The organism is uncultured Microbacterium sp. (assembly GCF_963521645.1).
Classification (GTDB): domain Bacteria; phylum Actinomycetota; class Actinomycetes; order Actinomycetales; family Microbacteriaceae; genus Microbacterium.
In genome coordinates this window covers 1-50365 of record NZ_CAUQVQ010000014.1, presented here as the reverse complement: position 1 = coordinate 50365, position 50365 = coordinate 1, and the positions used below count along the sequence as shown (strand labels likewise).

Annotated in this window: 51 protein-coding genes; 29 read left to right on the top strand and 22 right to left on the bottom strand. The window is 68.7% G+C overall.

Annotated elements, in window-relative coordinates:
* Positions 1-2043: preprotein translocase subunit SecA (locus RWO82_RS05760; RefSeq protein ID WP_314424584.1), on the top strand; the 2043-nt coding region annotated here is incomplete at its 5' end.
* A gap of 67 nt (positions 2044-2110) precedes the next feature.
* Positions 2111-3340 carry a pyridoxal phosphate-dependent aminotransferase gene (locus RWO82_RS05755; protein WP_314424581.1) on the top strand — a complete coding sequence of 410 codons (1230 nt, stop codon included), beginning with the start codon at positions 2111-2113 and terminating at the stop codon, positions 3338-3340.
* Here the strand turns inward: RWO82_RS05755 and RWO82_RS05750 are convergent.
* Both RWO82_RS05750 and RWO82_RS05745 read right to left on the bottom strand, forming a co-directional pair.
* Complete coding sequence (locus RWO82_RS05750) at positions 3261-4505, bottom strand: P-loop NTPase (RefSeq protein ID WP_314424580.1); 1245 nt, start codon at positions 4503-4505, stop codon at positions 3261-3263. The genes RWO82_RS05755 and RWO82_RS05750 overlap by 80 nt on opposite strands.
* Positions 4502-5125 (bottom strand): SAF domain-containing protein, encoded by a 624-nt coding sequence (locus tag RWO82_RS05745; RefSeq protein ID WP_314424577.1) that lies wholly within the window; start codon positions 5123-5125, stop codon positions 4502-4504. The genes RWO82_RS05750 and RWO82_RS05745 overlap by 4 nt, the downstream gene beginning before the upstream one ends.
* 97 nt (positions 5126-5222) lie before the next feature.
* Here RWO82_RS05745 and RWO82_RS05740 point away from each other — a divergent pair, with 97 nt between their 5' ends.
* Complete coding sequence (locus RWO82_RS05740) at positions 5223-5501, top strand: helix-turn-helix domain-containing protein (protein ID WP_314424574.1); 279 nt, start codon at positions 5223-5225, stop codon at positions 5499-5501.
* Here RWO82_RS05740 and RWO82_RS05735 read toward each other — a convergent pair.
* Positions 5489-6139: a hypothetical protein gene (locus tag RWO82_RS05735; RefSeq protein WP_314424571.1), complete on the bottom strand. Its 651-nt coding sequence runs from the start codon at positions 6137-6139 to the stop codon at positions 5489-5491. The two genes, RWO82_RS05740 and RWO82_RS05735, sit on opposite strands and share 13 nt — an antisense overlap.
* A gap of 80 nt (positions 6140-6219) precedes the next feature.
* On the opposite strand from RWO82_RS05735, the gene RWO82_RS05730 reads away from it, so the two are divergent.
* Positions 6220-6606 (top strand): Rv3235 family protein, encoded by a 387-nt coding sequence (locus RWO82_RS05730; RefSeq protein ID WP_314424568.1) that lies wholly within the window; start codon positions 6220-6222, stop codon positions 6604-6606.
* Positions 6607-6630: 24 nt separating this feature from the next.
* Positions 6631-8112 carry a histidine kinase N-terminal domain-containing protein gene (locus RWO82_RS05725; RefSeq protein WP_314424565.1) on the top strand — a complete coding sequence of 494 codons (1482 nt, stop codon included), beginning with the start codon at positions 6631-6633 and terminating at the stop codon, positions 8110-8112.
* A 64-nt stretch (positions 8113-8176) separates the two neighbouring features.
* Here the strand turns inward: RWO82_RS05725 and RWO82_RS05720 are convergent, their stop codons facing one another.
* Positions 8177-8425 (bottom strand): WhiB family transcriptional regulator, encoded by a 249-nt coding sequence (locus RWO82_RS05720; RefSeq protein WP_017203224.1) that lies wholly within the window; start codon positions 8423-8425, stop codon positions 8177-8179.
* Positions 8426-8660: 235 nt separating this feature from the next.
* Between RWO82_RS05720 and RWO82_RS05715 the strand changes: the two genes are divergently transcribed.
* Complete coding sequence (locus RWO82_RS05715; RefSeq protein ID WP_314424545.1) at positions 8661-9044, top strand: hypothetical protein; 384 nt, start codon at positions 8661-8663, stop codon at positions 9042-9044.
* A gap of 16 nt (positions 9045-9060) precedes the next feature.
* Here the strand turns inward: RWO82_RS05715 and bcp are convergent, their stop codons facing one another.
* Genes bcp through aroA form a run of 3 tightly spaced genes read right to left on the bottom strand, consistent with a single transcriptional unit; the run spans position 9061 to position 11936 of the window.
* Entirely contained in the window at positions 9061-9534 is a 474-nt protein-coding gene (gene bcp, locus RWO82_RS05710; RefSeq protein WP_314424544.1) for a thioredoxin-dependent thiol peroxidase, read from the bottom strand.
* Between the two features lie 9 nt (positions 9535-9543).
* Positions 9544-10614, bottom strand: a complete 1071-nt coding sequence (gene rsgA, locus RWO82_RS05705) for a ribosome small subunit-dependent GTPase A (RefSeq protein WP_314424542.1) — start codon at positions 10612-10614, stop codon at positions 9544-9546.
* Positions 10611-11936: a 3-phosphoshikimate 1-carboxyvinyltransferase gene (aroA, locus tag RWO82_RS05700; protein ID WP_314424540.1), complete on the bottom strand. Its 1326-nt coding sequence runs from the start codon at positions 11934-11936 to the stop codon at positions 10611-10613. The genes rsgA and aroA overlap by 4 nt, the downstream gene beginning before the upstream one ends.
* A gap of 69 nt (positions 11937-12005) precedes the next feature.
* Between aroA and RWO82_RS05695 the strand changes: the two genes are divergently transcribed.
* Genes RWO82_RS05695 through RWO82_RS05685 form a run of 3 tightly spaced genes read left to right on the top strand, consistent with a single transcriptional unit; the run spans position 12006 to position 14249 of the window.
* Complete coding sequence (locus RWO82_RS05695; RefSeq protein ID WP_399540721.1) at positions 12006-12668, top strand: sigma-70 family RNA polymerase sigma factor; 663 nt, start codon at positions 12006-12008, stop codon at positions 12666-12668.
* Positions 12665-12910: a zf-HC2 domain-containing protein gene (locus RWO82_RS05690; RefSeq protein WP_314424538.1), complete on the top strand. Its 246-nt coding sequence runs from the start codon at positions 12665-12667 to the stop codon at positions 12908-12910. Before RWO82_RS05695 ends, RWO82_RS05690 begins: the two co-directional genes overlap by 4 nt.
* Before the next feature lie 34 nt (positions 12911-12944).
* A complete protein-coding gene (locus RWO82_RS05685) occupies positions 12945-14249 on the top strand; it encodes a GNAT family N-acetyltransferase (protein ID WP_314424537.1) in 1305 nt (434 codons plus the stop codon).
* Between the two features lie 85 nt (positions 14250-14334).
* On the opposite strand, the gene RWO82_RS05680 is transcribed toward RWO82_RS05685, so the two are convergent.
* Positions 14335-18015, bottom strand: a complete 3681-nt coding sequence (locus RWO82_RS05680; protein ID WP_314424536.1) for a multifunctional oxoglutarate decarboxylase/oxoglutarate dehydrogenase thiamine pyrophosphate-binding subunit/dihydrolipoyllysine-residue succinyltransferase subunit — start codon at positions 18013-18015, stop codon at positions 14335-14337.
* Positions 18016-18176: 161 nt separating this feature from the next.
* On the opposite strand from RWO82_RS05680, the gene RWO82_RS05675 reads away from it, so the two are divergent.
* The 3 genes from RWO82_RS05675 (at position 18177) to RWO82_RS05665 (ending at position 22155) form a co-directional block, all read left to right on the top strand.
* Positions 18177-19631 (top strand): GuaB1 family IMP dehydrogenase-related protein, encoded by a 1455-nt coding sequence (locus RWO82_RS05675; RefSeq protein WP_314424534.1) that lies wholly within the window; start codon positions 18177-18179, stop codon positions 19629-19631.
* Positions 19632-19780: 149 nt separating this feature from the next.
* Positions 19781-21097: a hemolysin family protein gene (locus tag RWO82_RS05670; RefSeq protein WP_314424531.1), complete on the top strand. Its 1317-nt coding sequence runs from the start codon at positions 19781-19783 to the stop codon at positions 21095-21097.
* Positions 21094-22155, top strand: coding sequence for a hemolysin family protein (locus RWO82_RS05665; protein ID WP_314424528.1), 1062 nt, complete (start codon positions 21094-21096; stop codon positions 22153-22155). The genes RWO82_RS05670 and RWO82_RS05665 overlap by 4 nt, the downstream gene beginning before the upstream one ends.
* Positions 22156-22222: 67 nt before the next feature.
* On the opposite strand, the gene RWO82_RS05660 is transcribed toward RWO82_RS05665, so the two are convergent.
* Positions 22223-23290, bottom strand: coding sequence for an NADH:flavin oxidoreductase/NADH oxidase (locus RWO82_RS05660; protein WP_314424525.1), 1068 nt, complete (start codon positions 23288-23290; stop codon positions 22223-22225).
* 57 nt (positions 23291-23347) lie between these two features.
* On the opposite strand from RWO82_RS05660, the gene RWO82_RS05655 reads away from it, so the two are divergent.
* The 5 genes from RWO82_RS05655 to RWO82_RS05635 are packed head-to-tail and all read left to right on the top strand — an operon-like array spanning position 23348 to position 27628.
* The gene (locus tag RWO82_RS05655; protein ID WP_314424523.1) at positions 23348-24178 is read left to right on the top strand and encodes an NAD(P)H-hydrate dehydratase; all 831 of its coding nucleotides are present in this window, start codon (positions 23348-23350) and stop codon (positions 24176-24178) included.
* Positions 24175-25413 (top strand): hypothetical protein, encoded by a 1239-nt coding sequence (locus RWO82_RS05650; RefSeq protein ID WP_314424521.1) that lies wholly within the window; start codon positions 24175-24177, stop codon positions 25411-25413. The genes RWO82_RS05655 and RWO82_RS05650 overlap by 4 nt, the downstream gene beginning before the upstream one ends.
* A gap of 3 nt (positions 25414-25416) precedes the next feature.
* Positions 25417-25749: a thiamine-binding protein gene (locus tag RWO82_RS05645; protein ID WP_314424519.1), complete on the top strand. Its 333-nt coding sequence runs from the start codon at positions 25417-25419 to the stop codon at positions 25747-25749.
* Positions 25750-25758: 9 nt separating this feature from the next.
* Complete coding sequence (locus RWO82_RS05640; protein WP_314424518.1) at positions 25759-26976, top strand: MFS transporter; 1218 nt, start codon at positions 25759-25761, stop codon at positions 26974-26976.
* Between the two features lie 28 nt (positions 26977-27004).
* Positions 27005-27628 carry an NUDIX domain-containing protein gene (locus RWO82_RS05635; RefSeq protein ID WP_314424516.1) on the top strand — a complete coding sequence of 208 codons (624 nt, stop codon included), beginning with the start codon at positions 27005-27007 and terminating at the stop codon, positions 27626-27628.
* Here RWO82_RS05635 and RWO82_RS05630 read toward each other — a convergent pair.
* The 3 genes from RWO82_RS05630 to RWO82_RS05620 all read right to left on the bottom strand — a co-directional run bounded on the left by RWO82_RS05630 (position 27625) and on the right by RWO82_RS05620 (position 31008).
* Positions 27625-28833, bottom strand: a complete 1209-nt coding sequence (locus RWO82_RS05630) for a homoserine O-acetyltransferase (RefSeq protein ID WP_314424513.1) — start codon at positions 28831-28833, stop codon at positions 27625-27627. The two genes, RWO82_RS05635 and RWO82_RS05630, sit on opposite strands and share 4 nt — an antisense overlap.
* Before the next feature lie 119 nt (positions 28834-28952).
* Positions 28953-30275 (bottom strand): bifunctional o-acetylhomoserine/o-acetylserine sulfhydrylase, encoded by a 1323-nt coding sequence (locus RWO82_RS05625; RefSeq protein ID WP_314424510.1) that lies wholly within the window; start codon positions 30273-30275, stop codon positions 28953-28955.
* Between the two features lie 142 nt (positions 30276-30417).
* Positions 30418-31008 carry a TetR/AcrR family transcriptional regulator gene (locus RWO82_RS05620; protein WP_314424507.1) on the bottom strand — a complete coding sequence of 197 codons (591 nt, stop codon included), beginning with the start codon at positions 31006-31008 and terminating at the stop codon, positions 30418-30420.
* Between the two features lie 33 nt (positions 31009-31041).
* Here RWO82_RS05620 and RWO82_RS05615 point away from each other — a divergent pair, with 33 nt between their 5' ends.
* Genes RWO82_RS05615 through RWO82_RS05600 form a run of 4 tightly spaced genes read left to right on the top strand, consistent with a single transcriptional unit; the run spans position 31042 to position 34134 of the window.
* The gene (locus RWO82_RS05615) at positions 31042-31989 is read left to right on the top strand and encodes a DMT family transporter (RefSeq protein WP_314424504.1); all 948 of its coding nucleotides are present in this window, start codon (positions 31042-31044) and stop codon (positions 31987-31989) included.
* A gap of 26 nt (positions 31990-32015) precedes the next feature.
* On the top strand, positions 32016-32798 hold the full coding sequence (locus tag RWO82_RS05610) for an SDR family oxidoreductase (RefSeq protein ID WP_314424501.1): 783 nt from the start codon (positions 32016-32018) through the stop codon (positions 32796-32798).
* A 3-nt stretch (positions 32799-32801) separates the two neighbouring features.
* On the top strand, positions 32802-33512 hold the full coding sequence (locus tag RWO82_RS05605) for a uracil-DNA glycosylase (protein ID WP_314424498.1): 711 nt from the start codon (positions 32802-32804) through the stop codon (positions 33510-33512).
* 4 nt (positions 33513-33516) lie between these two features.
* Positions 33517-34134 (top strand): GNAT family N-acetyltransferase, encoded by a 618-nt coding sequence (locus RWO82_RS05600; RefSeq protein ID WP_314424495.1) that lies wholly within the window; start codon positions 33517-33519, stop codon positions 34132-34134.
* 22 nt (positions 34135-34156) lie between these two features.
* On the opposite strand, the gene RWO82_RS05595 is transcribed toward RWO82_RS05600, so the two are convergent.
* The 6 genes from RWO82_RS05595 to RWO82_RS05570 all read right to left on the bottom strand — a co-directional run bounded on the left by RWO82_RS05595 (position 34157) and on the right by RWO82_RS05570 (position 40157).
* Complete coding sequence (locus RWO82_RS05595) at positions 34157-34951, bottom strand: ABC transporter ATP-binding protein (protein WP_314424492.1); 795 nt, start codon at positions 34949-34951, stop codon at positions 34157-34159.
* The gene (locus RWO82_RS05590; RefSeq protein ID WP_314424490.1) at positions 34948-35802 is read right to left on the bottom strand and encodes an ABC transporter ATP-binding protein; all 855 of its coding nucleotides are present in this window, start codon (positions 35800-35802) and stop codon (positions 34948-34950) included. The genes RWO82_RS05595 and RWO82_RS05590 overlap by 4 nt, the downstream gene beginning before the upstream one ends.
* Positions 35799-36665, bottom strand: a complete 867-nt coding sequence (locus RWO82_RS05585; protein ID WP_314424486.1) for an ABC transporter permease — start codon at positions 36663-36665, stop codon at positions 35799-35801. The genes RWO82_RS05590 and RWO82_RS05585 overlap by 4 nt, the downstream gene beginning before the upstream one ends.
* Positions 36665-37612 (bottom strand): ABC transporter permease, encoded by a 948-nt coding sequence (locus tag RWO82_RS05580; RefSeq protein ID WP_314424483.1) that lies wholly within the window; start codon positions 37610-37612, stop codon positions 36665-36667. The genes RWO82_RS05585 and RWO82_RS05580 overlap by 1 nt, the downstream gene beginning before the upstream one ends.
* Before the next feature lie 19 nt (positions 37613-37631).
* Complete coding sequence (locus RWO82_RS05575) at positions 37632-39143, bottom strand: ABC transporter substrate-binding protein (protein WP_314424481.1); 1512 nt, start codon at positions 39141-39143, stop codon at positions 37632-37634.
* A gap of 93 nt (positions 39144-39236) precedes the next feature.
* On the bottom strand, positions 39237-40157 hold the full coding sequence (locus RWO82_RS05570; protein ID WP_314424480.1) for an alpha/beta hydrolase: 921 nt from the start codon (positions 40155-40157) through the stop codon (positions 39237-39239).
* Between the two features lie 172 nt (positions 40158-40329).
* Between RWO82_RS05570 and RWO82_RS05565 the strand changes: the two genes are divergently transcribed.
* The 3 genes from RWO82_RS05565 to RWO82_RS05555 are packed head-to-tail and all read left to right on the top strand — an operon-like array spanning position 40330 to position 42041.
* Positions 40330-40806: a carboxymuconolactone decarboxylase family protein gene (locus tag RWO82_RS05565; protein WP_314424477.1), complete on the top strand. Its 477-nt coding sequence runs from the start codon at positions 40330-40332 to the stop codon at positions 40804-40806.
* Entirely contained in the window at positions 40803-41537 is a 735-nt protein-coding gene (locus RWO82_RS05560; protein ID WP_314424475.1) for a tyrosine-protein phosphatase, read from the top strand. Before RWO82_RS05565 ends, RWO82_RS05560 begins: the two co-directional genes overlap by 4 nt.
* A 33-nt stretch (positions 41538-41570) precedes the next feature.
* A complete protein-coding gene (locus RWO82_RS05555; RefSeq protein WP_314424472.1) occupies positions 41571-42041 on the top strand; it encodes an SIP domain-containing protein in 471 nt (156 codons plus the stop codon).
* Here the strand turns inward: RWO82_RS05555 and RWO82_RS05550 are convergent.
* The 4 genes from RWO82_RS05550 to RWO82_RS05535 all read right to left on the bottom strand — a co-directional run bounded on the left by RWO82_RS05550 (position 41999) and on the right by RWO82_RS05535 (position 46185).
* Positions 41999-42478 (bottom strand): Fe-S oxidoreductase, encoded by a 480-nt coding sequence (locus RWO82_RS05550; protein ID WP_314424470.1) that lies wholly within the window; start codon positions 42476-42478, stop codon positions 41999-42001. The genes RWO82_RS05555 and RWO82_RS05550 overlap by 43 nt on opposite strands.
* The gene (locus tag RWO82_RS05545; protein ID WP_314424468.1) at positions 42475-43278 is read right to left on the bottom strand and encodes an arginase family protein; all 804 of its coding nucleotides are present in this window, start codon (positions 43276-43278) and stop codon (positions 42475-42477) included. The genes RWO82_RS05550 and RWO82_RS05545 overlap by 4 nt, the downstream gene beginning before the upstream one ends.
* Positions 43279-43345: 67 nt before the next feature.
* On the bottom strand, positions 43346-44089 hold the full coding sequence (locus RWO82_RS05540; RefSeq protein WP_314424465.1) for a PspA/IM30 family protein: 744 nt from the start codon (positions 44087-44089) through the stop codon (positions 43346-43348).
* A 56-nt stretch (positions 44090-44145) separates the two neighbouring features.
* Positions 44146-46185 carry a TPM domain-containing protein gene (locus RWO82_RS05535; RefSeq protein WP_314424462.1) on the bottom strand — a complete coding sequence of 680 codons (2040 nt, stop codon included), beginning with the start codon at positions 46183-46185 and terminating at the stop codon, positions 44146-44148.
* Between the two features lie 122 nt (positions 46186-46307).
* Here RWO82_RS05535 and RWO82_RS05530 point away from each other — a divergent pair, with 122 nt between their 5' ends.
* Genes RWO82_RS05530 through RWO82_RS05510 form a run of 5 tightly spaced genes read left to right on the top strand, consistent with a single transcriptional unit; the run spans position 46308 to position 50360 of the window.
* Entirely contained in the window at positions 46308-47147 is an 840-nt protein-coding gene (locus tag RWO82_RS05530) for a DUF3097 domain-containing protein (protein WP_314424458.1), read from the top strand.
* A 43-nt stretch (positions 47148-47190) separates the two neighbouring features.
* A complete protein-coding gene (gene trmB / locus RWO82_RS05525) occupies positions 47191-47916 on the top strand; it encodes a tRNA (guanosine(46)-N7)-methyltransferase TrmB (RefSeq protein ID WP_314424455.1) in 726 nt (241 codons plus the stop codon).
* Positions 47913-48806: a CPBP family intramembrane glutamic endopeptidase gene (locus tag RWO82_RS05520; RefSeq protein WP_314424453.1), complete on the top strand. Its 894-nt coding sequence runs from the start codon at positions 47913-47915 to the stop codon at positions 48804-48806. Before trmB ends, RWO82_RS05520 begins: the two co-directional genes overlap by 4 nt.
* Before the next feature lie 26 nt (positions 48807-48832).
* On the top strand, positions 48833-49225 hold the full coding sequence (locus tag RWO82_RS05515) for a DUF1304 domain-containing protein (RefSeq protein WP_314424451.1): 393 nt from the start codon (positions 48833-48835) through the stop codon (positions 49223-49225).
* A gap of 58 nt (positions 49226-49283) precedes the next feature.
* On the top strand, positions 49284-50360 hold the full coding sequence (locus RWO82_RS05510; RefSeq protein ID WP_314424449.1) for a DNA polymerase IV: 1077 nt from the start codon (positions 49284-49286) through the stop codon (positions 50358-50360).
* Positions 50361-50365: the final 5 nt, after the last annotated feature.

Sequence of the window (50365 nt, the reverse complement as noted above, 5' to 3'; positions counted from 1 at the left end):
GAGAAGAAGCGCACTGTGGGTGTGCTCGAGCCCGGCATCGAGAAGGTCGAGGACTACCTCGGCATCGACAATCTGTACGAGTCGGCGAACACGCCCCTGATCTCGTTCCTCAACAACTCGATCAAGGCGCTGGCGCTGTTCAAGAAGGACACCGACTACGTCGTCATGAACGACGAGGTCATGATCGTCGACGAGCACACGGGTCGCATCCTGGTCGGACGACGCTACAACGAGGGCATCCACCAGGCCATCGAGGCCAAGGAGGCCGTGCCGGTCAAGGCGGAGAACCAGACCCTCGCCACCGTCACGCTGCAGAACTACTTCCGCCTCTACGACAAGCTCGCGGGCATGACCGGAACCGCCGAGACCGAGGCCGCCGAGTTCATGTCGACCTACAAGCTCGGCGTCATCCCCATCCCGACGAACCGGCCGATGATCCGCAAGGACCAGTCCGACCTCGTCTACAAGAACGAGACCGCCAAGTTCGCCCAGGTCGTGGAGGACATCGCCGAGAGGCACGCGACCGGGCAGCCGGTGCTGGTGGGAACCACGAGCGTCGAGAAGAGCGAGTACCTGTCGCGGCTCCTCGCCAAGAAGGGCGTGAAGCACGAGGTCCTCAACGCCAAGAACCACGCTCGCGAGGCCGAGATCGTCGCTCGCGCCGGGCGCCTGGGTGCGGTCACGGTGGCCACCAACATGGCCGGACGAGGAACCGACATCATGCTCGGCGGAAACGCCGAGTTCCTCGCGGTCCAGGAGCTCAAGGCCAAGGGCCTCGATCCCGTCGAGACGCCCGAGGAGTACGAGGTCGCGTGGGACGAGACCTACGAGGCCATGAAGGACGTCGTCGCGGAGGAGGCGGAGAAGGTGATCGACGCCGGCGGACTCTACGTCCTCGGAACCGAGCGCCACGAGTCGCGTCGCATCGACAACCAGCTGCGCGGCCGGTCGGGGCGTCAGGGCGACCCGGGTGAGAGCCGTTTCTACCTGAGCCTCACGGATGACCTGATGCGCCTGTTCCAGTCCGGAGCGGCCGAGGCGATCCTGTCGCGCACGAACTTCCCCGACGATGTCCCGATCGAGTCCGGTCTCGTGTCGCGCGCGATCCGCAGCGCTCAGTCGCAGGTCGAATCGCGCAACGCCGAGATGCGCAAGAACGTCCTCAAGTACGACGACGTCCTGAACCGTCAGCGCGAAGCGATCTACGCCGACCGGCGCCACATCCTGCAGGGCGACGACATCGCCGATCGTGTGCAGCACTTCATCGAGGACGCTATCAGCGGCGTCGTGCGCGATCACACCGGCGAGGGCCACAACGAGAGCTGGGACTTCGACGCTCTGTGGACCGAGCTGAAGACTCTGTACCCGGTCAGCGTGACGATCGACGAGGTCGTCTCCGAGGCGGCCGGGCGCAAGGGCGGGATCACGGCCGACGGTCTCACGCGAGAGCTGCTGTCGGACGCCAAGATCGCCTATGAAGCGCGCGAGGAGTCGCTCGGAGAGGCGGCGACGCGCGAGCTCGAGCGTCGCGTCGTGCTGCAGGTGCTCGATCGCCGGTGGCGGGACCACCTGTACGAGATGGACTACCTGAAGGACGGCATCGGCCTCCGAGCGATGGCGCAGCGCGATCCGCTGATCGAGTATCAGCGCGAGGGGTACGCGATGTTCCAGTCGATGATGGGCCAGATCAAGGAGGAGTCCGTCGGGTACCTCTACAACCTCGAGGTCGAGGTGCGCAGGGCAGGCGACTCGCAGACGGCCGAGGTCGAGGCCAAGGGGCTCGCCGAGGGCGGGGGAGACCAGCGTCTCGAGTACTCCGCCGCGAACGACGCCGGTGAGGTCGAGGTGCGCGACGACCGCGGACGCGTTCAGCAGGCTGCGACGGAGAAGCTGCGTCAGGCCGCCGCCGCGAGCCAGGCATCGCCGGAGGAGTCCGCTCCCGAGGACGCCCCGCGTGGAGCATTCGGGCAGCGCACGCAGGCCCCGGCGGCACCTGCCGGCAACCGCGAGCAGCGGCGCGCGCAGAGCAAGAAGAAGAAGTAGAGCGCGCTGCGAAGAGGGGCCGATCCGGTGGGATCGGCCCCTCTTCGCGTCATTGTAGGCTTGCTCAATGACACCAACGCGCAACTTCGACCAGTCGTCGAAGCTCAAGAACGTCCTGTACGAGATCCGTGGGAACACGCTCGTCGAGGCGGCGCGTCTGGAGGCCGAAGGGCACCGGATCCTCAAGCTCAACACGGGCAATCCCGCGATCTTCGGGTTCGAGGCTCCTCATCAGATCGTGCACGACATGCTCGCGGCTCTTCCCACCGCGCATGGCTACAGCGACAGCAAGGGCATCATCTCGGCACGTCGTGCGGTGGTGAGCCGCTATGAGGAGATCGAGGGATTCCCGCGCTTCGATCCGGAGGACGTGTTCCTCGGCAACGGAGTGTCGGAGCTCATCACGATGACCATGCAGGCGCTGCTCGACGAAGGCGACGAGGTCCTCATCCCCGCCCCGGACTATCCGCTGTGGACGGCCATGACGAGTCTGGCGGATGGCACACCCGTGCACTACGTCTGCGACGAGGACAACGGCTGGCAGCCCGACCTCGAGGACATCCGTTCGAAGATCACCCCTCGCACCAAGGCCATGGTGATCATCAACCCCAACAACCCCACAGGCGTCGTGTACTCCCGCGAGGTGCTCGAGGGCATGGTGCAGATCGCACGGGAGCACCAGCTGCTGCTGCTGTCCGACGAGATCTACGACCGCATCCTGTTCGACGGCGCTGTGCACATCCCGACGGCCACATTGGCGCCCGACCTGCTGTGCCTGACGTTCAACGGCCTGTCGAAGACCTATCGTGTGGCCGGATATCGATCAGGGTGGCTCGTGATCACCGGTCCCCAGGATCACGCCAAGGGTTTCCTCGAAGGCATCACCCTGCTGGCGTCCACCCGACTCTGCCCGAACGTGCCCGCGCAGTATGCGGTGCAGGCCGCTCTCGGGGGAGTGCAGTCGATCGACTCGCTGATCGCTCCGACCGGACGCCTGCATGAGCAGCGCGACGTCGCGTGGGAAGGGCTCGAGTCGATCCCCGGCGTCTCGTGCGTGAAGCCGATGGGCGCTCTGTACGCCTTCCCGCGCCTCGACCCGAATGTGCACGAGATCAGAGACGACGCGAAGCTCGTCTACGACCTGCTGGTCTCCGAGCACATCCTGCTCGTTCAGGGAACGGGGTTCAACTGGCCCTCGCCCGATCACCTGCGACTCGTCACACTCCCGGAGCCGCGCGTCCTCGCCGAAGCCGTCGAGCGCCTCGGGAACTTCCTCTCGAGCTACCGGCAGTCGTAGCGCCCGGTTGCGCCGCGCCCGATCCGTGAGCGAGCGCACGCACGGCGGCCACGAACGAGGAGCGTGGAGTGACGTCGGTCATCGGCCGAGCGTGCAGCAATGAGGCGTCGGCGGCGCGCTGATCGAACGGCAGGAACGACACATCGGTGATGCCGGCGAAGCGTTCGAGGGTGCGCCTGATCTGTCCGCGTGCGTCGAGGCCGAGCGGACCGGGGCGCAGCCGATTCACCACGACGCGGATGCGGGACGGAGCGGCGAGCCGACTGAGCTCTCCGTGATCGCGGAGGAATCGGCTGATCCCCAGAGGGTCGGCTGACGCGACCGCCACGATCTCGTCGGCTTCCGCCAGCACGATCGACGTCGCGGCGTGTCGTCGGGGACCGGAGAGATCGTACGTGGCTTCGTCGTCGGCGTCGAAGGCGCTGGACACGTCGACCACGGTCTCGTCTGCCCACTCCCTGCAGATGCGAAGCGCTTCCTGGAGGCGGCTGGCGGACAGCTCCGGCCACCGGCTGGGACGGTTTATCCCGCCGAACACCTCGATCTGCCCGGCGCTCGTGTCGAGCGTGGTCGCGAGACGCGACAGCTCCGCACCGTCGAGAGCGCCGAGGTCGGCTCTGCGGCAGGCCGCGGCGATACCGGGCTCGTCGTCGCCGAGACCGAGCAGGAGGGCAAGCGACGGGGCGACGGTGTCCGCATCGATGAGCGCGGTCCGTCTGCCCGACCTCGAGAGCTCGACGGCCAACTGGATCGCCAGGGTCGACCGGCCGGGCGCCCCCGCGGGACCCCATACCGCGACGACACGATGCGGCGTCGGGTCCGGTCGCCGCCGTGATGCGCGCGGAGGATCCGCCTCCAGGGCCATCCCCACCTCCCACCCCGCGGCTTCTGCGGGCAGGGCGTTCATGAGCCCGTATCGCCCGAGCAGCCTGCTCTCGGCGTCGCCGAGCGGGACGATCCTCACGCCCGCCCGATCACAGGCGGCCACCAGAGCCGGTGTCAGGACTGCGCGTGTCGCCGTGACGATCGCGGCGTCCACTCCGGCCGGGAGCGGCAACAACGACGTCGGTGCCACGATGCCGACGACGTGGATCCCCTCGATCTGGAGTTCGGCGGCGAGCGCCGAGGCCCGCGGTTCCGGGATCGCGACGATCACCGTGGTCATGGTGCCGTCCCGATCGGCACCACCGAGAGCGCCGAGCCCCCGGTGATCGCGGCGAGCACGGCTGCGACATCGGCGCGGTCGATCACCACCTCGGCGACGGCTCCCGTCGACGCGAGCACGCCCTCAGACTCGGTGACCGCGGAGACGGTGACGTCGGCCACCAGCAGTCGCGGCGAGTCGTACGCAGTGCGCCCCTGGTCGAGGGGCGGCGCGTGCCAGACCTCCACGACGTCTCCCGGCGCGAGGTCGCGCGGAAGCCCCGTGGCGCTGTCGATCACCACGGTGGTCGTCGTGACCGTGTCGGCGTCCTCCGCCGCCGTCCGTGGAACGAGCTCTCCCTGGGCGATGGTGCGCTGCGCCACCTGACCGGGGGAGAGGTCGTGCGGCGCGAGATACTCTCCCGTCGCTGCGCCGAGGTTCACATCGACCACTCGGAAGTCCGCCGACACCAACGCCTCACCGACCACGATGGTGCGGTTGGCCTGCAGCACCGGGTCCGACGCGGTCGAGGAGGAGACCACGAGCCAGACACCGCCGATCGACGCGGCCACCAGCACCAGTCCGATCAGGAATCGGAGATCGCCCCAGAAGGCACGTCGAGATCGAGGCATCAGGTCCATGCCGTCATGGTCACAGAGATCCACGAGGAACAGCGGGAGTTATCCACAGCACACGCGCGCAGGGGGCGCGCCACGGAGAGCGGGGGACAATGGACGCATGCCCGACGCCTCGATGCCCGTCCAGCGTTTCCTCGCACCCGCGCAGGTCGCCGAACTGCTGTGCATACAGGTGGACGAGGTCATCGACCTGATCTGGGCGGGTCGGCTGCGGGGCTCCAAGCTGGGCTCGCCCGCACGCTGGCGGGTCGAGGAGTCGAGTCTGGCGGGCTACCTCGCCGAGCAGTCGGAGGAGGCGCGGCGCATGGCGCTCTGGCGACAGGCCAACGAGGCCAGCTTCCCCGAGGTGTGGGGCACGTCGCACGTTCACGGCATCTGAGTGCCCACCGTCTGGATCGAGGCGACGGCCGCGAACGGGACGACGCGAAATCCTCGGACCGCTCCCGCCGTCCGTGCGACACCGGGGTCGTGGAGGGCCAGATCGAGGTGATCGGCTCCGGCCCGATCGACCGTGCCGTGAAGATCGACTCCGTCGGTGAGGATGATCCGCACGGGCACGCGCCGACGCGCGAAGTCGCGCAGGAGGAACCCCAGCGTCATCCGCTCCCGCAGCGCGGGGGTCGGCTGCCCGGCATCCTCCAGGCTCGTCAGGAGCAGGCCGTGATCGATGCTCAGGCCCATGATCGCGCCCAGAGGGACGATCCGCATCGCGCGAGGCCGTGAGGGCTCTCCGTCCGTCACGGCGGCGGCCAGCCAGTCGGCGCCCAGCGACTGCAGGCGCACACGGATCCGGTGGCCAGGCAGGTCGAGGGTGGCCGCCGCGGATTCCGCACAGAGCACGCGAAGGCGAGTGCGCAGCTCGAGTCTCGAGATGCGCAACCGCTCCGATTCGGCGTCGAGCGCAGCCCTCTCGCTCTCCCACTCGGCGGCCAACTGCCCTTCGAGGTTCTCGAACAATCGATCCCAGTGCACCCGCCCACCGTAGGCCACCTCCCTCTCGGCGTACGAGTTATCCACATTCCTTCGAGGAACCCCCGGATCGGCCCCCGAGCGGCTGCTCTACTGGGCGCTGTCCACCCCGATCGAGAGTGCCGCCGATGACGCTTCATGAGTATTTCGCACCGCAGCCGACGCCCCGGGCCGAGCTCCCGGACCCGCATCCGCTGCTGCGAAGTCTCACGCAGGGCGTGCTCGAGGTGCTCGCGGGCGTGAGGGAAGTCGATCAGCTCGCTCGGTGGTTCAGCGAAGATGCGTACCGCAGTCTTGTGACGAGGGCGAATCTGTCGGCGAGGGCGCGCAGCGCGAGGGGGGTCTCGCCTGCGCGCCCGACTTTCACCGTGCTCTCGATCCGCGTCACGGAGCCGGTCGACGGCAAGGTCGAGGCGGTCGTGGTCGTGGCCGGGCCGGGCCGCACGCGCGCGGTCGCGATCCGTCTCGAGGGCCTCGACCGTCGGTGGCGTGCGACGTCTCTGGCGATCCTGTGAGCGGAGTCGTTCTAGGCTGGGGGTGTGTCCACCCTCAGCGACCTCGCCCATGCCCAGGGACTTCTGGCCGACAACGACGTCGAATGGTTGCACCGGCTCGCCGGTGACGGCCAGCTCCTCGCCGATCTCGCCTCGGCCGACATCGTCGTCTGGGTGCAGACGGACGACGGATCGTTCATAGCGGTCGCTCACGCGCGACCGAGCGGTGCGGCGACGCTGTTCTACCGGGACATCGTCGGTGAACGGGTGCGTCCTCAGTGGCGCACGCAGGTGCAGGGGGCCTTCGATGCCGCCGAGATCGTCGACTCCTCATCGCCCGACTGGTTCGAGGAGACGCCCACGCGGGTCCGTGCGGTCCCGATCGTCAGCGCTCGCCCGAGCGGCCAGGCACCGTCGGTGATCGGCGTCGTCACACGGCACACGAATCTCGGCGAGGCGCGCACGCCGTCGCGTCAGCAGATCACGTTCGACGAGTGCGCGAACGACCTGTTCAGGATGATCGCGGACGGGAGCTTTCCGGACCTCACCGCTCCGACCTCGCCACGCCGCGGCGCTCCGCGCGCGTCCGACGGCTTGATCCGCATCGATGTGGACGGCATCACCACGTTCGCGAGCCCCAACGCGCTCTCGGCCTTCAACCGGATGGGCTTCGACGACGAGCTCGAGGGGGAGTCGCTCGCCGAGGTGACCACACGCCTCGTTCCCCCGTCGCGGCAGGTCGACGAGTCGCTGCCGGTCGTCGTCACAGGGCGAGCGCCGTGGCGGACCGACATCGAGGCACGCGGCGTGACGGTCTCGCTGCGCGCGATCCCGCTCAAGGATCATGGCACTCGGATCGGAGCGATCCTGCTGTGCCGCGACGTGTCGGAGCTGCGTCACCAGGAACAGGAACTCATCACGAAGGACGCGACGATCAGGGAGATCCACCACCGCGTCAAGAACAACCTCCAGACGGTCGCGTCTCTGCTGCGCATCCAGGCTCGCCGCACGCACTCCGATGAGGCCCGCGATGCGCTCACGCAGGCGATGCGTCGAGTGGATTCGATCGCCGTGGTGCACGACACCCTCGCGCAGGGACTCACGCAGAAGGTCGATTTCGACGAGGTCTTCCATCGGGTCCTCAAGCTGGTCGCGGAGGTGGCCTCCGCGCCGAACACGCGGGCTCGAACCCAGTCGACCGGTCGGTTCGGCGTGCTGCCGAGCGAGTACGCGACGCCTCTGGCGCTGGCCCTGACCGAAGTCGTCACGAATGCGGTCGAGCACGGTCTCGCGGGGCAGGAGGGGATCGTCACGATCGACGCGGCCCGCACCGAGGAGAACCTTCGAGTGACCGTGCGTGACACGGGGCACGGCCTTCCCGAGGGGCGCATCGGTCAGGGCCTGGGGACCCAGATCATCCGCACCCTGATCCAGGGGGAGCTGGGCGGGTCCATCGAGTGGCACGGCAGCGAGGGCGAAGGCACCGAGGTCGTGATCGACATCCCGCTGCGGTGGCTCACGAAATAGCTCACCCGCCCCGGAGAAACGACGAAGCGGCCCGAGACATCGTCTCGGGCCGCTTGTCGAATAGTCAGGAGGCGCGTCGTGCGCGCGCGGCGCGACGCTTGAGCGCCCGGCGCTCGTCTTCGGAGAGACCGCCCCAGACGCCGGAATCCTGGCTCGTCTCCAGGGCGTACTGCAGGCAGATCTCGGTCACCGTGCAGGTGGCGCAGACGGTCTTCGCCTTCTCGATCTGGTCGACGGCCGGACCGGTGTTCCCGACGGGGAAGAACAGTTCGGGATCGACAGTCAGGCAGGCGGCCTTGTCGCGCCAGTCCATGGGGGCTCCTAGGTGTGGATTTCAAGAGATGTCGCAGCGCGACGTACTCGGATTTCGGGTGCAGATCGGGTTCAGCTACCCTGTATGAGATACGGACGGATGCCCGCATTTGTGATGCGAGCACGAAGCCCGCCCCACGCCGCTGTGGGAGCACATGACGCTGTCTATTCTGTTACATGAAACCGGCGAAATCAAGGGTTTCGCTCGTTCTCATTCGATTCTCAGGAGACACATCGTGCGTTCACCAGGCCTCGCGTACGCCGCCGCAGCGGTCCTCGCAGCGGAGGGCGTGGCACTCGCCGTGTTCGCACTGATCGAGCTCGTCGGTCTCGGCGCGGGAGACGCCGCATCGCTGCCCACCGCGCTCGCCCTGATCGTCCTCACGATCCTGGGAGCCGTCGCTCTCGTGTCCTTCGCGATCGGAGCGCGCGCCGGTCGTTCGTGGGCGCGCTCGGGCGGTGTCGTGTTCCAGGTCCTCGCCGTGGCCCTCGCACTCGCGTCGCTCACACTCGAACCGATCCCGTGGATCTTCACGCTCGCCGTAGGGGTCCCCGCCGTCGTGTGCGTCGGCCTTCTGATCGCGAGCACGCGCGCTGAGAACGAGCGTCCCGTCGAGTGACGGGACGCCGCTCCGTTCAGGAGTCGATACCGAGCTGCGTGCGCAGACGGGCGACGTGTCCGGCGGCCTTGACGTTGTACTGAGCCAGCACGATCGTTCCGTCTTCGTCGATGACGAACGTCGAGCGGATCACGCCTTCGACGACCTTGCCGTAGTTCATCTTCTCGCCCCAGGTTCCGTACGCCGCATGCACGGCGTGGTCGGGGTCGCTGAGGAGGGTGAAGGTGAGTCCGTCGCGCTCGCGGAATGCCGCGAGCTTCGCGGGCTCATCGCGGGAGATGCCGATGACGCGGTATCCGGCCCCCTGCAGCGAGGAGATGCTGTCGCGGAAGTCGCAGGCCTGCGTGGTGCATCCGGGGGTCATGGCCGCAGGGTAGAAGTAGAGGACGACCTTCTGGCCCCGCAGATCCGAGAGATGCACTGTCGCTCCGTCCTGATCGAGGAGGGCGAAGTCGGGAGCAGGGGTTCCGGGTTCGAGGCGCGCAGTCACCCCCTCAGCCTATCGGCCGGGGGCCTGCTCCGCCTTGTCCGCGAACGTCTGCAGCAGTCGCTGCAGGGAGTCCAGACGGGCCAGCCCCGTCTCGCTCAGCTCACCGCGCTCCGCCGCCTCGATCAGCGCGCAGTCGGGCGCGTCGGCGAGATGCGTGCACCCGCGCGGGCACTGCTCGGCGATCTCGGCCAGTTCGGTGAACGCGGCCAGGATGTTCTCGGGTTGCACATGGCCCAGACCGAAGGAGCGCACCCCGGGGGTGTCGATCACCCAGCCGGCGCCCTCAGGACTCTCGTAGCGCAGGGACACGGTCGACGACGAGGTGTGCCGGCCCCGTCCCGTCACCTGGTTCACGTGGCCGGTGGCGCGGAGCGCGCTCGGCACCAGTGCGTTGACCAGCGTGGACTTGCCGACACCGGAGTGACCCACGAAGACGGTCGAATGCCCGACGAGCGCGGAGCCGATCTGGTCGACGGGCATCTCGTCCTGTGCACTCGTGAAGACGCGGAGATCGAGACCGTCGAAGTGCGCGAGGAAGTCGCTCGGATCCGCGAGATCGGTCTTCGTGACGACCAGGAGAGGTCGGATGCCGGCGTCGAGCGCGGCGACGAGGTAGCGGTCCACGAGTCGCGCACGCGGCTCCGGATCCGCTGCGGCGACGACGATGAGCATCTGATCGGCATTCGCGACGATGACGCGCTCGACCTGGTCGGTGTCATCGGCACTGCGGCGCAGGAGCGACGTGCGATCCATGACCCCGACGATACGGCCGAGCGTTCCTTCTTCTCCCGTGGTGTCTCCCACGACGCGAGCCTGATCGCCCGTGACGATCGGGGTTCTCCGCAGCTCTCGCGCTCGCACCGCCGTGATCGCGTGCTCGTCAGGAGTGTCTTCGCCCATCAGCACGGAATAGCGGCCACGGTCGACTCCGAGGACCCGGCCGATCAGAGCGTCGTCGTGCGCGGGGCGGCGTTTGGTCCGCGGGCGATTGGCCTTGGGATTGGGGCGCGTGCGGAAACTGCTCTCGTCGTACTCCTCGAAGTCTCCGTCGAGGTCGTCGGACTCGTCGAGCCAGCTCACGCCGCTCCGCCTCCCAGCATCCGCTCCCAGAGGAGCGTGAACTCCGGGAGGGTCTTGGCGGTGGTGCCGATGTCGTCGATCTCCACCCCCGGCACGCGAAGGCCGATCAGGGCACCGGTGGTCGCCATCCGGTGATCGTGGTACGCCGCCCATGAGCCGCCGTGCAGGGCGCGTGGGATGATCCTGAGGCCGTCGGGCAGTTCTTCGGCCTCGCCGCCGAGAGCGCGGAGGTCTGCGATCAGGGCGGCGATGCGATCCGTCTCGTGGAGTCGGATGTGTCCGATGCCGCGGATCGTCGTCGGTCCCGACGCGAAGGCGGCCAGCCCCGCGAGCGTGGGGGTCAGCTCGCTCGCCGCCGAGAGGTCGAGGTCGAGGCCGCGGATCTCGCTTCCCGCCCTGACCGTGAGAACGCCGCTGTGGCGCCCGACGTGCGCGCCCATCGCGTGCAGGATCTCGGGGAGCAGGGCTCCCGGCTGCGTCGAGTGCACCGGCCATCCGGGTATCGACACGGATCCGCCCGTCACGAGTGCGGCCGCGAGGAAGGGGGCCGCGTTCGAGAGATCAGGCTCTATGTGGATCTCTTTCGCTCGGGGAACGCCCGCTTCGACGAGCCACTCGCCGGTGGCGGGCCGCTCGATGCGGATGCCGCGGCGGCTCAGCGCCTCGATCGTCATGTCGATGTGGGGCACGCTCGGAAGCCTCGCTCCCGTGTGGACGAGGTGCAGACCGACGTCGAAGCGGGGTGCGGCGAGAAGGAGGCCCGACACGAACTGACTCGAGGCGGATGCGTCGATCTCGATGCGTCCGCCGCGGATGCGCCCGTGGCCGCGGATCGTGAAGGGGAGCGCCCAGGTGCCCTCGTCGTCGATGTCGACGCCGAGGTCGCGCAGCGCGCTGATCAGGCCGCCCATCGGACGATGCAGCGCGGTCTCGTGCGCGGTGAGATGCACGTCATGCGCTGCGAGACCCGCCAGCGGTGCGATGAAGCGCATCACGGTCCCGGCCTGGCCGCAGTCGACCGTGGAGCCGCCTTCCAGTCGCGCGGGCGTCACGACCAGATCAGGGCCGAATTCGCCGTCGCCGTCGACCTCCTCTACGCCGACGCCCAGAGCGCGCAAGGCCTCGACCATGCGACGCGAGTCGTCGGAGTGCAGAGGGGCGATGAGACGCCCCGGACCATCCGCGATGGCGGCGATGATGAGCTCACGATTCGTGAGTGACTTGGAGCCCGGGACGGTCACTGTGGCGCTCACGGGAGAAGTCGTCGTCGGCGCCATGTAGGCACCCTGGACAGGGGAGGGGGAATACCTGTTGGCGCTCATCGGTTCCCACCTTAGTAAACGCGAGTGGCCGCCCGACCGAATGGCGTCTGCTCGTGAGGAGGAGAGAGCATGCTGGACACGATGGAACGCGAGTTCGCAGACATCGTCGGCCTAGACTGGCCGGTGATGGATGACACCGCAACCGCCGATACGGTCAGCGACCCTCGACGCGAATTCGAGGAACAGGCGATCCCTTTCATGGATCAGCTGTACGCCGCCGCCATGCGTATGACCCGAAACCCGTCCGACGCCGCCGATCTCGTCCAGGAGACCTTCGTGAAGGCGTACGGCTCGTGGTCGACCTTCGCGCAGGGCACGAACCTCAAGGCGTGGCTCTACCGCATCCTGACGAACACCTACATCAACATCTACCGCAAGAAGCAGCGGGAGCCCTTCCAGGGGACCATCGACGAGCTCGAGGACTGGCAGCTCGGCGGGGCGGAGTCGACGACGGCGTCGCACGGGCGCTCCGCCGAGGCCGAGGCCATCGACCACATGCCGGCCTCCGTGGTGAAGGATGCGCTGCAGGCCGTGCCGGAGGATTTCCGGCTCGCGGTCTACCTCGCCGACGTCGAGGGATTCGCGTATCAGGAGATCGCGGACATCATGAAGACACCCATCGGCACCGTGATGAGCCGTCTGCATCGAGGCAGGCGGATGCTGCGGGAGCTGCTGGCCGACTACGCCGCAGAGCGGGGAATCTCCGCGGCCGACCCGAGGAGCAAGAAATGACCGACTGCGGCTGCGACAAAGCCCGAAAGGACCTGGAGGAGTACCTCCGCAACGAGGTGTGCAACACGGAGCACGCGGAGATCCGCGAGCATCTGGAGAACTGTCCCTCGTGCCGCGATGAGGCGCTCGTCGCCACGACGCTGACAGAGGTGGTCGCCCGGGCGTGCAAGGAGACGGCTCCCGAGGAGCTTCGCGACCAGGTGTTCGCGCGCCTGCGCGAGGTCCAGGCGGCTCAGCACTGACTCTGCGCGGCATGCCGCCCCGTAGGGTGGGTGCATGACCGCGATCGACTTCCGAGCCCTTCCCGCCGACTCCGATTCCGCCGCCCGCCTCGCGGCCCAGTCGCTGACGTATCGCGTGCTGGACACAGCGGACCCTGTGGCGTCCGAGTCGTTCCAACGGGCCACGTCACGCGGGTTCCTGGGCGCAGAGCCGACGGCGGAGGCGTTGCGGTTCGGTCGCCCGGCCCTCGAGGCCCGACGCAACGTCGGCGTCTACGACGAGACGATGGGCGCGCACGCGCGTCCTGTCGCGACGATCGACTCCTGGGTCACACCGGTCTCGATCCCGGGCGGCGGAACGCTTCCGATGTGGGCGATCAGCGGTGTGACCGTCTCAGCGACGCACAGGCGCCGAGGGATCGCGCGTGCGCTCCTGGAGGGCGAACTGCGTGCAGCCGCAGCCGCCGGCATACCGATCGCGGGGCTCACCGTGTCGGAGGCGACGATCTACGGTCGCTACGGGTTCGGCTCGGCGCTGCCGGTCGCCCGTTTCGCCGTCGACACCCGCAGGGCCGGATGGGCGGGCCCCCTGCCGGAGGGGTCGTTCGAATACATCGAGGCCGAGACGCTCGCCGCAGAGCTCGGTGCCGTGCATGAGAACGCGCGCGAGTCGCGCCCGGGGCAGATACCCGGGTGGAAGTCGCGCTGGGAGGGCATGGCAGGTCTGTCCCCGAGCGACTCTGATCGCGACAAGGTGCGAGGTGTGCGCTACCGCGACGCCACGGGAGCCGTGCACGGTGCGATGGCGTTCGTGGTGAGCGAGCGCAGCGGGTCCTTCCGCTTCTCGCTGCACGTCAGGCTCCTGGTCGCCGACACTGCTGAAGCCAGCGCCGCACTGTGGCAGTTCGCGCTGCAGCACGACCTCGTCGACGAGGTGACGGCGGACCTCCGCCCCATCGATGACACGTTGCCGTGGCTCGTCCGCGATCAGCGCGGGGTGACGCAGACCGTGCACGACCACGGGTGGTTGCGGATCCTCGATGTGAGAACCGTGCTCGAGGAGCGTCGGTACTCGGCGCCGCTCGATGCCGTGCTGCAGGTCGAGGATGCACTGGGTTTCACCGCCGGTTCGTGGCGGCTGCTCGTCGACGACCAGGGACGGGCCACGGTCTCGCCCGCGGAAGGGCGCGCCGCCGACGTGGAGCTCGATGTCTCGGCGCTGTCGGTCCTGTATGCGGGCGGAGTGCGGGCATCGACCCTGCACGGCGCAGGCCGCATCCTCGGCGCCGCTGAGGCGGTCTCCGCACTGGACCGTGCGTTCGTCTCGTTCCCCGCGCCGTCGCTCGACATCTGGTACTGAGTCGATGCCCTGCGCGGGGTGACGACCCGCGAGGAACGAGAAGGGGGCGCCTCGATCACCGAGGCGCCCCCTTCCGTCGTCGTGATCAGTTGATCGTCAGAGCATCGCGCAACAGCTTCGCCTGCTCGGCCGCATGCACCTTCGACGACCCGGTCGCGGGCGATGCAGAGGCCGGTCGGCACACGGTGCGGAACGAGCGGTCGCCGGGCACGTCGGCGAAGGCGAGAGCGAGGAACGGCCACGCCCCCTGATTCTCCGGCTCTTCCTGCACCCAGACCAGTTCGGCGTTCGGGTACGAGTCCGAGATCGCCTTGAGGGCGTCGATCGGGGTCGGGTACAGCTGCTCGAGCCTGACCAGCGCGATCTCCGGGTTGGGGTTCTTCTCGAGTTCCGACTTGAGATCCCAGTGCACCTTGCCGGAGTGCACGAGCACACGCTTGACGGCACTGCGGTCGAGGCCGCGCCCGTCGTCGATCACCGGCTCGAAGCGGCCCTGCGTGAACGCCTCGACCGGGCTCGTCGCCCCGCGCAGGCGCAGCATGGCCTTCGGAGTGAAGACGATGAGCGGCTTGCGCGGACGTGCGTAGGCCTGGCGACGCAGCAGGTGGAAGTACGACGCGGGCGTCGACGGACGCGCGACGATCATGTTGTCCTGTGCGCACATCTGCAGGAAGCGTTCGATGCGCGAGGACGAGTGGTCGGGTCCCTGACCCTCGTAGCCGTGGGGGAGGAGCAGCGTGACGCTGGACTGCTGTCCCCACTTCTGCTCGGCCGCCGAGATGTACTCGTCGATGACGGACTGGGCGCCGTTCACGAAGTCTCCGAACTGGGCCTCCCACAGGACGAGGGCCTCCGGAGCCTCCACCGAGTACCCGTACTCGAAGCCGAGCGCCGCGTACTCGCTGAGGAGGGAGTCGTAGACGAAGAAGCGTCCCTGAGACTCGGAGAGATTGGACAGCGGCAGCCATTCCTGGCCGTTGGCGCGGTCGTGCAGAGTCGCGTGACGCTGCACGAACGTGCCGCGGCGCGAGTCCTGTCCGGCGAGGCGCACGGGGGTTCCCTCGACGAGCAGCGAACCGAACGCGAGCAGCTCGCCGAATCCCCAGTCGATGTTGCCGTTGCGGCTCATGTCGAGGCGCTTCTCCAGCTGCTGCTGCAGCTTCGGGTGCACCGTGAAGCCCTCGGGCTTGTTCACGAACGCGTCGCCGATGAGCTGGATGACCTCGTTCGAGACACCGGTGATCTCCGGAGCCCCGACCTGCTCATCCATCGGGGGCAGCTCGTCCGCGATGGCGTTGGCCCCGGTCTCGGCGGCGTGCGTCTCGGCGAACGCGATCTCCAGGCGGTTCTGGAAGTCGGCCTTCGCCTCGTCGTACTCCTCCTCGGTGATGTCTCCGCGACCGACGAGCGACTCGGTGTAGAGCTTTCGCACCGAGCGCTTGGCCTGGATGAGGTCGGTCATGAGCGGCTGCGTCATCGACGGGTCGTCGCCCTCGTTGTGACCACGACGGCGGTAGCAGACGAGGTCGATCACGACGTCGCGGTGGAACCGCTCGCGGTACTCGAACGCGAGCTGGGCGACGTGGATCACGGCTTCGGGGTCATCGCCGTTCACGTGGAACACCGGTGCCTGGATCGTCTTGGCGACATCGGTGGAGTACACCGAGGTGCGCGAGTCGTTGGGGAGGGTCGTGAAACCGACCTGGTTGTTCACGACGACGTGGATCGTGCCACCCGTGCGGTATCCGCGCAGCTGCGACATCTGCAGGGTCTCGACGACCACGCCCTGGCCCGCGAACGCCGCGTCGCCGTGCACGAGGATCGGCAGCCAGGCGAAGGTGCCGATCGGCTTGCGGTCCTGCTTGGCGCGGACGATGCCCTCGAGAACGCCGTCGACGGTCTCGAGGTGCGAGGGGTTGGCTGCGAGGTAGACGGGGAGCTCGGACCCGTCGTCGGCGACGAAGGTGCCCTCGGTGCCGAGGTGGTACTTCACGTCACCCGAGCCGCGCTGGTTGCCGGGGGTCTGTGTGCCCTCGAACTCCTGGAACACCTGGCCGTACGTCTTGCCCGCGATGTTCGTGAGCACATTGAGACGGCCGCGGTGGGCCATGCCGATGGCAGCCCCTTCGAGACCGGCTGTCGCAGCGCCCTGGAGGATCTCGTCGAGCAGCGGGACGAGGGACTCGCCGCCCTCGAGCGAGAAGCGCTTCTGGCCGACGAACTTGGTCTGGAGGAACGTCTCGAACGCCTCGGCCTCGTTGAGCTTGCGCAGGACGCGCAGCTGCTCGTCGTGGCCGGGCTTCTGGTACTTGACCTCGACCTTCTCCTGGAACCAGCGACGCTGCTCCGGGTCCTGGATGTGCATGTACTCGATGCCGAGCGTGCGGCAGTACGAGTCGCGCAGGACGCCGAGGATGTCGCGGAGCTTCGCGACCCGGCGTCCGCCGAACCCTCCCGTGACGAACTCGCGGTCGAGGTCCCAGAAGGTGAGGCCGTGACTCTCGATCTCCAGGTCGGGGTGCGAACGCTGCACGTACTCGAGCGGGTCGATGTCGGCCATGAGGTGGCCGCGTACACGGAACGAGTTGATGAGCTCCTGCACGCGGGACTGCTTGTCGACGCGCTCCGCGAGGTCGACCGCGATGTCGGGGTTCCAGCGGATCGGCGAGTAGGGGATGCGCAGCGCGGCGAAGATGTCGTCGTAGAACCCGCGCTGCCCGATCAGCAGCTCGTGCACCTTCTTGAGGAACTCGCCGGAACCCGCACCCTGGATGACGCGGTGGTCGTAGGTGCTGGTGAGCGTGATCGTCTTTCCGATCGCGAGCTCGTTCAGAGTGCGCTCGCTCGCGCCCTGGAACTCCGCCGGGTACTCGAGGGCGCCGGCGCCGATGATGCACCCCTGGCCCTTCATGAGGCGCGGGACCGAGTGCACGGTGCCGATTCCTCCGGGGTTCGTCAGCGAGACCGTGGTTCCCTGGAAGTCGGCTGCGGTGAGCTTGTTGTTGCGTGCCCGCGTCACGAGGTCCTCGTAGGCGACGAGGTACTCGCTGAACGACATCGTGTCGGCGCGCTTGATGCTGGGGACCATGAGCGCGCGCGTGCCGTCGGGCTTCGGCAGGTCGATCGCGATGCCGAGGTTCACGTGCGCGGGCGCCACCACGGACGGCTTGCCGTCGATCTCGGCGTAGAAGACGTTCTGGCTCCGGAACTCGTCGAGCGTGCGGATCAGGGCCCATCCGATGAGGTGGGTGAAGCTGATCTTGCCGCCCCGGGTGCGTGCCATGTGGTTGTTGATGACGATGCGATTGTCGATCATCAGCTTGGCGGGAACCGTGCGCACGCTCGTGGCGGTCGGTACCGTCAGCGACTCGTCCATGTTGGCGGCCAGGGTCTTGGGCAGGCCGCGGAGCGGAGTGATCCTGTCCTCTTCGGCGGGATCCGCCGTTTCTTTCGCGGCGGGCTTCGGTGCCTGCGCCGGGATCGGCGCGGCCACGGCGGGCTTAGTGGTGGTGCGAGCGACGGGCTGGGCGCCGATCACGGGGATCGGAGCGGTCACCGGGTGGGCGTTCTGGTCGGTCGCAGCCGGGGGAGATGCGGGGGACGTCGCGCCGCCGGCGGCATCGGACTGGTACTTCTCGAGAATCGGCCACCACTCCTTGTCCACGGAGTCGCGATTCACCTTGAACTGCTCGTAGAGCTCTTCGACGAGCCAGGAATTGGCTCCGAACCCCCCGTCGCCCCCGACGCCGGTCACCTGGTTCGACACTCTCGATCGCCCTCTTTCATCGCTGAATCTCCACATGTGCACACCGCGACGCAGGATGCGTTTCGGGTCCGCACACTCTCGACCACCAAGCCTAACCTGTTTCGTTGCGCAATCGTCGTAGCGGAGTGCCGCCGCGCACCCGATCTGAGTAGCGTGGAGGCATGGAGTTCTCCGGTGAGTCGCCCACAGTGGATCTGACCTATTCAGACGTGTTCCTGGTTCCGCGACGGTCGGCGGTGACGAGCCGGCTGCAGGTCGATCTCGCCCCGCAGGACGGTACCCCGGCGACGCTGCCGCTCGTCGCCTCGAACATGAACTCGGTGACCGGACCCCGACTCGCGGCGGTGCTCGCCCGGCGGGGAGGGCTGGGTGTGCTGCCTCAGGACATGCCGCTGCAGGCCCTCGACGCGGCCATCCGCGACGTCAAGGCGCAACCGGTGCTGTGGGACACGCCGATCGTGTTCCCTCCGAGCGCGTCGGTCGCCGAGGCGCTGCGCCTGCTGCCCGCCGCCCCCGGGCACGGTGTGGTCGTCGCGGCGGGTGCAGCGCCGTACTCGGTGGAGCGGATCCTCGGCGTCCTGCCGGCGACGCGGCTCGCGACCGCTCTGCCCGACGCTCAGCTCGGCGACCTCGTGCATGTCGGCACGCCGTCTCTCGACGCCGATGACATCGGATCCGAGCGGCATGCGTTCGACGTCATCACGGACGCGGGCGTCGAGATGGTCACGATCGTGCACCACGGTCACCTCGTCGGCACGCTGAGTGTCCGGAGCGCCTTGCGCTCCACGCTGTATCGCCCGGCCCTCGATGCGGACGGACGACTCGCCGTCGCGGCGGCCGTCGGGATCAACGGGGATGTCGCCGCCAAGGCGCGTGCGCTCATCGCCGCAGGCGTCGACGTGCTGGTGGTCGACACGGCCCACGGGCACCAGGAGGGGATGCTGCGGGCGCTCTCCGACGTCGCGGCATTGAATCCCGGTATTCCGATAGTCGCCGGAAACATCGTGACGGCCGAGGGAGTGAGGGACCTCGTGGATGCGGGGGCGTCGATCCTCAAAGTCGGCGTCGGACCCGGGGCGATGTGCACGACCCGCATGATGACGGCCGTGGGCCGGCCGCAGTTCTCGGCCGTGCTCGAGACGGCGGAGGCGGCCCGTGAGCTCGGCGCGCACGTGTGGGCGGACGGCGGAGTCCGGTACCCGCGCGACGTCGCCCTGGCGCTCGCCGCGGGCGCGGCGTCGGTCATGGTCGGCTCGTGGTTCGCCGGCACGATCGAAGCGCCGGGGGAGCTCCAGACCGACTCCGAGGGTCGCATCTTCAAGGAGTCGTGGGGCATGGCGTCGACCAAGGCGGTGCAGGCCCGATTCGGACGCCTCGACGCCTACGAACGTGCTCGCAAGGAACTCTTCGCAGAGGGGATCTCCTCCTCCAAGATCTACCTCGACCCGCTGCGGCCCGGTGTGGAGGATCTCCTCGACATGATCACCTCGGGCGTGCGTTCGTCGTTCACCTACGCGGGCGCGGCTTCCGTGCCCGACTTCCACGAGCGCGCGCTCGTGGGGCTGCAGTCGGCCGCCGGGTACGAAGAGGGCAAGGCGCTGCCGGTCAGCTGGTGAGCATCGGGCGCGGCGCGGCGCGACAGTCGCGCGGGTGTGACGATCCCGTCGGGCGCCGGGATCCCGTAGAATCGGCACACTATGGACGACCCTCCCAGTTGCAGTAGATCGCCCCACCGCTCGCCTCTCGATTCCGAGAGGGCACATTGATGGATTACATCCTGTTGGGCGTGGGGCTCCTGCTCACGATCGGCACCGGGCTGTTCGTTGCGAGTGAGTTCGCCCTCGTCAACCTGGATCGGGCCGACCTGGAGGCGCGTCAGGCTCGCGGAGAGTCTCGACTCGCGATGACGATCGGCGCTCTGCGCCACACCTCCACGCACCTGTCGGCCGCGCAGTTGGGGATCACGCTCACGACCCTCCTCACGGGCTACACGATGGAGCCGGCACTGTCGAACCTGCTGCGACCGACCCTCATCGCGTGGAAGTTCCCGGAAGCTGCGGTCGCGCCCATCGCGACGGTCGTGGCCATGGTGGTCGCGACAGCCCTGTCGATGATCCTGGGCGAGCTCGTCCCGAAGAACTTCGCGCTGGCGCTCCCGCTCGCGACCGCGAAGCTCGTGGTGCCCTTCCAGGTCGCATTCACCACCGTCTTCAAGCCCGCGGTCGTCGTGCTCAACGGCAGCGCCAACGGCGTGCTGCGCAGCATGGGGATCGAGCCCAAGGAGGAGCTCTCCGGAGCCCGTACAGCTGAGGAGCTCTCGTCCCTCGTGCGTCGATCCGCCAGCGCCGGGGTGCTCGAGGCCGACACCGCGACCCTGCTCGATCGCACGCTGACATTCTCGCGGCTGTCCGCCGCCGATGTGATGACCGCACGTCCGAGCATGCACGCGATCGCGGCCGGCGACTCCGCCGACGATGTGATCCAGCTCGCCCGCCGCACGGGACACAGTCGATTCCCCGTGTACGACGACGACTTCGACGACATCACCGGCGTCGTGCACCTCAAGGCCGCGATCTCGGTGCCGAGAGAGCGCCGAGCAGAAGTGCCCGTCGGAGCTCTCTCGACGGAGCCGCTGCGGGTGCCGGAGACGGCGCACGTCGACAGCCTCATCACCGAGCTGCGGGCGCGCGGCTACCAGCTCGCCGTCGTCGTCGACGAATACGGCGGCACGGCCGGTCTCGTGACCCTGGAGGACCTCGTGGAGGAGATCGTCGGGGAGGTCGTCGACGAGCACGACCGCATGAGAGCGGGCGTCGTGGTCGGCCGCGACGGCGTGACCTTCCCGGGCGAGCTGCGTCCGGACGAGCTGCGCCGCAGAGCCGGAGTCGATGTGCCGGAAGGCGATGTGTACGACACCGTCGGCGGTTACGTCATGAGCGTCCTCGAGAGGGTGCCGGTGGTCGGCGACGAGGTGCCCCTCGACACGGGCGCACTCCAAGTGGTGCGGATGGACGGACGACGGGTGGATCGGGTGCGATACGTGGCCGGTCCGCGCAGCGCGGATGAGGAGGTGACCCGATGAACGATTGGGCAGGTATCGCCTGGCTCGTGGTGCTCCTCATCGCGAACGCCTTCTTCGTCGGCGCCGAGTTCGCCGTGATCTCGGCCCGTCGCTCGCAGATCGAGCCCAAGGCGGAACAGGGGTCGCGCTCCGCGAAGACGGCGCTGTACGCCATGGAGCACGCGACGCTGATGCTCGCGACCTCGCAGCTCGGGATCACGATCTGCTCGCTCCTCATCCTCAACGTGTCCGAGCCCGCGATCCACCACCTGCTGGCCGCCCCGCTTCATGCACTGGGCTGGTCGGACGGCGTCGTCGACGGAGTGTCGTTCGCGATCGCCCTCCTGCTGGTGTCCTTCCTGCACGTCGTGTTCGGCGAGATGGTCCCGAAGAACCTCGCGTTCTCTCTTCCCGATCGAGCGGTGCTGCTGCTGGCACCGCCTCTCGTGTGGGTCTCAAAGGCGTTCATGCCCGTGATCTGGGTGCTCAACGCCGCCGCGAACGGCGTCCTCCGCCTGTTCAGGGTGGAACCCAAGAACGAGGCGGCGTCGACCTTCACGCTCGAAGAGGTCGCGACGATCGTCGATCAGTCGCGGCGCGAGGGAGTGCTCACCGACACGGTCGGAGCGGTGGCCGCTGCGGTCGAGTTCACCGACAAGAAGGCGAGAGACGTGGCGGTGCCGCTGAGCGACCTCGTGACCCTCCCGGAGAGCACGACCCCCGATGACATCGAGAAGGCCGTCGCGCGCTACGGCTTCTCGCGCTACGTCATCGTCGACGACGAGAACGCTCCCGTCGGATACGTCCACCTGAAGGACATCCTTCGCGCCTCCGACGGTCCCGACGCCGCCGCCAAGCTGTTCGAACCCCTGCCGTCGAAGCGGATCCACCACATGGTCCCCGTGCAGGAGGACACCGATCTCGAGGACGCTCTCGCCGTCATGAGACGCGCGGGCCGTCATCTCGCGAAGGTCCGCGATCACCACGGTGCGACCACGGCCGTGCTGTTCCTCGAGGACATCCTGGAGGAGCTGGTCGGCGAGGTCCAGGACGCGACGCGTCGAGTGCGCGGGCACTGACCCACCCGCAGAGAAGCCCTCTGACTCGTGACGAGTCGGAGGGCTTCTCGCCGTGCGAAGGCGCCCGTCAGCGCCAGTGCGCGCGCTCGTACTGCGGCGGCCACGCGATCTCGGCGCCGAGTTCATGAGCCGCCCGCAGGGCGAAGTGCGGGTCGCGCAACCACTCGCGTCCCGCGAAGATCGCGTCCGCGGCTCCCTCGGCCAGGACGTTCTCCGCCTGTTCGGCGGCCGTGATGAGCCCGACGGCCGAGACCGGGATCCGCCCGCCCTGGCGCACCGCCGCCGCAAGCGGCACCTGATAGCCGGGGTGCACGCTGATCTGCTGGTGCGCGACGAGCCCGCCACTCGAGACGTCGATGAGGTCCGCCCCGTGCTCGGTGGCCCATTCGCCGACGACGGCCGCTTCGGCCTCGTCGAATCCGCCCTCCGCATGGTCGGTCGCAGAGATGCGCACGAACACCGGCACGGAGTCGCCGGCCACCGAGCGGACCGCGTCGACCACGCGCAGCAGCAGACGGGCCCGGTTCTCGAGCGATCCGCCGTAGTCGTCCTCACGCAGGTTCGACAGGGGCGAGAGGAACTGATGCAGGAGATAGCCGTGCGCGCCGTGGATCTCGAGCACGTCGAAACCCGCGTCCAGTGCTCGACGCGCCGCCGTTCCGAAGGCCTCGACCACGCGCTCGATCCCCGCGGAGTCGAGCTGTTCCGGAACGGCGAAACCATCGAACGCCACGGCGGACGGAGCCGTCGTGGTCCATCCGCCCTCGGGGACGGGAACCGACCCGCGCTCCTCGGCCCACGGCCACCACGTCGACGCCTTGCGGCCGGCATGCGCGAGCTGGATGCCTGCGGCTGCCCCGCGGTCGTGGATCGCGGCGACGATCGGCGCCCAGGCGTCGCGCTGCTCGTCGTTCCACAGGCCGGCGTCGCGCGGAGAGATGCGGCCCTCGGGGACCACGGCGGTCGCCTCGGCGAGGATCAGACCCGCTCCGCCCGAGGCGAACTGGGCCAGATGCGTGTGGTGCCACTCCTGCACGACCCCGTCGACGGCGCTGTACATGCACATGGGGGAGACCCAGAGTCGATTGCGGAACGTGGTCGAACGGATGCTGATCGGAGAGAAGAGGATGCTCACGTCTCCGACGTTACCGTCGCCGGGAGCGAGTGAGGGCCGGACGACTAACGTGGAGTCATGCCCGATGCACGCGACTGGTCCCGAGACGATTCCGCGAGGTTCGTGCGGGCGCCGGGGGCATCCGACGACAAGTACTCGCGTGGCGTGGTGGGTCTGCGCACGGGGTCGTCCGCGTATCCGGGGGCGGCGGTGCTCGGTGTCGAGGCGGCATGGCGCGCCGGTGCGGGATTCGTCCGATACATCGGGGAAGGTCGCGCGGCCGAAGGAGTGATCGCACGGCGCCCGGAGACGGTCGTGAGCGCGAACGCCGAGGGCGCGCGAGTCGGGGCCTGGGTGATCGGCTCGGGAACCGATCCGACAGCGCGAACCGATGCGGAGGAGCGGGAGCTGCGCGCCATCCTCGACGGCGAGGTGCCGGTCGTGGTCGATGCCGGCGCGCTGGACCTCGCCGCGGATGCGTCCGCGCCGCTGCTGCTGACTCCCCACGCGCGCGAGTTCGAGCGACTCGGCGACAGGCTCGGACTGCGGTCGGACTCCGACAGGGCGCGGGCTGCGTCGACCATGGCGGCTGCGCTCGGGTGCACCGTGCTCCTCAAGGGAGCGGAGACGCTCATCGCCTCTTCGGACGGAGCAGTGCGCACGGTGGGCGCGGGGACCGGGTGGCTCGCGACAGCGGGCACCGGCGACGTGCTGGGCGGGGTGCTCGGCGCTCTGCTCGCTGCGAACCCCGAAGCACCGGTCGCGGATGTGGCCGCGGCAGGCGCCTGGCTGCACGGACATGCCGCCCGCATCGCGTCGGAGACCGACGGCGACGGCGCGGGGCATCCGATCGTCGCACTCGATGTCGCGCAGGCACTGCCGCGCGCGATCGCGGATCTCCTCGCGTGAGGCGGCGCTCAGCGACGCACGTCGTGGTCCTGTGGTGTGCGTTCGTCGCGGTGCACGTCGCGGTCGCGATCGCCGGATGGATGTATCCGAGTCAGCCGATGGGCGACGTGGTGCTCGTGTACGAGCCCTGGGCGACGTCCGCGCTGAACGGCGGCCCCGTCGTCGGTGTCACTCAGACGTGGGTCTACCCGCAGCTGGCCCTGGTGCCGATGCTGCTCGCGAAGATGATGTCCCTGCCGCTGGTGGCGACGATGGGTGCCTCCGGGGCGTATCTGGTCGCCTGGGCGACTCTCGTCACGGTGCTCGATGCGCTCGCGTTCGCTTCGCTGACCGGGCGGTCCGCGTCCTCGCAGTGCCGGGCCGGTGCATGGTTCTGGGTCGCGGCTCTCCTCCTGCTCGGACCGATCGCGATGTACCGGATCGACGCGATCGCGGTGCCGCTGGCGGTGGTCGGCGGTCTCTGGCTCACCCGGCGCCCGGCTGTCGCCGCCGCACTGCTCACGATCGGCGCCTGGGTCAAGATCTGGCCCGCGGCACTCGTCTTCGCAGCGGTCGTGGCGTCGCGACACCGCATGCGCGTGCTCGTCACGGCGGCCGCCGTGACGGCGGGCATCCTCCTCGCGCTCCTCCTGTGCGGGGCCGACAGCGAGATCTTCGGGTTCCTCACGGCGCAGACGGGGCGCGGCCTGCAGATCGAGGCCGTCGCGGCGACGCCGTTCCTCTGGGCGGCCGTGGCGGGCGCGGCGAGCATCGAGTACAGCTTCGAGATCCTCACCTTCCAGATCGTCGCCCCGGGCGCGGAACCCGTCGCCGCCGCGCTGACCCCGCTCATGATCGTTCTGGTCGTGGCGGTGACGGGAGTCGGCGCGATCAAGGCCATGCGAGGAGCATCCTTCTCACGCCTCTTCCCGCCCCTCGCGCACTCCCTGGTGCTCGCTCTGATCGTGATGAACAAGGTCGGTTCGCCTCAGTTCGCGACCTGGGTGATCGCGCCGGTGATCCTCTGGTTCGTGCTCGATCGCGCACGAGCCGGCGTGCCCTCCGCGACGGTGCTGGCGCTGTGTGCGCTCACGTGCGTGGTGTACCCGCTCACATACGACGCCCTCCTGCGCGCGGATCTGCTGCCGGTGGTGATCCTGACCGTCCGCAACCTCCTGCTCGTGTCCGCGCTCGTCGTCGGCATCCGCGCTCTCATCCGAGTTCCCACCACAACCACCACCGCAACCAGGGAGTGACCCATGCTGATCGCCTTCTCCGTCGCGCCGAGCGGCACCCCCGCAGACGGCTCCGAGCGCTCGGACGCCTCCGTGCACGATGCGGTGGCTGCGGCCGTGCGCGTCGTGCGTGAGTCCGGCCTGCCGCACCGCACGACGAGCATGTTCACCGAGATCGAGGGCCCCGACTGGGACTCGGTCATGGACGTCGTGAAGCGCGCGACGGAGGCGGTGATGCCATTCGGCTCCCGTGTGTCTCTCGTGCTCAAGGCCGACATCCGCCCCGGGTACTCGGGCGAGCTCGACGCGAAGATCGAGCGGCTCGAGTCGGCGATCGGGGAGTCCGACGAACGCTAGACTCGACGGGTGAATCCCTCGACTGAATCGAGGGGTGCGGCGAAGTGGGCGCTCCTCTCCCTCGCCATCGGCAGTTTCGGCATCGGCATGACCGAGTTCGTGATCATGGGCCTGCTGCCCGAGATCGCGTCCGAACTGCTTCCGACCCAGTGGTCCGCAAGCCCGGAGGATGCTCTGAGCCAGGCGGGCTGGCTGATCTCGCTGTATGCACTCGGCGTCGTGGTCGGTGCCCCGACCATCGCCGGATTCGTCGCGCGCTTTCCCCGTCACCGGGTGATGATCGGCCTCGCTCTGGCGCTCACGGCGTTCAACGCCCTCGCCGTCGTGCTGCCGACCTTCGAACTCGTCGGCGCGGCGCGATTCCTCGCCGGTCTGCCGCACGGCGCCTACTTCGGCATCGGCGCGCTCGTGGCGGCCGACGTCATGGGACCGGGCAAACGGGCCAAGGGCGTGGCGTTCATCCTGACCGGGCTCACGATCGCCAATGTCGTCGGCGTGCCGTTCGGCACGTTCCTCGGCCAGCAGTTCGGGTGGCGCGCGGCGTTCGCCGTGGTCGCTCTGGTGTTCGCGCTCGCCACCGTGTGCATCGTGATCTTCGTGCCCGAGCATCCCGGGTCGCCCGGTCGCACCATGCGCGAGGAGCTGGGAGTGTTCCGCATCCCTCAGGTCTGGTTCGCGCTCGGAGTCGGGGCGATCGGGTTCGGCGGCTTCTTCGCCGTGTACAGCTACATCGCGCCTCTCGTCACCGAGGTGGCGGGTTCTCCCGAATGGATGGTCCCGATCGTCCTGGTGCTCATGGGACTGGGGATGACGGCGGGCAACATCGTCGGCGGACACCTCGCCGACATCGATCTGCGGCGGACCCTGCTGATCGGCCTCGCCGTGCTCGCACTGGTCCTTGGCCTGCTCGGGGCGCTGTCGTTCTGGATCGTCACTCTCAGCATCCTCGTGTTCGTGGTCGGGTTCGTGTCGTCCGTCCTCAGTCCGACGATCCAGACGCGCCTGATGGACGTCGCCGGTGACAATCAGTCCATCGCCGCCGCGCTCAACCATTCGGCGCTCAACATCGGAAACAGCCTGGGCGCCTTCCTCGGCGGTGTCGTGATCGCCGCGGGATGGGGCTTCACCGCGCCGTCGTGGACCGGAGCACTCCTCGCCGCCGCCGGTCTCGTCATCGCGCTCGTGTCGTATCGTGTCGACGCGCGGAAGGTCGTCGTCCCCGCCTAGGCGGAGGCCCTCGTCGTAGAGTGACGGGATGAGCGCACCCGACGATGTGCCGGTCGCCGGAACCGTCGTGCTGCTGCGCCCAGGGGAGAGCGGCGTCGAGGTGCTGCTGATCCGGCGGCCGGGTCACGGATCGTTCGCCGGAGCATGGGTGTTCCCCGGGGGCAAGGTCGAGGAGGCGGACCGGGCATCCGCCGCCTCCGAGCAGGACGACGCCCGCCGGGCAGGCGTCCGTGAGACAGCCGAAGAGGTGGGGCTCGCCGTCACGGGGCCGATGAGATCGCTGTCGTGCTGGCAGCCGCCGGTCGAGGCCCCGGTGCGGATCCGCACATGGTTCTTCCTCGCCTCCGCACCCGATTCCCCTCTGCGTCTCGCGTCGGGAGAGGTGGAGGAAGCGGCGTGGATCACGCCCTCGGCGGCCCTGCAGCGTCACGGATCAGGGGAGTGGACGCTCTTTCCGCCCACGTGGATGACGCTGCATCGACTGAGCGGATACGCGACGGTGAGCGCGGCCCTCGGGGCGGCCGGTGCGACGGAGACATACGCGACCCGCATCGAGCGGACCGCGGCGGGCACCTCCTACGTGTGGGAATCGCTGCGACTCGATACGGGCACGCTGCCGTGGCGGGTCAGCAGGCGCGACGGCGACGCCTAGTTCGCGAGCAGCCTGCGCAGATGGGATCCGACCGCTTCGGTCTCGATGAGGAAGCCGTCGTGGCCGAAGTCGCTGGCCAGCACGACGGCTTCGTCGCCGTCGAGGGTGTGAGGGATGCCGCGGGCGATGCGATGCTGTCCGTCGATCGGGAACAGCCGGTCGCTGTCGATGCCGAGCACGAGCGTGGTCGCCGTGACGGAGTGCAGCGCCTCTTCGACACCGCCCCTGTCACGCCCCACGTCGTGCGAGTTCATCGCTTCGACGAGAGTCACGTAGCTGTTCGCGTCGAACCGGCGCGTGAACTTGTTGCCGTGGAAGTCGAGATACGACTCCACTGCGAAGCGCCCGCCGTGGCCGAGAGGTGACACCCCCGATTGCCAGGAGCGCTGGAAGCGCTGATTGAGCTCGATCGGGCTGCGGTAGTTCAGCAGAGCCATGCGACGGGCGAGCGCGAGGCCCCGGTGCGGTCCGTCGCCGTCGGCGAGGTCGTAGTACTCACCGCCCTGGAATCGAGGATCCATGCGGATCGTCTCCAGCTGCACGGTGTTGAGTGCGATCTGGTCGGCTGTCGTGACCGGCGGTGACGAGAGCACCGCGAGGCGCTCCACTCGCTCCGGGTGGGCGATCGCCCATTCGAGGGCATGCATCCCGCCCATCGACCCGCCGACCACGGCTGCCCAGGACCGGATGCCGAGGTGATCGGCCAAGCGCACCTGGGCCGCGACCTGATCGCGGATCGTCAGGTAGGGGAAACGGGAGCCCCACTCATAGCCCGAGGGCGCGATGCTCGCCGGCCCGGTCGAGCCCTGGCATCCGCCCAGCATGTTCGGCGCGATCACGAACCACCGCTCGGTGTCGAGAGGTGCGCCCGGGCCGGTGATGTCCTCCCACCAGCCGGCCGTGGGGTGTCCGGCTCCGGCTCTGCCGCGCACGTGACTGTCTCCGGTCAGTGCATGCAGCACGAGGATCGCGTTGTCGCGCTCGTCGTTCAGCTCGCCCCATGTCTCGAAGGCGAGGCGGATGCCGGGGAGCTCTGCGCCGCTCTCGGTGCGGAATGCGCCGAACGACGCGAAGCGTCTGTCGCCCGCGGGATCCCCGTCACGCCAGGCGCCGGTCGCGGGTGGGCGTGCACGGAGCAGATGCACGTCGGCCTCCGTCACGGGCGCAGAAGGCACCGTGTCCTCGGAAGTCGTCTGCCAGTCCATGCTTCCCATTCTCGCCTGGTCGCCAGCGGCTCAGACGAAGGTTACGTCGCGGTGTGCCCCTGAACGCGGACATGCCCCGGACGGGAATCCGGGGCATGTCCGTCGTGACGCGGTGCCGATCAGGCGCGGGCTGCCTCCGACACGCGCCGAGCCGCCGCGAGCGCCTCGTCGAGGTCTGCCTTGAGATCCTCGACGTTCTCGATGCCGACCGACAGACGCACCAGGCCCGGCGTGACGCCGGCGGTGAGCTGCTGCTCGGGGGTGAGCTGCGCGTGCGTGGTCGACGCCGGGTGGATGACGAGGGAGCGCACGTCGCCGATGTTGGCGAGGTGGCTGAACAGCGACAGGCTGTTGACGAACTCGCGACCGGCTTCGACCCCGCCCTTGAGCTCGAACGAGAGGACTGCTCCGACGCCCTTGGGCGCGTACTCGTTCGCCTTGGCGTACCAGGGGGAGGAGGGCAGACCCGAGTAGTTGACGGAGGCCACGTCGTCGCGGCCGTCCAACCACTCGGCGATCTCCTGCGCGTTCTGCACGTGGCGCTCGATGCGCAGCGAGAGCGTCTCGATGCCCTGGATGAGGTTCCAGGCGCTCTGCGGTGCGATCGCCGAGCCGAGGTCGCGGAGCAGCTGCACGCGCGCCTTGATGATGTAGGCGAGCGGGTCGCCCACCGCGGTCGTGTAGCTGGCCCCGTGATACGAGGGGTCGGGCTCGGTGAGACCCGGGAACCGCTCGACGTTCTTGGACCATTCGAACGTGCCGCCGTCGATGATGACGCCACCGATCGTGGTGCCGTGGCCGCCGAGGAACTTCGTGACCGAGTGCACGACGATGTCGGCGCCGTGCTCGAACGGGCGGATCAGGTACGGCGTCGCGATCGTGTTGTCGACGATGAGCGGAACGCCGCCCTCGTGCGCCACATCGGCGACGGTGCGGATGTCGAGGATGTTGATCTGCGGATTGCCGATCGTCTCTGCGAAGAAGAGCTTGGTGTTCGGGCGCAGCGCACGGCGCCACTCCTCGGGGTCGTCCTGGTTCTCGACGAACGTGACCTCGATGCCGAGCTTGGCCAGCGTGTACTTGAACAGGTTGTACGTGCCGCCGTAGATCGAGCTCGACGAGACGATGTGGTCGCCTGCCTGCGCGATGTTCAGCACCGCGAAGGTCGACGCGGCCTGGCCGCTGGAGAGGACGAGGGCGCCGGTGCCCCCCTCGAGTGCCGCGAGGCGCTGCTCCAGGACATCCTGGGTCGGGTTCTGGATGCGGGTGTAGATGTTGCCGAACTCGGCCAGTGCGAACAGGTTCGCCGCGTGGTCGGCGCTGTCGAACACGTACGACGTGGTCTGGTAGATCGGCGTGGCACGGGCCTTTGTCACGGGGTCGGGAGCAGCGCCGGAGTGGATCTGCTTGGTCTCGAAACGCCAGGTCTCGGGTGCGGACATGTGTTCCCCCTGGAACTGTTGGAAGGTCGATACGAGTGATGCCGTTGCAGCGACAGTACGGAACATCCGCGGATGTCAACAGTCGTAGGGAAATGTGACGTAACGAACCCGAGCGTCCGGGAAGCGGTGGAAGGCCCGTGATTCAGTCCTGCGCCAGCAGAGCAGCGGCCCACGTGCGAGCGATCGAGAAGGGCTCGGAGAACGTCGCCATGCCCACGGTGACGATCGCACCCTCGTACAGCAGCATCATCGCCTTCGACATGGCGTCGGGATCGCGCACGCCCGCTTCCGCACAGAGCTCGTGGAACAGCTCGAGCAGCCAGATCTTCTGCCGGGAGACTTCCGGGAACACGGGGTGCTCGTCGTTGCCCTCGCCGATCTCGGCTCGAGCGTTGATGGCGCTGCACCCCTTGGGGCTGTTCTCTCCCGACCACGAGATCGCAGCATCGAAGATCGCCAGTACCCGATCGTGGCCCGGCGTCGGCACCTTGGCGAGCTCCGCCGCGACGTGATCGCGCCAGCGGGCGTCCCGGTGCTGCAGATACGAGACCACGAGGGCCTCTTTCGAGCCGAAGCGGTCGTAGAGGGTCTTCTTCGTGACGCCGGCCGCCTCGGCGATCGTGTCGACGCCGACCGCGTGGATGCCGCGCTCATAGAACAGCTGCGACGCGGCGTCGAGCACGCGACGACCTGCCGGTGTGAGGGGGAGGAGTTCGGGAACCGGCGGGATCATGCCCTCGACTATACCAATCTGTATAGTCGAGGCATGAGTAAACAGATCGGTATACTTTCGAGGTCGTGGACGGCCATCGCCGGCGCCGCGTTCCTCGTGACGTGGAGTTCGGGCTTCGTGATCCCGGCCTTCGCCACAGTCGAGGTCGCACCCCTGACGCTTCTGGTGTGGCGGTTCGTGCCCCTGTCGATCGTGCTCCTCGCGGTATCCCTCGCCTCGGGTCGGCTGACGACGATCGGCATGCGAGAGCTGCGTGCGCAGGCGACCGTCGGACTCTTCGCCCAGTTCGGGTACTGCATCGCGGTCTACGGCGCCGTGGCGGCGGGTATCGCGACGGGGACGGTCGCGCTCATCGACGCCGTCCAGCCTCTGGTCATGGCCGCACTCGTGGGGCCGGTCCTGGGGCTGAGGGTCCGAGGCTCCCAGTGGGCCGGGCTGGGGATCGGGGCGACCGGTGTGCTGCTCGTGGTGAACTCGCAGCTCGGTTCCTCGGGCGCGAGTCCTCTCGCCTACCTCCTGCCGGCGGCCGCCATGGGATGTCTCATCGTCGGCACACTCCTGCAGCGCAGATCAGGCGTCGTCGGCAGCGTGCTCACGACGCTGACGATCCACGTGTCCGTCACCGCCGCCATGCTGCTCGTGATCGCCGCCGCCACGGGAACACTGATCCCGCCGGCGACCGCGACGTTCTGGCTCGCGGTCGTGCTCACGGCGGTGTTCCCCACGGTCGCGGCATACGGGCTGTACTGGTGGCTGCTGCGTCGGATCGGCATCACCGCTCTGCAGGCACTGCTCTTCCTGATCGCCCCGACGACCTCGCTCGCCGGCGGTCTCCTGCTCGACGAGCCGGTCACGATCGTCACAGGAGCCGGGTTCGTGCTGTGCGGTGTCGGCGTCGCCATCGTCCTGCGCGGCGAGCGGCGCGCAGCGGATACGGCGACTCCTGGAGAACGCGACCCGGCGGTGCGTGAGACGCGATGAGCGGCGGAACATCGTACGGTGGAGGCATGGCTAACAGGCGTGCAGTGGTGACAGGGGCGAGCTCCGGCATCGGGGAGGCGACGGTTCGCGCACTGCGAGCCCGGGGATGGGACGTGGTCGGGGTCGCCAGGCGGGCGGACCGGCTCGCCGCGCTCTCGGCGGAGACGGGTGCGTCGTCCATCGCGTGCGACCTGACGGACGGCGAGGCGGTCGCCGCGCTCGTCGATGAGTTGCGCGCATCGGGGCCGGTGCATGCGCTCGTGCAGGTGGCCGGTGGCGCGCGCGGCACGGATCGCGTGGAAGACGCCTCGATCGACGACTGGCAGTGGATGTACGACGCGAACGTGCTGTCGAGCCAGCGACTCGTGGCCGGGCTGCTGCCGCTGCTGCGTCTGGCCGCTTCGGCGGACGGGCACGCCGACACGCTGTTCGTCACCTCGACGGCCGCACAGGTGGCGTACGCCGGCGGCGGGGGGTACAACGCCGCGAAAGCCGCTCAGTCCATGCTCGTCCACGCTCTGCGCCTCGAACTCAACGGAGAGCCCATCCGCGTGTCGGAGGTCGCACCCGGGCTCGTGCACACCGAGGAGTTCACGCTGAACCGGCTGAGGGGCGACAAGGTCGCAGCCGAGGCGGTGTACTCGGGCGTCGAGGCACCGCTGCTCGCCGCCGACGTCGCCGACGTCATCGCGTACGCGCTGGACGCACCGAGCCATGTGAACCTCGACCTGATCACGATGCGGCCGGTCGCGCAGTCGGCGAATCATCTGCTCGCCCGCGGCCCGCTCCGCGTGCGTCCGGTCGACTGACCCGTGACCGCACGCTCCCTCGCGCAACTCGCGGACGAGGGCACGATCGACAGAGGATGGGCTGACGCGCTCGCGCCGGCACAGGACGTCATCACCGAACTGGGAGAGCGACTGCGAGCCGAGCAGAGTGCGGGTCGCGGCTACCTCCCGGCGGGGGAGCACGTGCTCCGGGCCTTCCGGCGTCCGCTCGCCGACGTGCGCGTCCTGATCACGGGCCAGGACCCGTACCCGACGCCCGGGCATGCGATCGGTCTGTCCTTCGCGGTCGACCGCGACGTGCGCCCGCTGCCGCGCAGTCTCGTCAACATCTATCGGGAGCGGGAGAGCGACCTCGGCCTCCCACCGGCGCCGCACGGAGATCTCACCGCCTGGAGCGATCAGGGGGTGCTTCTGCTGAACCGTGTGCTGACGGTTCGTCCGGGACAGGCGGCGTCGCACCGGGGGTGGGGATGGGAGAAGGTCACCGAGATCGCGATCCGTGCGCTCGCCGCGCGCGAGCAGCCGCTCGTCGCGGTGCTCTGGGGCAACGACGCCGCGAAGCTGCAGCCGATGCTCGGCTCCACGCCCGTCATCGCCTCGGCGCATCCGTCTCCGCTGTCGGCGAGCCGTGGCTTCTTCGGCTCTCGCCCGTTCTCCCGCGCCAACGACCTGCTTGCAGAGCTCGGGGCGCCTCCTGTCGACTGGCGCGTCGAGGGAGAGCAGCCTCTAAGCTGATCGCATGCAGTTCGAGCCCGGTGACCGCCGACGCGTGCTGCCGCGTCACCTGCGCCCGCAGCCTGCCCCCGAGGTGTTCTCGTACTCGATCCGCGCCGCGCGATCCGCCGACCTCCCGCACGTGCGTGAGATCTACAACCACTTCGTCAGCAACTCCGTCGTCACTCTCGACGAGCGCCGCAGCAGCATCCCGTACTGGCGAGACAAGCTCGCGCTGCTGAACAGGCTCGAGTTGCCGTTCCTCGTGGCCGTCTCGCCGGGCGGAACGGTCATCGGCTATGCCCTCGCCCAACCGTGGGCCGGCAAGAACGCCTATCGGTTCACGGTCGAGGATTCGATCTACCTCGGCCCGGGGGCCGGTGGGAAAGGGCTCGGGGCCGCATTGCTGCAGGCGTTGATCGATGCGTGCGAGAAGCTCGGCATCCGCGAGATGGTGGCGGTCATCAGCGACACCAAGGCCGAGGCCTCGATCCGGCTGCACGCGAAGCTGGGATTCGTCGAAGCAGGGCGTATGGGGCGCGTGGGCCACAAGTTCGGTCGCGACCTCGGAACCGTGTACATGCGCCGAGCCCTGCGACCGGTTCGCAGGCGCAGGATCTTCGGCTCGGCCGCGCCGCGCTGAGGTCGTCGAGGATTGCCGGCGCTCACTCGTCCGCGGCGGGGATCACCGGGATCGCGGCCAGCAGCCTCTTTGTGTAGCCGTGCGTGGGGCGGAGCAGCACGTCGGTCATCGCTCCGCGCTCGACGATCTCCCCGTCCTTCATGACGACGACCGTGTCGCACAGATTCTGGACGACTCCGATGTCGTGCGACACCAGCACGAGGGTCAGGTCGGTCGTGCGCCGCAGCTCCACCAGCAGGTCGAGGATCTGAGCGCGCACCGTCACGTCGAGTGCGGACAGCGGCTCATCGCCCACGAGGATGCGCGGACGATGCGCGATGGCCCGAGCCAGTGCGATGCGCTGACGCTGCCCGCCGGAGAACTCGTGCGGATACCGGTCGGCCGTGTCCGGTTCGAGGCCGACATCCGAGAGGACCTCGCGTACGCGTCGGCCATGGTCACCCTCGATGCGCAACGCGCGCAGAGGCTCGCGGATGATCTGGCCCGCCGTCATCCGCGGGTCGAGCGACGCATACGGATCCTGGAAGACCAGGCCGGTCTGACGGCGAAGCCAGTGCAGCGATCTGGCGGGCGCCGACGCGTCCACACTTCGTCCGTCGACCGTGACGCTGCCGGCCGTCGGCCGATCGAGTCCCAGCAGCAGACGCACGAGCGTCGACTTGCCCGATCCCGATTCGCCGATGATGCCCAGCGCCGATCCCTCTGCGATGTCGAGGTCCGTCGGCGCGAGCGCGGTCTGCACACGCCTGCGTTCGGTCAGTGAGCGCTTCGGCACGGTGAAGTCTCTGCGCAGCCCGCGCGCCTCGATCAGGCTCATCGTCGATCTCCCTCCGGACGCCACACGGTGGCGGTGGCATCGCGCAGCAGACCCTGCGTCACGGGCGACGACGGGGCGGTCAGGAGCGTGTGCACCGTCTCGTGTTCGACGACGCGTCCGTGCTCGAGGACGACGCCGTCGGTGGCGACCTGCGCGAGCACGGCGAGATCGTGAGTGATGAAGGCGAGCGACATCCCCTCCTCCTCGACCAGTCGCAGCAGCAGGGCGAGGATCTCGGCCTGGATGGTGACGTCGAGTGCCGTCGTGGGCTCGTCGGCGATGAGGAGGCGGGGGCGGCAGGCGAGCGCCATCGCGATCGCGACCCTCTGGCGCTGCCCTCCGGAGAGCTGGTGGGGATATCGGTCGACGATCGCGGCAGGGTCGGGGAGACGGACGCGTGCGGCTTCTTCGATCGCTCGCTCGCGCGCCTCGCGGCGACCGATCCCCTCGTGGATGCGGATCGACTCCGCGATCTGCCGGCCCACGGTGCGGATCGGATTCAGCGCGGTGCGGGGCTCCTGGAACACGATCCCGATCTCATCCCCGCGCAAGGTCGCGAGCTCGCGGTCGGCGAGGCCGACGAGTTCCTTCCCCCTCCACCGGATGCTTCCCGAGGCGTGCGCTCCGTCGGGAAGGAGGCCGAGGATCGCGAGCGCCGTGAGCGACTTGCCGGATCCGGACTCGCCGATGAGGCCGAGTCGGCTGCCGTCGGGGACGTCGAAGGAGATGCCGTCGACCACGCGTCGCCCGTCGATCTCGACGACGAGGTCTCGGACCACGAGACCGTCGGCGTGCGACGAGCGTGCGTCAGATGCCCCTGCGGGAGGCCGCTCCTCCGGGTGCGACGTCATGCGACCACCGCCGGCAGATGGGTCTCGGCGGATCGATGCCGGAGGGTCGGGTCGGTGGCTTCACGCAGCCCGTCGCCGAGCAGGTTGAGGGCGAGCACCGTGAGGGTGATCGCGAGCCCCGGCCAGATGACCGAGAGAGGGTGCACGCCGATGTAACGCTGCAGGTCGGACAGCAGGAGCCCCCAACTGGGCTCCACGACGGAGGCGCCGAAACCGAGGTACGACAGACCCGCCTCGGCGAGGACCGCCACAGCCATCGACCACGACAGCTGCACGATGAAGACCGGCGCGACGTTGGGGAGCAGGTGACGAGTCAGGCTCTGCACGCTGGTGACGCCCGCTGCGCGCGCCGCCACGATGAAGTCGCTCTGCTGCACTCGGCGCAGCTCCGGCCGGGTGACGCGAGCGATGTTGACGCCGAATCCGATGCCCACCGACCAGATCACGACCCACAGCGAGCCGCCCCACACCGAGGAGATCATCATGGCGATCAGCAGCACGGGGAATGCGATGAGGATGTCGACGAACACGGCGACCGTCTCGCGCACCCATCGGGTCGTGAGGGCTCCGAGAGCGGCCAGGGCGACACCGACCAGCGTGGCGATGGCCCCCGCGCCGACGCTGACGAACACGGTCGTGCGCGCGCCCGCCATGAGGACGCTCAGGATGTCGCGGCCGGTGTCGTCCGTGCCGAGCAGATGCGGCCAGCCCGGGGGAGACCACCGGGCGCGGACATCCGCGTTCTGCGGGTCGAACGGTGTCCAGAACAGCGAGACCAGCGCGGTCGTCGCGACGATTCCGACCACGAGCATCCCGAAACGTCCCGTGGGGGTGTGCCACAGGCGTACGAGCCAGCGCGGCATCAGGCCTCCCTCTGTCGGGGATCGATCGTGCGGTGGAGGAGGTCGACGAGGAAGCCGACGACCAGGACGAACCCGGTGAGCACGAGCAGCTCGCTCTGCACCTTCACGAGGTCGCGGGTGCCCACGTCCGCCACGAGCATGCGGCCGATGCCGGGAAGAGTGAACAGCTGCTCGATCACGACCGCCCCGACGATGATCCCCGCGACCTGCAGACCGAGCACGGTGATGATCGACAGCCCGACCGCCGGGATCCCGTGCGTGATCAGAGCCCTGTTGCGGGTGAGGCCCTTCGCGGCCGCAGTGCGGACGAAGTCCTGATTCGCGGCCTGCAGGGTCGCGCTGCGGACGAAGCGCATGAGCATCGCCCCCTCGACCACACCGATCGTGAGTGCCGGCAGCAGCAAAGCCTCGATCGCCTTCGCCGGCGTGCTCCAGCCGGTGCGGGGGAAGCCTTGAGGAGGCAGCCATCCCAGCCAGACCGAGAAGACGACGATGAGCATCATCCCGGCCCAGACCACGGGGACCGCCGCGAGCGTCTGCGCACCGACCGTGAGTGCCGTGCCACCGGGCCGCCCGCGACGCAGGGCCGCGAGGATGCCGAACGGCACGGCGATGAGCACGGCGATCACGAGAGACATGACGCCGAGGGGCAGGGTGACCTGAGCCTTCTCGAGGAGCTCTTCACCGACCGAGGCTCCCGACAGCAGGGAGGTGCCGAGGTCGCCGCGGAACAGCCCGCCGATCCACTCCACGTATTGCGCCGACAGCGGGCGGTCGAGCCCGAGGGATTCGCGCAGGGCCTGCACCTCGGCGGGCGACGCCTGGGTCCCCGCTATGAGCTGCGCGACGTCCCCGGGGAAGACGCGCAGAGTGAGGAAGATCAGAAGGCTCGACACGAGGAGCCCCGCGATGAGCAGGGCCCCTCGGACGAGCGTGTACCGGATCACGAGCGGCGGATCGCCGTCACTACTCTGCGGCGACGGTGACGCCGGCGAGGTTGATCCGCGAGTTGATCGAATCCTCCGGGAAACCCGAGACGAGGGGGCTCACGGCCGTGATCGTCGCGCCGTTGTACAGCCAGTCGGCTGCGTGGTCCTCGGAGACGATCCGGGCGGCCTCCGCCAGCAGGTCTGCGGACGCATCGGCGTCGACCTCGGCGAGCGCCTGCGCGTACAGGGCCTGCACCTCGGGGTTGTCGTATCCGAAGTAGTACGCGGGGTCGGCGAAGTTGCCGAAGTCGCGGGGTTCGACGTGCAGCACGAAGCTGAGGTCGTAGTCGTGGTTGGTGTACACGTCCTCCAACCACGCCGGGAACTCGACCGAGTCGACCTTGAGCGTGACGCCGACCTTCTGGAAGTCCGAGATCAGGACCTTGGGCACGGTCGTTCCGTAGAACGTGGGGATCGTGAGCGTCAGCTCGAGATCTTCCTGACCGGCTTCGGCGAGCAGCTCCTTGGCCTTCTCCGGGTCGTAGGAGATCACGTCGGAGAGATCCTCGTAGCCCGGATCGAGTTCGGGGATCGGTCCGTAGAGCGGTGTGCCCGAGCCGACGGCGTCGATGAGCGCCTCGTGATCGATCGCGAGACGCAGCGCCTCACGCACGCGCACATCGTCGAGCGGGGCCTTGGCGTTGTTGAAGGCGAGGGTGGCCTTGTCGGTCGTGCGTCCGGTGGTCAGCGTGAAGGAGTCCTCGAGCTGGGGGGCCAGATTCGGGTCCACCGCGGTGAGCACCTGCACGCCGCCGTCGAGGGCCGCATTCACGCCGGCCGAGAAGTCGGGGATGTACTGGAACTCCACCTCGGCCACACCGGCCGGTTCGCCCCAGTAGGTGTCATTGCGCGCGAAGGTGATCGCGTTCCCCTTGCTCCACCGGCTCAGCGTGAACGGCCCGGTCCCGTTCTCGGCCGTCTTGAGATCCGTGGTGTCACCGGTCTGGAACACGAGTCCCGCGGGGCCCGTCAGAGAGAACAGGAAGTTCTGGTTCGGCGCGCTCAGCACGATCTGCACGGTGGCGGGATCGGGGGCGGTGATCTGCGCGATCGAGGCGAACTCCGCATTGCCCTGAAGCGTCGCGTCCGTGCGCACCGCCTCGTACGAGGAGACGACGTCGGCGGACGTGAGCGGGGTTCCGCTGTGGAAGGTGATGCCGTCATTCAGTGTGAACGTGTACGTGAGTCCGTCGGACGACACCTCGTAGTCGCGGGCGAGGCGGGGCACGATCTCGTTCTCCTGGTCGCGGCTGACGAGTCCCTCATAGATGTTGTCGATCAGGATCTGCTCGAGAGCGGCGCCGCTCGTGCGCCGGATGTCGAGGTTGGTGGGTTCGAGGACGAGGCCCACCTGCAGGGTGGCATCCGGGTCGGGGTCTCCGACCGGGGCGGTGGCCTCGGGCTCGGCAGTGCCGGTGCAGGCGCTGAGGATGACGGCGCTCGCCGCGATCGCGGAGATCAGCGCGAGACGTCGGGTGCGTCGGAACATGGGTGTTTCCTCTCGGGGCGGCAATTGCTGTGTGCCGGTGGAAATGAGCCTAGGGAAGAACGGGGGAGGAGGGCGCGGATCCGGAACGAATCGTCACAGAGCGGATGCTGCTGACGAGATCAGCGCGGCGAGCTGCACGGGCGCGGTCTCCTGGACGTTGTGCGTGGCATCGATGCCGACGACTCGGGCATGAGGCAGTCGAGTCGCGAACTCCTGTGCGTCCTCTGCGCTCACGAACCCGCGTTCGGCACGCACCAGAGTCACAGGGACCGCTATGCGAGAGAGGTCCTCCCAGCCCGTCGAACTCAGGCCGGCGGGGGTCGCGTCCTCGCCGGGGGCATGCGCGGCGAGCGTCTGAGCGGCCAAGTGCGCGAAGTGGTGCTTCCACTCGACTCGCCCGTCGGGGCGGACCCGAGTATTCAGGAACACGCCCCGCTCCGTCTCGGACCGCGTGCCGCCGAAACCCAGTGACATGGCACGGTCCACGAGCTCGTCCCGCGTCTCGAAATCGGTCGGTCCCGCATAGAACTCTCGCAGCGCAGCCGGACCCGCGGAGGTGTCGATGCCGGGGGTGATGTCGATCACGATCACCTCTGCGACGAGATCGGGACGCTGCGCGGCGAGTGCGGCGGCCGTCAGGCCGCCCAACGACTGACCGACCACGAGTTGAGGACCGTCGGTCCACTCGTCGAGCGCATCTGCCACGTCGACCGCCAGGGTGCGCGGGGAGTAGTCCGCGTCGTCGCGCCACGAGGAGTCGCCGTGTCCGGCGAGATCGATCGCGAGCACCGGCATCCCGAGGGCGAGCACGGTCGTATCCCAGGTGTGAGCGTTGAGTCCCGCTCCGTGGAGGAGGGTGACGCGCGGTGCCCCCGAGCCGAAGCGAAGGGCGCTGAGATGCCGGCCGTCGGGCAGTCGTCGAGTGAGGCGCTCGACCATCGGAGGCTCTACCCCGAGGACGTCGGCCTGCGCGGGAAGATAGCTGAACTCGGAGATGTCGATCGCCACCCGCATATTCTCCCTGGACTTGATGGTCGGCGAGAAATGCAGAAACAATATGACCAGTCGCAACCGCACCTGCCTTCACAGAATGACGACAAAGATGCGTTTTCAGTGATCTAGCTGCATTCAGCGCTCGACGGAGACGCGCGGGAGGAGTCCACCATGACGGAATATCATGAGTCGTATGAGCGAGACGCGAGTGCACCTCTCCAAGACCGAGCCGGCGGCGTATCAGGCGCTCGATGCGTTCTCGCGGACGGTCGGAAAGATCTGCGCCGAGAACGGCATCGACGATCGGCTCAAAGAGATCGTCATGATCCACTGCTCGCAGCTCAACGGATGCAGCTTCTGCACGCGCCTCCACGTCGATCGGGCGCTCGCCGCGGGGCTCGACACCGACACGCTCATGCAGATCTCCACCTGGCGTGAGAGTGGGGTGTTCACTGAGCGGGAGCGAGCGGCGCTGGAACTCGCAGAGGCGTTCACCTTCATCGCGGAAGAGGGCATCTCGGACGAGGTGTACGACCGTGTCGGCAGCACCTTCACCGAGAAGGAGTACGCGGCGCTCAGCTGGGCGTGTGTCTCGATCAACGCCTTCAACCGCATCGTCGTGGCGGGGCGGTACCCCGTGCCCCCGCGCGAGACACAGGCCCAGGCATGACCGTCCTCGACGTCGAGGGCGTCACGAATGTTCGAGACGTCGGTGGGATGCCCGCGAGAGGCGGTCGGATCCGGGCGGGCGTGCTTCTGCGATCCGGGCAGCTCTCCGGAGTGACCACCTCGGGGGCGGAGACGATCCGCAGGGCCGTCGCACACATCGTCGACCTGCGAGACGGCGAAGAGGTCGCTGCCGAGCCCACAGAGATCCCGGGGCCGGACACGACGCACCTGCCGCTATTCCTCGGCTCCGTGCGCTCGTTCTTCGAGAGCGACACCAGTCTGGAAGACCTCTACCTGCATCTGCTCGAGGAGAGCGGTGAGCGCCTCGTCGAAGCGATCCGCATCGTCTCCCACGGAGACCCGACTCTCGTGCACTGCACAGTGGGGAAGGACCGCACGGGCGTGACCGTCGCCCTCGCGCTCGCCGCGGTGGATGCCGACCGGGAGGCGATCATCGCGGACTACGCGCTCACCGAGTCGCAGCTGCCGCCGGAGCGATCGAGGAACATCGTCGCCTATCTCAGATCGCGGCACCCCGAAGCCGTGCACGCCGTCGCGCTGGCCACTCAATCGCCCGCGCCCGTGATGCGAGCGCTACTCGACGGCGTCGACGCGCGCTGGGGATCGGCGGCCGGCTACCTGCGGGCCAACGGAATGGCGGATGCCGAGCTGGTGGCGCTGCGTGAGGCGCTCGTCGAGCCTTTCCCGGATGAGGAACGCGAGCAAGGTTAGGCAACCCTTCTCCTGGTGTACCATGGACACATCATGAGCACCTCCCTCGACACACGCAGCGCACGCGCGGAGCGCCGTGCCGCACGTCGCCGTGCACATCACCTCGTGACGGCGGATGAGAACTCTCTGCTCGAGCTCGAGACCTTCCTCGCGACGCTGCCGCTGTGCGCCTCAGGTCGCGTGTTCATCGAAGTGGCCGATGTCGCAGACATCACGACGATCGACGCCCCCGCTCGGATGACCGTGACGTGGCTCGCGCGCGCCGAGCGTTCCGGCGCAGTCGGCTCAGGACGCGCCTGCTCGCAGGGGCAGGCTCTGGCGAGGGCCACCTGCGCATGGGCGGACGAGATGCTGTGCGACGGCGAGGTCGAGACCAACATCACGCTTCTCGGCGGTTACCTCGGTACGGCAGACATCGTCGACCACCTCACCGGCACGCTCGGGATCGCACCGGCGACGATCTACACGCCCGAGCGGTTCGGGCTCCTGTCCACCGACCGCTGAGCCCTCGGACGACGCACGTAGTTCCCGTCTTCGAGCCCGGCCTCGATCTCGAAGCGATTGCGCAGCGGATCCCGTCCTGCGAACAGGTACAGCACCGGGAGCAGAGCGCCGTAGCGCAGCCACTGGGCCTTGTGCACGGCTTCGTGACGCAGCACGGCGTCGGTGGGTTCCGCGTCGCCGGTCAGGAAGCAGCCGCCCACGCAGACACCGCCGCGGTTGAACGTCCAGCGAGGCATCCCGCGGAAGATCCAGAGCCCTGCACGCCGCTCGACGGGACCGGTGCTCCACAGTGAGCCCCAGACCCAGCCGACGAGGGTGCCCCACCGATAGCCGAGACGGCTGAGGGGGGACCGGAGCAGGAAGGCGGGGATGCGACGATCGAAGCGCCGACCCCGGGCGAGGATCAGATCGGCGGTGGGACGCCAGTCGTCGTTCACGCGAGCGCGCCGATCAGCCGCAGCAGTGCACCGAGGTCGTCCACGGCATCCGACGGTGAGCGCGGTGCGAACCCCGCGATCGTCGCACCCGCGAGCGGAACGCGCTCGCGCAGGGTGCGGATCGCTGTGCTCACCGTGCCCGGTGTGAGGCCGAAGGGCACCGCCGAGGAGACTCCGGCGAACTCCGCGGGGTCCAGCACGTCGACATCGATGTGCACCCAGACGCGCCGGGCTCCGGTGGATGCGACGGCATCCGCGAGAGCGTCGGCACGTGCCAGATCCTGCACGGACAGCTGGACGAGACCGTCGAGCACGTCGACCTCGGCGTCGTCGAGGTTGCGCATGCCGACAGCGACCACACGTTCGCGGGGTATGCCGGGCGACAGCACCACCTGCGGCTCGCCCTCGCCGAGGACCGCACGCAGCGCCATGCCCGAGAAGGCACCGGATGGCGACGTCTGCGGGGTGTGCAGGTCTGCGTGAGCGTCGAACCAGACGACCGCGACGTCGTCTGTTCCGCCCGGAAGCGCCGCGAGCGCGGCGACGGTCACGCTGCAGTCGCCGCCGATGACGACTGTGCCGTCGGTCCCTGCTGCGGCGACCTGATCGCGGGTGCGGAGCAGGGAGCTGAGCCGGCGGACGCCCGTCCCGAGCGATTCGCCGGCTTCGACCGGCACATCCAGCACCGTGGTCGACGCGCGGGGGAGATCGCCCGCGATCGCGGAGGCGCCGTCGACGAGGAGCATCGCTCGGGCGGCGGGGGATCCCTGCCACTGCGGGACGACGAGGAATCGCACCATGGTGCCTCCAGTTGTCAAAGAGCGGATGCCCCGGAGCGTTCGGCTCCCGGGGCATCCGCCTTTGGTGTCAGGATCCTTCGATCGCCCCACGAGGGGCGGAGCCGCCGGCCTTCAGCTCGGCGAGACGAGCCTCGACCTCAGTGAGCTCGCCGAGGTCCTCCAGGCTCTCGAACTGCGCATCGAGACTCGACGCGGCGAGTTCGATCTTGCCCTGCGCGAGTGCCTCCTGGCGCCGGACCTTGTCTTCGAAGCGTCCCAGTTCGCTGGTCGGGTCGAGGACGTTGATCGACGAGACCGCATCCTGCACCTTGGTCTGCGCTTCAGCGACCTTCGCGCGGGCGAGCAGTTCGCTGCGCTTGTTCTTCAGCTCGCCGAGCTTGTCCTTCATGCCGTTCAGGCCCGACTTCAGCTTGTCGACGATCTCGGTCTGAGCGGCGATCTGTGGCTCGGCTCCGGTCGCCTCACGCTCGGCGCTGATCTGGCGCTGGAGGGCGATCTTGGCCAGACTGTCGAACTTGTCGGCGTCCGTCGCGTTGCCGCTCGCGCGCATCTCGTCTGCCTTGCGGCTCGCGGCGAGAGCCTTGTTGCCCCACTCCGTGGCCGCCTGGACGTCTTCTTCGTGGTCCCGCTCGAGCAGGCGAAGGTTGCCGATCGTCTCGGCGATCGCCGACTCGGCGTCGGCGATGCTGTTGGTGTAGTCGCGAACGAGCTGGTCGATCATCTTCTGCGGGTCTTCCGCGGAGTCGAGCAGCGAGTTGATGTTCGCCCGGACGAGTGTCGAGATACGTCCGAAGATGGACTGCTTGGTCATGCTGTGTTCCTTTCAGAGGGTCGTAATCGATGTCTGGGGGGTGGATGCGAGTGCGGTCAGAAGCGGCGTCCTCCTGATCGGCCGCTGCGGCCACTCGAGCGGCTGCCGCCTCCTCCGCCGAACCCGGAGCTGCGGAATCCGCCGCCCCCGCTGGAACGCCAGCCGCTGCTGCGCGAGGATCTGCCGCCGCCGCCGCCGGACAGCAGCCCGCCGATGATGCCGCCCAGGATGTCGCCTCCGAGGCCGGAGCCGCCGGACGTGCCGCCGAAGATGCTTCCGCCACCTGTGCTCCATCCGCTCTCATAGCGGCTCGGGCTCATGGCTTCGACGTCTGCCTGCGCGGAGGCGGCGGCTTGACGGGCGAGCTCGAGTGCGCGCCCCGCGTCGGTGAGCGCGGCTTCGGGATCGGACGATCGCAGGCTGAGCGCCTGGGTCAGTATCGCGTCGGCCTGCGACAGCCGGGTGCGGGCCGTGGATCCCACCGTGCCCCGTCGCGTCTCGATGTACTGGCGCGCCGCTCGGATCTCGGAGCCCGCCTGCGTCAGAGTCTGCTCGAGCAACTGCTCGGTGCGTCGCGCACGTTCCACGGCCTGTGTCCCCTGCGCTATCGCGGCATCGATCTGCATGTTGGCCACGGTGAGCGCTTCGAGCACGCGCCGAGGACTCCGCGACGTTCCTGAGAGGTCGGCCTGCGCGCGCTGCAGTTGCTGCGCGGTCGTCGCCGAGACCGTCGCGAGAGTGCCTCCCGCGTCGGGGAGCTGCTGTGCCGCGGCGATGTCGGCCTGCAGCTCGGCCACGAGAGCCTGCGCCTGGGATTCGATGCCGGCGAGCTCGGCACCCAACGCGGTCACGGCGTCGATCAGCTGTGCCGCCTGCGCCACGGACTGCTCGGCCGTGCGGATGGCGAACGCCGCCTCGCCCGAGCGACCGGCCGTGATCGCCTGCTGCGCGGCCTCGATCGAGCGGTCCGCGAGTGCTGCGCGCTCCTGCGCCTGTGCGGGATTGTCGACGACGGTGCTCAGCGCCGAGGCGTCGTACGTGGCGGAGAGCGCAGCCAGTGCGGGGCCGCCGCTCGCCAGCAGAGGCGTGAGAGCGGCTCGCTCGCCGCGCACCCGTTCCAGCTCCTGAGGGGCGTTCTGCTCGAGCTTGCGCAGGGCGTCGAACGCCTCGGTGTTCTCGTCGAGGACGTCGTCGATCTCATCGCACAGTCGGATGATGCGGATGTGCCAGGCGCGACGATCGTGGACGGTGTCCTCGATCTCGTCGTCGAGCTTCTGCTTGAGCTCGAACGCCTCCGACATCTTGGCCTTCGCGACCTCGAGCGCTCCGCTGAACTCCGAGGTCGCGGCGTCGCCGAACTGCGCCACGGCGAAACCGAGCTCTTCCCGACTCGAGGTGATCGCGTCGTCGGCCTGCACGAGCGCGATCCCCGCCTGGGTCTGCACCTGTTCGTCGGTCAGGGTCGAGAAGGGGTCGTCCGGGTCCGGCGTCTCGGGCATGGCCCCGCGCCTGCGGATCTCCGCGTTGCGACGGGCGCGCCGCACGAGGGCGATGATCAGCCACACGATCAGGCCCAGAGCGATGACCCCGACCACGACGATAGTGGCGCGCAGGGCGCCCGCACCGCCGTCGCCCTGGATCTCGTCGGCGGCGAGGACGATCATGCCCTCCCAGTCCTCCTGAGCGGCGAGACCCTGGATCTTCTCCTCGACATCGTCGAGCTTGCTGTCGCTGAGCGGCCCGTCCGGCGCCGCCGAGATGTAGTAGCTGCGTCCGTCCACGGCCACCGCGAGCAGATACTGCTCCGACCCGAGGTTGTTGCTTTCGGCCACGGTGTCGGCCCAGGCGACATTGTCCGACGGCGACGTGAAGTCGTCGACGAGGACGACGAAGAGGTCGGAGGTCGAGTTGTCGCTGAGCGTCTGGAGTCGCGCCTCGACCGCATCCTCCTGGCTCGCGCTGAGGACGTCGGCCTCGTCGGTCACGTACCCGGAGTCGAGCGTGAGCGGATCGGTCGCGGACGCCGCCGAGGGAAGGAAGGCTCCGACAGCTGTGGCGGCCACCAGTGCGGCCAGCGTCAGCCACCGTTTCTTCATCGTGTTCCCTCCGACCGGCAGCCGAGCCCCATGGCACGAGTCTATGCACAGACTCCGACACGCGACAGGTTCCGCGCGGGGATAGCCGTTCGCCCTCAGCGGAGACACATACGCTGGAAGGCATGGACGACAGGTACGGATCTGATGTGCTCGCTGCCGGCTGGAGGGAACGGGCCGCGAAGCCGGTGCCCCAGGTTCCGGCCGAGCTCGATCTCGTCGTCGAGGTCGCGCAGGACGGATTCTGCGGAGCGGTGACGCGCGTGCAGGGCGGCAACGTCGAGCTCGAGGACAGACTCGGACGCAAGCGCCTGTTCCCCCTCGGCGGTGGGTTCCTGATCGACGGCTCGCCGGTGCGCCTGGCAGTTCCCGCGGCCAAGGAACAGGGTCTGCGGCGCACGGCATCCGGATCCTTCGTCGCCGCCGACCAGCGAGCCCGTGTCGCTCTACCCAGCCGGATCCTCGTGGAGGGCAAGCACGACGCCGAGCTGGTCGAGAAGGTGTGGGGCGCCGACCTGCGGGTCGAGGGCGTCGTCGTCGAGTTCCTGCAGGGAGTCGACCTGCTCGACGAGCTTCTCGCTGCGGAGCCGCCCAGCCCCTCGCGCCGCTACGGGGTCCTGGTCGACCACCTCGTGCCCGGCTCCAAGGAGTCGCGGATCGCGGATGCGGTGGCCCGGGGCCCGCACGGGAAGCATGTGCGCATCGTCGGTCATCCGTTCGTGGACGTCTGGCAGTGCGTCACCCCGCATGCTCTCGGCATCGCGAAGTGGCCCGAGATCCCGCGCGGGACGGACTGGAAGACGGGGATCTGTCGGGCCTTCGGCTGGCCGTACGAGACGCAGGCCGACACCGGCCGCGCCTGGCAGCACATCCTGTCCAAGGTGCACACCTACCGCGACCTCGAACCCGCGCTGCTGGGCCGGGTCGAGGAGCTGATCGACTTCGTGACCGCTCCCGCCTCCTGATCCGCGGTCGAGGGCGCGTCGCGGCGCCGACTACCCTGGAAGCATGCCCGAACCCCGCACTTTCCGCGACGAACCGGTCTCCTTCGTGCGCCGCAGCGGCCGCATGTCCGATGCTCAGGAGCGTGCGTTCGAAGAGCTCGGACCGCACTACCTGCTCGACGTGCCGCGCGACGTCGCGTGGACCTCGGTGCACCCGGAGGCGCGTCTCGATCCTGCGGGCGAGTACGGGCGCGAGGCCGATCTGTACGTCGAGATCGGCTCCGGCCAGGGGCACGCGATCGTCGCCGCCGCGTCGTCGCGCCCCGATGACGACTTCCTCGCCGTCGAGGTCTTCCGAGCCGGTCTCGCCAGGACGATGCTCGATGCCGACCGCGAGGGCGCCCGCAACATCCGCGTGGTCGAGGCGAACGCCCCCGAGGTGCTCTCGTCGTATCTGCCCGAGGCCGCGGCTGCGGAGGTGTGGATCTTCTTCCCCGATCCGTGGCACAAGAAGAAGCACACCAAGCGCAGGCTCGTGCGCCAGGGCTTCGGCGACACGGCCGCGCGTGCACTGCGCGACGGCGGTCTTCTCCGGCTCGCGACGGATTGGGAGGACTACGCGCTGCAGATGCGCGAGGTGCTCGACGCCGAGCCGCTGTTCGAGCGGGCGTTCGACGGCGAGTGGGCTGAGCGATTCGACGGTCGTGTCATGACCGCCTTCGAGCGCAAGGGCATCGCGAAGGGACGCGACATCCGCGATCTCGTCTATCGGCGTAAGTCGCGCGCGTGATCACGGAACGACGCACGTCGGCCTCCTGGCCCGCCATCGTGCCGGCACTGTTCGTGTGCGCCGCGGCCCCGGCTTTCTTCGTCGCTCAGATCCCCTGGCTCGGGTGGGTGCTCCTCGCGCTCGGAGTCGGAGGAGCGTGGCTCGTCGAACGCCGTCGCGCGGCGCCCGCGGACATCGCCACGAGCGGCGGGGCGCGGGGCGAGTCGGCGCGAGCGCTCGAAGGGGACCGTCAGCCGTCGCTCACCAGGGATCTCGCGCTCATCGCCCTCGGCATGCTCATCGTGAGCATCATCCCGCTGGCTGCCGAACTCGACAACCTCGCGATGCTGCGGTTCACGCTCGCGCTCGGCGGGGCGGTCGCCGTCCCGTACCTCGTGTCGCGCTTCGTGTTCCGAGATCGGGCGATCGGATTCCCCTGGCGCGCGCATCGGCGGTGGGGACGTCTGCAATGGGGATGGCTGGTGGCTGTCCTCGTGCTCGGCTGGCTGATCCTGCCCTTCTACTTCATCACGAGCGGCGTGTATCAGAACTGGCCCGTCGTCGACTCGCCGGATCTCATCGCTCGCCTGTTCGTGGGCGTCGGAGCCGTCGGCATCTGGGACGAGCTCTTCTTCATCTGCACCGTCTTCGCCCTGCTCCGGCGGCACTTCCCCGATGCGCTCGCCAACGTCCTGCAGGCGATCGTGTTCGTGTCGTTCCTGTGGGAGCTCGGGTACCGCGAGTGGGGCCCGCTGCTCACCATCCCGTTCGCGCTCCTGCAGGGGTTCATCTTCATGCGGACGCACTCGCTCGCCTATGTCGTGACGGTGCACCTGCTGTTCGACGCGGTGGTCTTCGCCGTGCTCGTGCACGCCCACAACCCCGGCCTGCTCCCGATCTTCCTGATCTGACCGGCGTGGCATCGATACGATGAGGCATGCTCATCGTCGGACTCGTCCTCGCCGCGGCCGCTGCCGCCTTCCACGTCTTCATCTTCGCGCTCGAATCCCTGAAGTGGACCGAGCCCGAGACGAGGAAGATCTTCGGCGTCGCGAGCGAGGCCGATGCCGTCACCATGAAGGCGCTCGCCTTCAACCAGGGCTTCTACAACCTGTTCCTCGCGCTGGTGACGATGCTCGGCGTCGGCCTCGTGATCATCGGCCTCACGACGGTCGGCCTGACCCTGGTCTTCGCCGGCACCGGCATGATGCTGGCGGCGGCGCTCGTGCTCGTGCTCTCGGACTCGTCGAAGCTGCGCGCGGCCGCCATGCAGGGCACGCTGCCCCTGCTCGCGATCATCGCGACAGCGATCGGCGTCGCGATCGCCTGAGTGCGTCCCGCCGTCCGGAAGGGGTGACAACCCGAGCGCCACGGGCCACACTCGTTGCATGACCGACTGGGTTCTGCACGTGGACATGGACCAGTTCATCGCTGCGGTCGAGGTGCTGCGCAGGCCGGAACTCGCCGGAGTGCCCGTGATCGTGGGCGGGCGCGGTGATCCCACCGAGCGAGCCGTCGTGTCGACCGCATCGTACGAGGCGCGTGCCTTCGGGATCGGGTCGGGGATGCCGTTGAAGATCGCCGCGCGCAAGGCGCCCGAGGATGCGGTCTTCCTTCCCGTCGACCACGAGGCGTACGAAGCGGCCTCCGCGGAGGTGATGGATGCGCTGCGCGCCCTGCCCGGGATCGTGCTCGAGGTCATCGGGTGGGACGAGTGCTTCCTGGGCGTCGTCACCGACGATCCTGAAGCCACGGCCGCGATGGCTCAGCGGGCGGTGTTCGAGGCGACCTCCCTGCACTGCTCGGTCGGGATCGGCGACAACAAGGTGCGCGCGAAGATCGCCACCGAGTTCGGAAAGCCACGCGGTGTGTTCCGTCTCACCGCCGAGAACTGGTTCGAGGTGATGGGGGAGAAGTCCACACGTGACCTCTGGGGCGTGGGGCCGAAGGTCCAGAAGCGGCTCGCGGCGCACGGAATCCGGACCGTGCGCGAACTCGCGGAGTCCGATCAGGACCCGCTCGTCTCCGAGTTCGGACCGCGGATGGGCGTGTGGTACCACGGGCTGGGGTCCGGGATAGGGCCGGCCGTGGTCGACAGCACTCCCTGGGTGGCGCGGAGCCACAGCCGCGAGACCACCTATCAGCAGAACCTCACGACCGAGGACGAGGTGCGCGCAGCGCTGACGGAGCTCGCGGGGCTCGCCTTCGACGACTGCGCCGCCGAGGGGCGTCCCGTGATCCGCGTGCACCTCAAGGTGCGCTACGCACCCTTCGAGACGCGGACGTTCGGCCGCAAGCTGCCTTCGCCGGCGAGCGAGCGTGCAGCCGTGATCGACGCCGCCCTCGCGCTCGGCTCGACCCTCGATGCGCGCCGGGAGGTGAGGCTTCTGGGCGTGCGCGCCGAGATGGCGATGCCGGAGGGCGGCGACGCGATCGAGCGGACTCCGGTGCGAGGGCGGATGTGACGCGG

What these genes read in the sequence shown, in the direction of transcription:
- RWO82_RS05755 (WP_314424581.1), top strand. Translation starts at nt 2,111, where the DNA reads ATGACACCAACGCGCAACTTCGACCAGTCGTCGAAGCTCAAGAACGTC.
- RWO82_RS05750 (WP_314424580.1), bottom strand. Translation starts at nt 4,505, where the DNA reads ATGACCACGGTGATCGTCGCGATCCCGGAACCGCGGGCCTCGGCGCTC.
- RWO82_RS05745 (WP_314424577.1), bottom strand. Translation starts at nt 5,125, where the DNA reads ATGGACCTGATGCCTCGATCTCGACGTGCCTTCTGGGGCGATCTCCGA.
- RWO82_RS05740 (WP_314424574.1), top strand. Translation starts at nt 5,223, where the DNA reads ATGCCCGACGCCTCGATGCCCGTCCAGCGTTTCCTCGCACCCGCGCAG.
- RWO82_RS05730 (WP_314424568.1), top strand. Translation starts at nt 6,220, where the DNA reads ATGACGCTTCATGAGTATTTCGCACCGCAGCCGACGCCCCGGGCCGAG.
- RWO82_RS05720 (WP_017203224.1), bottom strand. Translation starts at nt 8,425, where the DNA reads ATGGACTGGCGCGACAAGGCCGCCTGCCTGACTGTCGATCCCGAACTG.
- aroA (WP_314424540.1), bottom strand. Translation starts at nt 11,936, where the DNA reads ATGAGCGCCAACAGGTATTCCCCCTCCCCTGTCCAGGGTGCCTACATG.
- RWO82_RS05695 (WP_399540721.1), top strand. Translation starts at nt 12,006, where the DNA reads ATGCTGGACACGATGGAACGCGAGTTCGCAGACATCGTCGGCCTAGAC.
- RWO82_RS05690 (WP_314424538.1), top strand. Translation starts at nt 12,665, where the DNA reads ATGACCGACTGCGGCTGCGACAAAGCCCGAAAGGACCTGGAGGAGTAC.
- RWO82_RS05685 (WP_314424537.1), top strand. Translation starts at nt 12,945, where the DNA reads ATGACCGCGATCGACTTCCGAGCCCTTCCCGCCGACTCCGATTCCGCC.
- RWO82_RS05675 (WP_314424534.1), top strand. Translation starts at nt 18,177, where the DNA reads ATGGAGTTCTCCGGTGAGTCGCCCACAGTGGATCTGACCTATTCAGAC.
- RWO82_RS05670 (WP_314424531.1), top strand. Translation starts at nt 19,781, where the DNA reads ATGGATTACATCCTGTTGGGCGTGGGGCTCCTGCTCACGATCGGCACC.
- RWO82_RS05665 (WP_314424528.1), top strand. Translation starts at nt 21,094, where the DNA reads ATGAACGATTGGGCAGGTATCGCCTGGCTCGTGGTGCTCCTCATCGCG.
- RWO82_RS05655 (WP_314424523.1), top strand. Translation starts at nt 23,348, where the DNA reads ATGCCCGATGCACGCGACTGGTCCCGAGACGATTCCGCGAGGTTCGTG.
- RWO82_RS05645 (WP_314424519.1), top strand. Translation starts at nt 25,417, where the DNA reads ATGCTGATCGCCTTCTCCGTCGCGCCGAGCGGCACCCCCGCAGACGGC.
- RWO82_RS05635 (WP_314424516.1), top strand. Translation starts at nt 27,005, where the DNA reads ATGAGCGCACCCGACGATGTGCCGGTCGCCGGAACCGTCGTGCTGCTG.
- RWO82_RS05630 (WP_314424513.1), bottom strand. Translation starts at nt 28,833, where the DNA reads ATGGACTGGCAGACGACTTCCGAGGACACGGTGCCTTCTGCGCCCGTG.
- RWO82_RS05625 (WP_314424510.1), bottom strand. Translation starts at nt 30,275, where the DNA reads ATGTCCGCACCCGAGACCTGGCGTTTCGAGACCAAGCAGATCCACTCC.
- RWO82_RS05620 (WP_314424507.1), bottom strand. Translation starts at nt 31,008, where the DNA reads ATGATCCCGCCGGTTCCCGAACTCCTCCCCCTCACACCGGCAGGTCGT.
- RWO82_RS05615 (WP_314424504.1), top strand. Translation starts at nt 31,042, where the DNA reads ATGAGTAAACAGATCGGTATACTTTCGAGGTCGTGGACGGCCATCGCC.
- RWO82_RS05610 (WP_314424501.1), top strand. Translation starts at nt 32,016, where the DNA reads ATGGCTAACAGGCGTGCAGTGGTGACAGGGGCGAGCTCCGGCATCGGG.
- RWO82_RS05600 (WP_314424495.1), top strand. Translation starts at nt 33,517, where the DNA reads ATGCAGTTCGAGCCCGGTGACCGCCGACGCGTGCTGCCGCGTCACCTG.
- RWO82_RS05595 (WP_314424492.1), bottom strand. Translation starts at nt 34,951, where the DNA reads ATGAGCCTGATCGAGGCGCGCGGGCTGCGCAGAGACTTCACCGTGCCG.
- RWO82_RS05590 (WP_314424490.1), bottom strand. Translation starts at nt 35,802, where the DNA reads ATGACGTCGCACCCGGAGGAGCGGCCTCCCGCAGGGGCATCTGACGCA.
- RWO82_RS05585 (WP_314424486.1), bottom strand. Translation starts at nt 36,665, where the DNA reads ATGCCGCGCTGGCTCGTACGCCTGTGGCACACCCCCACGGGACGTTTC.
- RWO82_RS05575 (WP_314424481.1), bottom strand. Translation starts at nt 39,143, where the DNA reads ATGTTCCGACGCACCCGACGTCTCGCGCTGATCTCCGCGATCGCGGCG.
- RWO82_RS05570 (WP_314424480.1), bottom strand. Translation starts at nt 40,157, where the DNA reads ATGCGGGTGGCGATCGACATCTCCGAGTTCAGCTATCTTCCCGCGCAG.
- RWO82_RS05565 (WP_314424477.1), top strand. Translation starts at nt 40,330, where the DNA reads ATGAGCGAGACGCGAGTGCACCTCTCCAAGACCGAGCCGGCGGCGTAT.
- RWO82_RS05560 (WP_314424475.1), top strand. Translation starts at nt 40,803, where the DNA reads ATGACCGTCCTCGACGTCGAGGGCGTCACGAATGTTCGAGACGTCGGT.
- RWO82_RS05555 (WP_314424472.1), top strand. Translation starts at nt 41,571, where the DNA reads ATGAGCACCTCCCTCGACACACGCAGCGCACGCGCGGAGCGCCGTGCC.
- RWO82_RS05545 (WP_314424468.1), bottom strand. Translation starts at nt 43,278, where the DNA reads ATGGTGCGATTCCTCGTCGTCCCGCAGTGGCAGGGATCCCCCGCCGCC.
- RWO82_RS05540 (WP_314424465.1), bottom strand. Translation starts at nt 44,089, where the DNA reads ATGACCAAGCAGTCCATCTTCGGACGTATCTCGACACTCGTCCGGGCG.
- RWO82_RS05535 (WP_314424462.1), bottom strand. Translation starts at nt 46,185, where the DNA reads ATGAAGAAACGGTGGCTGACGCTGGCCGCACTGGTGGCCGCCACAGCT.
- RWO82_RS05530 (WP_314424458.1), top strand. Translation starts at nt 46,308, where the DNA reads ATGGACGACAGGTACGGATCTGATGTGCTCGCTGCCGGCTGGAGGGAA.
- trmB (WP_314424455.1), top strand. Translation starts at nt 47,191, where the DNA reads ATGCCCGAACCCCGCACTTTCCGCGACGAACCGGTCTCCTTCGTGCGC.
- RWO82_RS05515 (WP_314424451.1), top strand. Translation starts at nt 48,833, where the DNA reads ATGCTCATCGTCGGACTCGTCCTCGCCGCGGCCGCTGCCGCCTTCCAC.
- RWO82_RS05510 (WP_314424449.1), top strand. Translation starts at nt 49,284, where the DNA reads ATGACCGACTGGGTTCTGCACGTGGACATGGACCAGTTCATCGCTGCG.